The following is a 57,671-nucleotide window of genomic DNA, read 5'->3' on the forward strand; positions in this document are numbered from 1 at the left end:
TGCGGTGGCGAATGCCCATGATTTCATCCTGCTCACCGTCACGCTCGCTCCAGGCGGTCACCTCAAAGCAGCTTGGCAAGGTTGCGGCATCCAGCACCAACGAGTGGTAGCGAGTGACGGTCAGCGGGTTATTCAGGCCAGCAAATACGCCCTGATGGTGATGGCGAATCGCCGACGTTTTGCCATGCATCACCTCACGGGCACGAACCACATCGGCACCCAATGCCTGGCCAATCGCCTGATGCCCAAGGCAAACCCCGAGGATCGGCAGTTTGCCGGCAAAATGACGGATCGCCGCCAGCGAAATACCCGCCTCGTTCGGCGTGCAGGGGCCAGGGGAGATGACTAAATGCTGCGGCGCCAGCCGTTCGATATCGGCCAGTTGCAGTTCGTCATTGCGCTTCACCAGCACTTCTGCACCCAGTTCGCAGAAGTACTGATAAAGGTTATAGGTAAAGGAGTCGTAGTTATCGATCAGCAGCAGCATGTGATTTCCAACAGCAAAAATGCTGCGCTAGTTTACTGCCAGCGCCAATAATGTCAGCTTACTTTTTGCGGCCACCCATAATCGAACCCAAGACGCCACGCAGGATCTGGCGGCCCAGATCGCGCGCCATGCTTTTGGCGGCAGTCTGGACGATACCATCGCGTTTCCCCCCGCGCGGGCCAGTGGAGCCAAACAGGATATCGTTCAAGCCGTCCATCAACCCGCCACCGCTCTCCTGCCCGGCGGCAGACTGTTGCTCAGGCTGGCCCGGCTGCGGTTTGCCCATGGTGGCAAACCCTCCGGCAGAAAGCTTCTCATAGGCAGATTCACGATCCACCCCATCTTCGTAGCGCCCGTAGAGAGGCGACTTATTGATGGCGCTGTTCAGCCCTTCGGCCCCCAGCATGCCCATTTTTGATTCAGGGGCGATCACCATCGCCCGTTCCACCACGTTTGGCCGCCCTTTCTCATCCAGAAAAGACACCAATGCCTCACCCACACCCAGCTCGGTAATCGCCGTTTCAGCATCAAACGCCGGATTGGCGCGCATAGTTTGTGCGGCTGCCTTCACCGCTTTCTGATCGCGCGGCGTAAAAGCCCGCAGCGCATGCTGAACGCGGTTACCCAACTGCCCCAGCACGCTGTCCGGGATATCCAGCGGATTCTGGGTAACAAAGTAGATCCCGACGCCTTTCGAGCGGATCAGCCGCACCACCTGTTCGATTTTAGTCAGTAGAGCCGGTGGCGCATCGTTAAACAGCAGGTGGGCTTCGTCGAAGAAAAACACCAGCTTTGGCTGTTCGGGGTCGCCCACTTCGGGCAAATGCTCAAACAGTTCGGCCAACAGCCACAGCAGGAATACCGAATAGAGCTTCGGTTGGTTAATCAACTTATCCGCCGCCAACAGGTTGATGATCCCTTGGCCGTTGCCGTCGGTTCTCATCAGGTCGTTGATATCCAGCATCGGCTCGCCAAAAAACTGATTAGCGCCCTGCTCTTCCAGCGTCAGCAAACCACGTTGGATAGCGCCAACCGAGGCAGAAGAGATGTTGCCATATTGGGTCTGAAACTGTTTGGCGTTATCCCCGACGAACTGCACCATCGCCCGCAGGTCTTTCATATCGAGCAGCAGCAGCGCGTTGTCATCGGCGATTTTAAATATCAGTTGCAGCACGCCGCTTTGCACATCGTTCAGATCCAACAGACGGCCAAGCAGCAGCGGGCCAAGATCGGAAACGGTGGCGCGGATCGGGTGCCCTTTCTCGCCAAAGATATCCCAGGGGATTATCGTACAGGCCTGCGGTTGCCAGTCAGTGACGCCAATCGCCGCCAGCCGCGCCTGGAGTTTTTCGGAAGGCACGCCTTGCGCGGCAATCCCTGACAAATCCCCCTTCACGTCGGCCAGAAACACAGGAATGCCAAGACGTGAGAACTGTTCCGCCATCTTTTGCAGCGTCACCGTTTTACCGGTACCGGTCGCCCCGGTAATCAAACCGTGACGGTTGGCCAGAGCAGGCAAAATCACCAGTTCCGCGCCTGGTTTCCCATCGTGCATCGCTTTGGCAATAACTCGAGCTTCACTCATGCGCTTTTCCTTTGGTCCTGTTCGACACAAAAACACCCGTTAATGCTATTAAAGCTATAAGCACGATGAAGTACCGTCAAGGCAAGAGCCGATGTCCCTTAATTGATCGTCAGCAGCCCTGAGGTGCCATGGTGGGACAGCGCTTAACCACGTAGCCCCAACTCTTCCTTCAGCGATTTCAGATAGCGGCGGCTGACCGGCACCGGCTCACCCACCGACATGATCATCTCTGCCGTGCCGCTCTCCTCAAAGCGGATCTCTCTGACCTGTTCAAGGTTAACCAGATACTGCCGATGGCAACGCACCAGCGGCGTGCGGCTTTCCAGCGTGCGCAACGTCAGTTCGGTGAAACACTCCATGCCATCATTGCGCACCACATACACCCCGGTCGAACGTGAGCGGATCGCGATCACCTCATCAAAACGCAACAGGTAGATGCGGCTATGGCCGGTACAAGGGATGTATTTCAGATAGCCCGCGCTTTCCTCTAACGCCGCAATATTCTGTGGCGCGCGGCGTTGGTGCAGGCGCTGCAGCGTCTTATTCAGCCGTTTGGGTTCCGCGGGTTTCAGCAGGTAATCAAACGCGTGCTCTTCGAAGGCCTGCACCGCGTATTCATCATAAGCGGTCAGGAATACGATATACGGCATGCGGTTTGGATCGAGCATCCCCACCATTTCCAGCCCGCTGATACGCGGCATCTGAATATCCAGAAACACCACATCCGGTTGCAAACGGTGGATCTGGCTGATGGCCTCAATCGCATTGGCACACTCGCCGATAATGGTGACGCCCTGTTCCTCTTCCAACAGATGGCGCAGGTTATCGCGGGCAGAGGGCTCATCGTCAACGATCAGTACGGTTAACATCATGCAGCCCTCGCCAACGGCACGCTCAAGGTAATGCAGGTAAACGCTTCAGGTTCACAGGCGATCTGCACCCCGTAGCCATCACCGTAACGCACACGGATACGCCTATCCACCAGATTCATGCCCAACCCGCTGCCGCCAGCCTGCTGGCGGAACAAACCGGCATTGTCGGTCACCTGCAGCAACAGATTATCGCCCTCGCGCCGGGCACCGATATCGATCCGGCCAATCCCCAGCAGGTGCGAAGTGCCGTGCTTAATGGCATTTTCCACAATCGGTTGGAGCGAGAAAGCGGGCAGCCTGACCGCCAGCAGTTCCTCCGGCAGCGAAACCGCAATCTCCAGCCGATCGGCAAAGCGGGCTTTTTCTATCTGCAGATAGGCATTCACATGCTCAATCTCATCTGCCAGGCTCACTTCATCAGCGGAGCGTTTGAGGTTTTTACGGAAAAAGGTAGAGAGAGACTGCACCAGCTCGCAAGCACGATCGCCATCCCGGCGGATCACCGCCACCAGCGTATTCAGCGCATTAAACAGGAAATGCGGGTTGACCTGGGCGTGCAGCAGCTTGATTTCCGACTGTGCCAGCAGTTGTTTATGCCGCTCGTATTGCCCGGCCATGATTTGTGCCGACAGCAGGCTGGCGATCCCTTCCCCCAGCGTGCGGTTGATGGTGCTGAACAGTTTGGTTTTCGGTTCGTACAGTTTGATGGTGCCGATCACCCGTTGATTTTCCCCACGCAGCGGGATCACCAGCGTCGAGCCCAGCTTGCAATTGGCGTTGATCGAACAGCAATAAGAGAGCTCATTACCATCGGCATACACCACCTCGTTATTATCGATGGCACGATGGGAATGCACCGAAGAGATCGGCGTCCCCGGCACGTGGTGGTCGTCGCCAATGCCGATAAAGGCCAACAGTTTGTCACGATCGGTGATCGCCACAGCGCCAATGCCCAGCTCCTGATAAATGACGCGTGCCACCTTCATGCTGTTTTCCTGATCGAACCCTTGCCGCAGAATACCCTCGGTACGTTCAGCAATCTTCAGCGCCTTGGAAGAAAATGCGCTGGTGTACTTCTCAAACATCGCCCGCCGATCCAGCAGGATCTGCATAAACATGGCCGCTCCGAGCGTATTGGCGATCACCATCGGTAAGGCAATGTGCTCCACCAGCCGCAACGCCTCTGGGAACGGGCGGGCGATCGCCAGGATGATGGCCATTTGCAGCACTTCGGTGGTCAACGCAATGCACGCCACAAACAGAGGGTTGAACAGTAAGTCGATACGCCCACGCCGCATGGCGATGCTGTGCACGATGCCGCCGACCAGGCCTTCTGCCACCGTCGAGACCGCACAGGCGACGTCGGTCATGCCCCCCAGCGTGTAGCGGTGCAAACCGCCGGTCAGCCCCACCAGAAAACCAACGGAAGGCCCCCCGAGCAACCCGCCCAGTACGGCGCCAATCGCACGGGTATTGGCGATTGAATCCTGGATATGCAGGCCGAAGTAGGTGCCCATGATGCAAAACACGGAGAAAATGACGTAGCACAGTAACTTGTGCGGCAAGCGAATGGTGACCTGCGTCAGCGGGATAAACAGCGGCGTCTTACTTAATAAATAGGCAATAACAAGATAAACACACATCTGCTGTAACAGCAGCAAAACCTGGTTAAATTCGTACATAAACAGCAGCTCATCAAAACAGCAACAACAAACAGAAAGTGCCAGCTAAAGGGTCTGGTTATGGGCGCTGATTAGAACATGCCAACGGGAAGAAAACAGTGATGCAGGCAAAGCTTCGGGAGGAAGAGAACGCGCCAGCCCCAAACGGGGCTGGCACAACAGGTTATGGCAGCACTTTAGCCGACAGGATCACGATCGGCTTGCTGGGGACGTTTTGATAAGGGCCCACGTTGCCGGTTGGCACCTGGGAAATCTTATCCACCACGTCCATGCCTTTCACCACTTTCCCGAATACCGCATAGCCGAAATCACGCTGGCCATGGTCGAGGAAAGCGTTATCGGCCACATTCAGGAAGAACTGGCTGGTTGCGCTGTCTTTATCGGCAGTGCGTGCCATGGAAATGGTACCGCGCAGGTTACGCAGGCCGTTGTCAGCTTCGTTTTTGATCGCCGCGCCGGTCGATTTCTGCTGCATATCCGCCGTGAAACCGCCGCCCTGAATCATAAAGCCCGGGATCACGCGGTGGAAAACGGTGTTGTTGTAGTAACCGCTGTTCACGTAGTCAATAAAGTTCTTGGTGGAGACAGGGGCCTTCTGGCTGTCGAGCGCTAATTCAATATTGCCTGCCGAGGTGGTCAGCATGACGCGAGTTTCACCGGCGGCCAATGCGGCAGGAGCCATTGCGGTCAGGGAACACAGCGCAACGAAGGTCACTAAAGTACGTTTGAACATGAACGGGTCCTTTCTCTGGGAGACAAACAACGGAAAAGCGCTTTGATTCTAAAGAGCTACCCCTGATAGCGCCAGCCATTTACCAATATTTAAGTAATTGCCGGATATTTCTTACAGTTGGTGGTTTTTTGCCTGCCGACAGTATGATCGTCGGGCTCATTTTTGCCAAGTCGATCACGCATTATTTACCCACTTTCTCTCCCCCTCATTTTTTGCGACATAACTCCCGGTTTGATTCTGTAATACCGTTACGCTGACCAAATGAGAGCGCTCTCATTTGCGCTTACAGCCGTAGTCCTCACTGGAGAGCAAGAATGATAAAGATTGTGCTGTGTTGTGCCGCTGGGATGTCCACCAGCATGCTGGTCAAACGCATGCAAGCCGAAGCGCAGAAACGTGAACTGAACGTGGAAATCATCGCGATACCCGCCGCCGATTTTGCAGCCGAGCTGCCAACCGCCAGCGTTGTGCTGCTGGGGCCGCAGGTGAAGTACGAACTGGCGCGTTTCAGCAAACTCGCCGAGCCGCATGGCCTGTCGGTTGCCGTCATCGACATGATGGATTACGGCACCCTGCGCGGTGACAAGGTGCTGGACAAAGCCCTCGGTCTGATTGCCTGACTCTGCGGAGAGAATCATGAGCCTTTACGCTTCCCTGATGCGCGTGGTGGAAAACCATGTTGCCCCGTTGGCTGGCCGCATCGGCAGCCAGCCTCATATCGTCGCCATTCGCGACGGCTTTATTTCCGCCATGCCGTTCCTGATTGTCGGCAGTATCATGCTGATCGTTGCCAACCCGCCGTTTGATGCCGCCACTACCTCCCGCTTCGGGCAAGCCTGGCTGGGTTTCGCCAAAGCCCACTGGAGCACCATCACCATGCCGTTCTTTATGACCATGGGCCTGATGAGCGTCTTCGTTGCCATTGGCACCGCCTACAGCCTGGCGAAGCATTATGGCCTGGATGCCCTGACCGCCGGGTTGTTATCGCTGATGGCGTTTCTGCTGGCCGCCGCACCGCAGGTGGATAACAAGATGTCGCTCGATTTCCTCGGTGGCCAGGGGGTGTTTACCGCCCTGATCTGCGCGATCTGGTCGGTGGAGCTGATCCGCCTGCTGAAAAAGTACCGCATCACCATCCGCATGCCGGAACAGGTACCACCGGCGATTGCCCGTTCGTTCGAACTGCTGTATCCGGTGGTGGGCATCCTATTGACGGTGTACCCCATCAGCATTCTGCTGCAGAGTGAATTCCAGCTTCTGCTGCCCGATGCCATCATGCACCTGTTCCAACCGCTGATCTCTGCGGGGGATACCCTGCCGGCCATCCTGCTGGCGGTGCTGATCGCCAACCTGTTGTGGTTTGCCGGTATTCACGGTGACAACATCGTGACCGGCCTGCTAAACCCGATCTTTATGGCCAACCTGGCCACCAACGCCGCGCTGGTGGCACACGGCGCGGCCACCACCCAGACCCTGACCGCCCCCTTCTGGTCGTTCTATGTCTGCATCGGCGGTTCCGGCTCTACGCTGGTGCTGGCCTTCCTGTATATGCGTAGCCGCTCCATTCACCTGCGCACCATCGGCAAACTGAGCGTGGTGCCCGCGGCCTTCAACATCAACGAACCTCTGCTGTTCGGTTCACCGGTGGTGATGAACCCGACGCTGTTTATCCCGTTGATCGTCGTCCCGATGGTCAACGCTACGCTGGCCTATTTCGCCCTGAACTGGGACCTGGTGGAAAAAATGGTCGCCATGGCCCCCTGGACCGCACCGGCACCGCTAGGGGCGATGATCTCGGCCTCCTGGGATATCCGTGCCGCCCTGCTGGTGCTGATCTTGATGGCCATCGATCTGGCGATCTGGCTGCCGTTCTTCAAGGTGTATGAAAAACAACTATTGGCGCAGGAACGGCAACAGGCCGACGCTGAACGTGAAGCAGCCAATACCGCTGCCGCGCAGTAACAGGAGAATTGACGTGACGGAATTGATGGCTGATGTCAGCCCGGATTTTGAAAGCATCATCATGGAACTGCTGGTGTTCGCCGGTAGCGCCCGCAGCAGCGCGCTGATGGCATTGCAGCAGGCGCGAGCCGGTGATTTTGCCGCCTCGGCTGAGCATATGGCAGAATCACAGCAGGCGGTGAAACATGCGCACCATATCCAGACCCAGCTGATTAGCCTGGACGAGGGCTGCGGCAAACTGCCCATCAACCTGATTACCGTACATGCGCAGGATCACCTGATGAACGCGATGGTCATTCAGGACTTGGCAAGCGACATGATTGAACTTTACCGCCGTCAGGCACAGCAGGAGGCGCGTTCATGAGTGCGTTGAAGATCGCCATTATCGGCGGTGGCAGCAGCTATACGCCGGAGTTGGTCGAAGGCCTGATCCAGCGTATTGAAGAATTACCCGTCACCGAACTGGCGTTGGTGGACGTCGAATCCGGCCGCGAGAAAGTGGCGATCATTGCCGCGTTGACCAAGCGCATGCTGGCACGCAACGGTTTAGACCAGGTAAAGGTCAGCGTGCATTTCGAACTGGACGACGCGATTCGCGGTGCCAAATTTGTGCTCACCCAACTGCGCGTCGGGCAGCTACCGGCACGCGCCGCCGATGAGCGTTTAGGCCTGAAATACCGCTTAATCGGCCAGGAAACCACCGGCATCGGCGGTTTTGCCAAGGCACTGCGCACCATCCCGGTGATGCTGAACATCGCGCGTAAAGTGGAACAGTTGGCACCGAAAGCCTGGATCATCAATTTCACCAATCCGGCGGGCATCGTAACCGAAGCGGTTTCGCGTTATACCCGCGCGAAAATCATCGGCCTGTGCAACGTGCCTATCAGCATGCACCATATGATTGCCAATCTGCTGCAAGCCCCTTATGACCAGGTGCAACTGCAGTTTGCCGGGTTGAACCACATGGTTTGGGTGCACAAGGTGCTGCAAAACGGCCAGAACGTCACCAGCAAGGTGATCGATATGCTGTGTGACGGCGCAACGTTAACCATGAACAACATCAAAGAAGCGCCGTGGCCGCCGGAATTCCTGCGGGCGCTGGGTGCGATCCCTTGCCCTTATCATCGTTATTTCTACCAGACTCAGCAGATGCTGGCAGAGGAAACGGCCGCTGCTGCCGAGCACGGCACCCGTGCCGAACAGGTGATGAAAGTGGAACAAGAACTGTTCGAACTGTATGCCGACCCGCATCTGGACAGCAAGCCTGAGCAGCTCAGCTTCCGTGGTGGCTCTTTCTATTCAGAAGTCGCACTGGAACTGATTCGTGCCATTCACAATAATCTCGGGTTGCAATTAGTCGTAAATACCGCAAACCGTGGCGCTATTCGCGGTTTAGCGGACGATGCTGTGATAGAAACCAACTGTATTATCGACGCTCAGGGCGCGCATCCGCTCGCTTTCGGCCAGCTACCGGAATCGATGCACGCCTTGACCCAGCAGGTAAAGGCCTATGAGCGCCTGACGATCGAAGCCGCCGTACATGGCGATCGCCGCAGCGCGCTGCTGGCGCTGGTGACCAACCCATTGGTGGCCAATGCCCAGATTGCCCAGCCGCTGTTAGACGAGGTGCTGGAGGCAAACCAGGCCTATTTGCCTAATGCTGGTCAGTTAAGGCTAACCAGTTCCCTCTCCCTTGGGGAGAGGGGGCGGCTCCTTTAGCAATTGCACACGATTATGCAGTTTTGCGTTTAACTGACCGGCATTAGGCCTATTTGCCACCGTTTAAATAACATGTCGTACACCACACTGAGAAAACGAGCCAACACAGCCCATCACGCTGCAGCTTGAAAAACCAAGGGGATACGCAATCAGGAGCAGGATAATGGTGACACTGGAAGATGTCGCAGCGTTAGCCGGGGTATCCCGCGCCACGGTGTCACGCGTGGTGAATGGTGACAGCAACGTCAAACCCCTCACGCGTGAGAAGGTTGCCAAAGCCGTGGCCGAACTGGGCTATACCCCCAATCCGGCAGCCAGAGCGCTGGCCTCCAGCCACAGCAATACGCTGGGGCTGGTTACCACATCTTACCGCGGTGGCTTTTTTGGTGCGCTGATGGATTTTGTGCAAACCGAGGCAGAATCACAGGGTAAACAGTTGCTGGTGACCCAAGGCCGTAACAGCGCAGAGAACGAACTGCTGGCGATTCAACGCCTGTTCAGCCTGCGTTGCGACGGGGTGATCCTGCACGTGCGTTTTCTCTCTGACGATCGGCTCCGCCAGCTAGCCGCAGAGCAGCGCCACTTTGTGCTGTTGGATCGCCTGGTGCCAGGTTTGGAAGATCGTTGCGTCACATTTGATCACGTACGCGCCGGCCAGATGGCGACGCAACAGTTGATCGATGCCGGTCACCGGCGCATCGCCTGCATCAGCGGCCCGCCGCAGCGCGCCTCCAGCCAGCTGCGATTGCAGGGTTTTCTTAACGCGATGCGGGCTGCCGATCTGCAACCGGTGGATTGCCTGGCCGGGGTTTACGATCTGGAAAGCGGTTACGACTGTGCCGCCCAGTTGTTACGCCGTGCAACGCTGCCGAGTGCCATCTATTGCTGTAACGAAGAAATGGCGATTGGTGCCCTGCTGGCCATTAATGAACACCGTCTGCGCGTACCGCAGGATATCGCGCTGATTTGCTATGACAGCGGCGAGCGTGCGCCTTTTGCACGCCCGGCGCTGACCAGCGTGCATTTCCCGATCACCGAGATGGCACAACATGCCACCCGTCGCTTGATCGATCCACTCACGCCCGCGGTCACCTTTGAGCCAACGATCGTACGCCGTGATTCGGTCGTGCCGATCGCCGTTTAGATCACAGGGACATTCACTACCTTTCATCTTTTGCATCAGAAAGCAGACCAGCATCACAAAAACTCCCGTTGGCTATGCTAGGATCCGCTTCCTGGTGGTTCTCGCGGGATTTTTTCTGCTTTGCCAGAAAAACCGCAGCCTTTCGCCAGTGTTAACCCTCAACCGAAACAGTCATCAATCAGGCCTATACAATGAATGACAGCAACCGCATCCGGCTAACATGGATCAGCTTTTTTTCTTACGCGCTGACCGGAGCTTTAGTGATCGTCACAGGGATGGTGATGGGCAACATTGCAGAATACTTCAATCTGCCAGTGTCCAGCATGAGTAACACCTTTACCTTTCTGAACGCCGGTATTCTGATTTCGATCTTCCTGAACGCCTGGCTGATGGAAATCATCCCGTTGAAACGCCAGTTGCTGTTTGGTTTTGTGCTGATGGTGCTGGCAGTTGCCGGGCTGATGGTGAGCAAAAGCCTGACCCTGTTCTCGCTGTGCATGTTTGTGCTCGGCGTAGTCAGCGGCATCACCATGTCGATCGGCACCTTCCTGATTACCCATATGTACGCTGGCCGCCAGCGGGGTTCGCGCCTGTTGTTTACCGACTCTTTCTTCAGCATGGCGGGGATGATTTTCCCGATCGTCGCCGCCATGTTGCTGGCGCGCAGCATTGGCTGGTATTGGGTTTATGCTTGCATTGGCCTGCTGTATGTCGCGATCTTCGTGTTGACCCTGTGCTCTGAGTTCCCGGTGCTTGGCAACAAAGGGAAGGAAAGCGGTGAACCGGCAGTGAAAGAGAAATGGGGCATTGGCGTACTGTTCCTGTCGATCGCCGCCTTGTGCTACATCCTTGGTCAGTTGGGCTTTATCCAGTGGGTGCCGGAATATGCCACCAAATCCTTTAATATGGATATCGGCCAGGCGGGCAAGCTGGTGAGCGACTTCTGGACTTCTTATATGATCGGCATGTGGGTGTTCAGCTTTATCCTGCGCTTCTTCGATCTGCAACGCATCGTGACCGTGCTGGCAGCCTTAGCCACCGGCGCCATGTACCTGTTCGTCAGCAGCGATAATCCGCAGCACCTGAGCTATTTCATTATGGCTTTGGGCTTCGTTTCCAGCGCTATTTACACCACGCTGATCACCCTTGGCTCGCTGCAAACTAAAGTTTCTTCACCGAAGCTGGTTAACTTTATCCTGACCTGCGGCACCATCGGCACCATGCTGACCTTTGTGGTGACCGGCCCGATCGTGGCCAAAGGCGGCGCGCACGCAGCGCTGACCACCGCCAACGGCCTGTATCTGGCGGTGTTTGTGATGTGTCTGCTGCTCGGCTTTGTGACCAAGCACCGCAGCCATGGGCATGTCACTCACTGATTCAGTTCCCTCTCCCTAAGGGAGAGGGAAAATTACCGAACTCAGGCCCCTCACTCCGCTTAGCGCCGGAAATCCACCTTCTCTTCAGCGTGCAGATACAGCTTGGTGCTTGCTGGCTGAGTTTCAGCAATCAGCGCACCCTGGCGAATGGAATAACGCACCGGCGTTTGGCGGCGCACCGCGTCAAAGCCGTTTTCCGCAGGCAAAATCACCAGATTGGCGCTGTTACCCACTTTTAGGCCATAGTCCTGCAAGTGCATCGTCCGCGCGCTGTGGGTGGTGATCAGGTTCAGGCCATCGTTGATCTGGCCGTATCCCATCAGTTGGCAGACGTGCAACCCCATATGCAGCACCTGCAACATATTGGCGGTGCCGAGCGGATACCAGGGATCGAAGACGTCGTCATGACCAAAGCAGACGTTGATCCCCGCCTCCAGCATCTCTTTCACCCGCGTAATGCCACGCCGTTTAGGGTAAGTATCAAAACGCCCCTGCAGATGAATATTCACCAGTGGATTAGCAACAAAGTTAATCCCAGACATCTTCAGCAGGCGGAAGAGCCGCGAGGTGTAAGCCCCGTTGTAAGAGTGCATCGCCGTGGTATGGCTGGCGGTGACCTTGCTGCCCATATCCAGCTTCAGCGCCAGCGCCGCCACGGTTTCGACAAAGCGCGATTGTTCATCGTCGATCTCATCACAATGCACATCCACCAGCCGATCGTACTTCTGCGCCAGGGCGAAAGCCTTATGCAGTGACTCCACGCCATATTCGCGGGTGAATTCAAAATGCGGGATCGCCCCAACCACGTCAGCCCCCAGGCGCAGCGCCTCCTCCAACAGCGCTTCGCCGTTGGGATAAGACAGGATCCCTTCCTGTGGGAACGCCACAATTTGCAGCGTTACCCAAGGGGCGACTTCCTGCTTCACTTCCAGCATCGCGCGCAGTGCGGTCAGCGTAGGGTCGGAAACATCGACGTGAGTACGAACATACTGCACACCGTTGGCGATCTGCCATTTCAGCGTCTGCCAGGCGCGCTGTTTCACATCCTCATGGGTCAGCAACGCTTTGCGCTCGGCCCAGCGCTCAATGCCTTCAAACAGCGTACCCGACTGATTCCAAGCGGGCTGCCCGGCGGTCTGGGTGGTATCCAGATGAATATGCGGTTCAACAAACGCTGGCAATGCCAAGCCACCTTCAGCATCCAAAGCATCACTGCGCGGTTCCAGCCCTGCGGGTTGCGGAACGATCTGGCTAATACGCCCCTGCTCAAGGGTCAGTTGCCATAGCCCTTCATGACTGCTGAGACGCAGGTTATTGATATATTTTATGTTATTCACTGCCACACGGTTCCTTGGTCTGTTGAATAAATTGGCGATTGACCAGCGGGTTCAGTACTGCATAACTCAATGCGGCACCCAATACGGCATTCACCGGGACGATCCCCGGTAACCAGTGGCCAGCCGCAACGCCGATCGCGACGGCCAAGATCGCCACCCAATTAATGTCCATCATGCGCGTCTGTGCAAACGACAGATAACGCCGCCGGTTCAGCAAGTAATCAACGATAATAATACCGCCGATGGGGGGAATGGCTGAGGAAAGGAAGGTCAGCCAACCGACAAAATTATTATACAGCCACAACGCGCTCAACGTGCCTATGGCACCATTAAGCAACGACAGCATCTTGCTCGACCAGCCGGTAATATTGGCAAAACCCAGGCCGGAAGCGTACAGCGCATTATCGTTGGTCGTCCAGATATTCAAGCCCAGTACGACGATGGCGGGCAGCAGCAAGCCTTGGGCGAACATCACATCAGAAATATCAGCCATACCGAGCGTCGCGGCACCTGCGGCACCAAAGACGAACATCAACGAGTTCCCCAGGAAGAATGCGATCAGAGCAACCATCACCGCCATTTTGGCGCTGCGGCCAAAACGCACAAAGTCCGCCGTCAATGTCCCGGCACTGATGAAAGACCCAATCACCATCGCCAACGCGTGGTTAAATGCCAGAGGCTCGGCCGGGGTAATGGCACGCACTACCTCCATCCCCCCCGCATGCTGCACCGCCAGCCATACGGAATAGCTCCCCAACACCGCAATCGCCGGTACCGCAATGGCCGACAGTATGGTCAACGCCGAAATACCAAAGAACACCGTGATGGTCATCAATACACCAGAAATAGCAATGAGCAGGTTGATATCCCAACCGGTCGCTTTGCCAACCGGGATCGCAAACATCGCGACGCCAACGCCAAACCATCCCACCTGCGTACCGCCAAGCAACAATGACGGCAACCATGATCCACGCGAGCCGAAAGAAAAGCGTGCCAACAAGTGTGTTGTCAACCCGGTCTTGGCCCCAATGTATCCTAAGCAAGCGGTATAAATCCCCAGGAGCAGGTTCCCGATCAACACTACCAAGAAGAAGTCGCGATAGCCCAGGCCGGTGCCCAATGCCCCACCGGTCCACATGCTGGCGGAAAAAAAGGTGAGCCCCAACATCACAAACGTCAATGCCAAAGCGCCTTTTTTAGCGTGCTGCGGCACCGCTCCCTGGCTGAAATTATTATCCTGAGCCATCTCGTTTTACGCCTCCCATGCTGATGAAAAAAACCGCCGCAGTTTATAACGCGACGCGTTGAAAGCAATCGTTTTCATCAAACACCATAGCTATTCTCTAACCACTGCACTCTGATGCGACAGCGCAATAACGCTGACTTATTAACTGGCTCGATTCAGCTAAAGTTGAACAAAAACCGCAACTTAACAAATATTGATAAAAATCATATATATACCACATTAGAGGTATATGGCAGCCAAATTGATTTGCATCAATAAATCGATGTCAGGGAGGAATAAGGTACGCTCAGGAAATCAGAATTTTGAGGCAATAATGAGTAGAGTAAAACTCGCTGTCATCGGCAACGGCATGGTTGGCCACCGATTTATCGAAGATCTGCTGGATAAGGCAGACAAAGATCAGTTTGAAATAACCATCTTTTGTGAAGAACCCCGTATCGCCTACGATCGCGTGCATCTCTCCTCCTATTTCTCTCACCATACCGCTGAAGAACTGTCGCTGGTACGTGAAGGCTTTTACGAGAAACAGGGCGTGAAAGTGCTGGTGGGCGAACGTGCCATCACCATTAACCGGGCGGAGAAGGTGATCCACTCCAACACCGGCCGCACGGTGTATTACGACAAACTGGTCATGGCCACCGGCTCCTACCCGTGGGTTCCTCCGATCAAAGGCTCCGAAAGCCAGGATTGTTTCGTTTATCGCACCATTGAAGATTTGAACGCCATCGAATCCTGCGCGCGCCGCAGCAAACGCGGCACGGTGGTTGGCGGTGGCCTGCTCGGCCTGGAGGCCGCCGGGGCACTGAAAAGCCTGGGGGTAGAAACTCACGTTATCGAATTCGCCCCGATGCTGATGGCCGAACAGCTCGATCCGATGGGCGGCGATCAACTGCGCCGCAAGATCGAGCGGATGGGCGTAAAAGTTCACACCGGTAAGAACACCACCGAGATCGTCAACGGCGGGCAAAGTGCGCGCAAAACCATGCACTTTGCCGACGGCAGCGAGCTGGAAGTCGATTTCATCGTGTTCTCTACCGGCATCCGCCCACAGGACAAACTGGCGCACCAGTGCGGGCTGGCAACGGCTCCGCGCGGCGGCATTGCGATCAACGATCGCTGCCAGACCTCCGATCCCGATGTTTATGCCATTGGTGAATGTGCCTCGTGGCACGAACGCACCTTTGGCCTGGTCGCTCCAGGGTACAAGATGGCGCAGGTCACCGCCGATCATCTGTTAAACCGCGAGAATGCCTTCCAGGGCGCGGACATGAGCGCCAAGCTGAAACTGCTGGGCGTCGACGTCGGCGGGATCGGTGATGCCCATGCGCGCACCGCTGGCGCACGCAGCTACGTCTATCTGGACGAGAGCAAAGAGGTCTACAAACGTCTGGTCGTTAGCGCAGACAACAAAACCCTGCTCGGCGCGGTGTTGGTCGGTGACACCAGCGACTACGGCAACCTATTGCAACTGGCGTTGAACAACATTGAGCTGCCGGAAAACCCAGACAGCCTGATCCTGCCAGCCCACGCGGGCAGCAAACCGGCGATCGGGGTGGATTCGCTGCCGGAAAGCGCGCAGATCTGCTCCTGCTTTGACGTCACTAAAGGCGACATTATCAAGGCAGTGAACCTGGGCTGCCACACCGTGGCGGCCATCAAGTCTGAAACTAAAGCCGGAACCGGCTGCGGCGGCTGCGTTCCGCTTATCACCCAGGTGCTGAACGCCGAGTTGAGCAAACAGGGCATCGAGGTCAACAACCACCTGTGCGAACACTTTGCCTATTCGCGCCAGGAGTTGTACCACCTTATCCGCGTCGAAGGCATTAAAACCTTTGCAGAGCTGCTGGCAAAATACGGCAAAGGCTACGGCTGCGAAGTGTGTAAACCCACCGTCGGTTCGCTGCTGGCGTCCTGCTGGAATGAGTATGTGCTCAAGCCACAGCACACACCGCTGCAAGACACTAACGACAACTTCCTCGGCAACATCCAGAAAGACGGCACCTATTCGGTGATCCCGCGCTCTGCCGGTGGTGAAATCACCCCGGACGGGCTGCTGGCCATCGGCCAGATCGCTAAAGACTATAACCTGTACACCAAGATGACCGGTTCCCAGCGCATCGGCATGTTCGGCGCGCAGAAAGACGATCTGCCCGCCATCTGGAGCAAGCTGATCGCCGCCGGGTTCGAAACCGGTCACGCGTATGCCAAAGCGCTGCGTATGGCGAAAACCTGCGTCGGTAGCACCTGGTGCCGTTACGGCGTCGGCGACAGCGTCGGCTTCGGCGTGCAGCTTGAACACCGCTACAAAGGCATCCGTACCCCGCACAAAATGAAGTTCGGCGTTTCTGGCTGCACCCGTGAATGTGCCGAAGCGCAGGGGAAAGACGTGGGCATTATTGCCACCGAAAACGGCTGGAACCTGTATGTGTGCGGCAACGGCGGAATGAAACCGCGCCACGCCGATCTGCTGGCGGCAGATCTAGACAGCGATACGCTGATGCGCTATCTCGACCGCTTTATGATGTTCTATATCCGTACCGGCGATAAATTGCAGCGCACCTCGGTCTGGCTGGAAAGCCTGGAAGGCGGTATCGATTATCTGCGCAAGGTGATCATCGACGACAAACTGGGGATCAACGATCAGTTAGAGGCCGAAATCGCCCGCCTGCGCAGCGCGGTCACCTGCGAATGGAAGGCCACCGTCGAAGACCCTGCCGCTCAGGTACGTTTTTCTCACTTCATCAACAGCAGCCAGCGCGATCCTAACGTGCAGGTGGTGCCCGAACGTGAACAGCACCGCCCGGCGCGCCCGGATGAGCGCATCCCCGTTAAGATCTTGGAAACCGAGGAGAGCAACGCATGAGCCAGTGGATTTCCGTTTGCCCGCTTGCCGAGATCCTGCCCGGCACCGGCGTGTGTGCGCTGATTGGCAAGCAGCAGGTGGCTATCTTCCGCCCCCGCGCCGATGAACAACTGTATGCCATCAGCAATATCGATCCGTTCGCTCAGGCCAGCGTGCTGTCGCGCGGCCTGATTACCGAGCATCAGGGGGAATTGTGGGTAGCCAGCCCGCTGAAGAAACAGCATTTCCGCCTGCATGATGGGTTGTGCATGGAAGATGAAAGCCGTTCCGTGGCCAGTTTCACCCACCGAATCGTCGATGGCATGGTGCAAGTAGCAGCTCAGTAATACTCCCCCCTCCCTTCGAAAGAGAGGAGAGGGGGTTACCGCTATTGCCTTTACACTTTTTGTTTTTAATTTCCAGGGAAATCTATGTTTACCGATACCATCAACAAATCTGCCGCCAACGCGGCGCGCATCGTCAAACTGGCGCAAGAGAGCCCGCTCGGCTTCTGGATCAGTTCAGCCATGGCCGGAGCCTACGTCGGCCTTGGCATCATCCTGATCTTCACTCTGGGTAATCTGGTGGATCCGTCGATCCGCCCATTGGTAATGGGCGCCACCTTCGGTATCGCACTCACGTTGGTGATCATCGCCGGTTCCGAACTGTTCACCGGCCATACTATGTTTCTGACGCTCGGCGTGAAAGCGGGCACCATCAAACAGAGCCAGATGTGGGCCGTGCTGCCGCAAACCTGGCTGGGCAACCTGCTCGGCTCGGTGCTGGTGGCGCTGATGTATTACTACGGTGGCGGTAGCCTGTTGCCGGTCGACACCAGCCTGGTGCATACCGCAGCGCTGGCGAAAACCACTGCCCCGGCAGAAGTGTTGTTCTTCAAAGGGGTGCTGTGTAACTGGCTGGTTTGCTTGGCGATCTGGATGGCGCTGCGCGTTGAAGGTGCGGCCAAGTTCATCGCCATCTGGTGGTGTTTATTGGCGTTTATCGCTTCCGGCTACGAACACTCAATTGCCAACATGACGCTGTTTGCCCTCTCCTGGTTCGGCCATCACAGCGAAGCCTATACCCTGAGCGGCATCGGCCATAACCTGTTGTGGGTAACGTTGGGGAATACGCTGTCTGGCGCGGTCCTGATGGGCCTCGGTTACTGGTATGCCACACCGCGTGCGCAACGTCCGCAGGCTGCAAACGCCGCCACTCGCCAAACCGCATAATCAAGCAGGGGCGAGTTATCGCCCCGTTAGCCGCTTCCCCAAGGATTGCCGATGGATTACTTACCGATTTTCTGCCAACTGCAACATAAAGCCTGCCTGCTGGTCGGCGGCGGGGAAGTCGCCGAACGTAAAGCGCGCCTGCTGCTGGATGCCGGTGCCCGGTTGACGGTCAATGCCTGCCAGTTCAATCAGCAGTTTCTGGCCTGGGCCGAACAAGGGCGGGTAACGCTGGTGGAGGGGGAGTTTTATGCCGCACTGCTGGCAGAAAAATGGCTGGTGATTGCCGCTACCGACCGGCTGGAAGTGAATGCTCTGGTCTATCAGTGTGCCAATCAGCAGCGGGTATTCTGTAACGTGGTAGACGATCCCAAACGTGCCAGCTTTATCATGCCGTCGATTATCGATCGCTCTCCGCTGATGGTCGCCGTCTCTTCCGGTGGCAAAGCCCCGGTACTGGCACGCCTGCTGCGGGAAAAGCTGGAGGCCGTGCTACCGCAACACCTTGGCAAACTGGCTCAGTTGGGCGGTTCGCTGCGCCAACGGGTAAAGCAGCAGTTTAGCAGCATCGGTGCGCGCCGCCGTTTCTGGGAAAAGCTGTTTGCCCACGATCGGCTGGCGCAATCACTGGCTAACAATGACACCGTTTTGGCGGAACAACAGGTTGAACAACTGTTGGCGCAACAACCGGAAGAACAGGGCGAGGTGGTGTTAGTCGGCGCCGGGCCGGGCGATGCCGGGCTGCTGACGCTAAAAGGCCTGCAGCAAATCCAGCAGGCCGACGTGGTGGTTTACGATCGTTTGGTGTCTGAAGACGTGATGGCGCTGACGCGCCGCGATGCGGAACGCATCTTTGTGGGTAAACACGCCGGGCACCACTGCGTGCCGCAAGAGCAGATCAATCAGATCTTGCTGGCGCAGGCACAACAGGGTAAACGCGTGGTCCGGCTGAAAGGCGGCGATCCCTTTATCTTCGGCCGCGGCGGTGAAGAATTAGAAACCTTGGCCGCAGCAGGCATTCCGTTCTCGGTGGTGCCAGGCATTACCGCCGCCTCTGGCTGTTCCGCCTACAGCGGTATTCCCCTCACCCATCGCGATCATGCCCAAAGCGTCCGCTTGGTGACCGGCCACGCCAAGGCCGACGGCGGGCTCGACTGGGCAACGCTGGCCGCCGGACAACAAACGCTGGTGTTTTATATGGGCCTGACGCAGGCGGCGGAGATTCAACGGCAACTGATCGCTCATGGTATGGCTGGCACCATGCCGATAGCCTTGGTGGAAAACGGCACGTCTACCCGCCAGCGAGTGATTACAGGAGAACTGGCTCAGTTGGGGGAACTTGCGCAGCGAGCCGCCAGCCCGAGCCTGATTATCGTTGGCAGCGTGGTCAGCCTGCGCAACCAATTGAACTGGTTCTCCAGCCGGGAACTGCCGGAAAGCCTCAGCAAAATGGCGTAAAAAAAGCAGCCGTCGGCCTAATGCTTGTCAGTTCCCTCTCCCCAAGGAGAGGGAACTGGTTAGCTATTACGGATGTGGCACAAAACCTACCGCGTCATACACTTTCGCCAACGTCTCCTGGGCACGGGCGCGGGCTTTTACCGCACCATCACGCATCACCTGCTGCAGAAACGCCTCGTCATTGCGGAAATAGTGGTAACGCTCCTGCAGCTCACTCAGCATACCGGAAACCGCCTCTGCGACCGCGCCCTTCAGGTGACCATACATCTGGCCTGCAAACTCTGCTTCCAGTTGGGCAATGCTCTTGCCGGTGACGCCGGACAGGATATCCAGCAGGTTAGAAACACCCGCTTTGTTCGCCACGTCGTAACGGATGACCGGCGGCTCTTCCGAGTCGGTCATCGCACGTTTGATTTTTTTGGTCACCGCGCTTGGATCTTCCAGCAGGCCGATCACGTTGTTACGGTTATCGTCCGACTTGGACATCTTCTTGGCCGGATCCTGCAGTGACATCACGCGCGCACCAGACTTGGGAATAAACGGCTCAGGAAGGGTGAACACTTCACCATACAGCGCGTTGAAACGCTGGCACACGTCGCGGCTCAGTTCCAGATGTTGTTTCTGGTCTTCCCCCACCGGCACCTGATTGGTCTGGTACAGCAGGATATCTGCCGCCATCAGCACCGGGTAGCTGAACAGGCCAACGTTGATGTTTTCAGCATAGCGCGCTGATTTGTCTTTGAACTGGGTCATGCGGCTCAGTTCGCCGAAATAGGTATAGCAGTTGAGCACCCAGCTCAGTTGCGTATGCTCCGGCACATGCGACTGCACAAAGATAGTGCTTTTCGATGGATCGATACCACAGGCCAGGTACAGCGCCAGCGTGTCCAGCGTGGCTTTACGCAGCTTTTCTGCATCCTGACGTGCGGTAATCGCGTGCAGATCGACGATGCAGTAAATGCAGTCATAATCATCCTGCATTTGAACCCACTGACGCAGCGCACCCATGTAGTTGCCAATGGTCAGTTCACCAGACGGCTGCGCGCCGCTAAATACGATGGGCTTACTCATGATTACATTCCTGATTCTCTAAAGATGACAGCCCAAGAGCGGGCAACAAATCGGCAAAACGCTCCAACACACGGTCGGGATGGCTCAGGGCGATCGCTTCACCGTAGTTATATCCATACGTCAGGCCAACGCTCGGGCAACCTGCCGCCTGCGCCGCCTGAATATCGTTGCGTGAATCACCAACGAACAACACCTCGCCAGCCCGCAGGCCAAGCTTGCCGAACACCAGATACAATGGCGCAGGATGCGGCTTTTTTGCCACCACATCATCACCACCGATAATCAGCGAGAACGTGTCGATAATACCGAGCTCAGTCAGCAACGGGGCCACAAAAGGCGTTGGCTTGTTGGTCACCAGCGCCATCGGGTAACCCTGTTCAGCCAGGCAGCAAAGGGTGGCTTTCACCTGTGGGAACAGACGGCTGCCGCTGCTCACGGTCTGCGCGTAGAAATGATCGAAACGTTCGCGCATCTGCTGGCAATGCGCGGGCGTGGCGTCCACTTCCGCCCAGCGCAACGCACGTTGCACCAGCACATCCGCGCCATTGCCGATCCAGGTGCCGACTCGTGCCTCACCGGCCTGCGGCAAGCCCATTTCTGCCAGCGCCAGATCGATCGCCGCCGCCAGCCCCGGAGCACTGTCAACCAGCGTCCCGTCCAGATCGAAGGCCAGGCCGCGAATGGCGCTGAAATCAGCCATGATTCACCTTCGCCAGTTCACGGCGCATGTCGTCAATCACCGCACGATAATCCGGCTGGCCAAAGATAGCGGAACCGGCGACGAACATATCGGCACCCGCTGCGGCGATCTCGGCAATGTTGTCCACCTTAACCCCACCGTCCACTTCCAGACGAATATCGAACCCGCTGTCGTCGATCAGTTTGCGCACCTGACGCAGCTTATCGAGCGTGCTCGGGATAAACGATTGGCCACCAAAGCCAGGGTTAACCGACATCAGTAGGATCACATCGAGTTTATCCATCACATAGTCGAGATAGCTCAATGGCGTTGCCGGGTTAAAGACCAAACCGGCCTTGCAGCCATGTTCTTTGATCAGTTGGAGGGTACGGTCGACGTGCTCGGAGGCTTCGGGATGAAAAGAAATATAGGTTGCACCGGCTTTGGCGAAGTCCGGCACAATGCGATCGACCGGCTTGACCATCAGATGCACATCAATGGGGGCAGTAATGCCGTAATTACGCAGCGCTGCGCACACCATCGGCCCAATCGTCAGATTGGGAACATAGTGGTTATCCATCACGTCAAAGTGCACCACGTCACTACCGGCAGCCAGCACCTTGGCGGTGTCCTCACCTAACCGGGCAAAGTCTGCCGACAGAATGGACGGGGCAATCAAAAACTTTTTCATCCGCTTCTCCAAACGTAGGGTTCGAGTTGTTATACGCCGGGGCGCAACCCCGACTTAGCGATATAAAGCGAGAAGTTCGTTTACTTTACTGCGGCCCAGGATATTGCGGCTGATCGTCCGGCGGGCCGACACTTCAAAGAATTCAGCATGCTGATACCAGTCACGCGTCAGTTCGGTATCATGATTGGAAATCAATACCGGCACCTGGTTTTCTACCGACAATTGATGCGCCAACTGCGCCAGCCCCTGCTGATCGGCCAAGCTGAAGCTGTTGGTATGATAAGCGGTAAAATTCGCCGTTGCCGACAGCGGCGCATAAGGCGGATCACAATACACTACCGCACCACGCGTTGCTTTGGCCATGGTATCGCGGTAATGCTCGCAGACAAAAGTGGCATTGCGGGATTTTTCAGCGAACCAGTACAGTTCCTCTTCCGGAAAGTACGGCTTCTTGTAACGTCCGAACGGCACGTTAAACTCACCGCGCAGATTATAGCGGCACAGGCCGTTATAGCAGTGGCGGTTCAGATAGAGAAACAACAGTGCGCGGCGATAGGCGTCATCACTGGCATTGAACTCTTCACGCAGCAGGTAAAACTGCTCCGAGAAATTGTATTCATCAGCAAAAAGCATGCGGGCATCACGCACGAAGTCATCCGTACGCAGCTTAACGATGTTATACAGATTAATAAGATCGCTGTTGATGTCGGCGAGAATATAGGCGTCGTATTCCGTGTTCAAAAATACTGAACCCGCACCCACGAAGGGCTCGATTAAGCAGTCGCCCGCTGGCAGATGACGACGGATCTCGTCAACCAGCGGGTATTTTCCACCAGCCCATTTTAAAAAAGCGCGGTTTTTCTTCATGCCGTCAGTTAGCTACTTATACAATTCAGAGCGGCGGATTGTACTCTGTTTCAGACAGCACATCAGCGCACAAAATTAAATGATTTATTTTTTAAGGTCTTGTTGTACCTGATGTACAGGTCGGACCCATGGTTTCTTCGCCTGAACCTCTGCCGGTAACGTCGCAACTGCGCGCTTCGCATCCGCCGAAGAAGCGTAATTACCGCTCACCAACACGAACCACGGCTTACCGTCACGCTTGGTTTCATACACCGTAAAGTTCTGCAGATTCTGCTGTTTGGCAAACGCCTTCAACGTATCGGAACGTGAAGCACTGCTCAGTTGCAGCGTGTAATGGCTGCCCGGTGCCGAAGTGATGGAACCCGTGCTACCGCTGACAACACCGCTTTTTGCCGAGGCGGGTGGCGTATAAACCGTGGTCGTCGTTGGAGCGGGTTTCACTGACGTCACCGGTTTTGCAGCAGCGGTTTTTGCCGGTGCTTTATGCTGCTGTGCCGTTGCAGCGGTATTAGCGGTATTACTGTTGTTGTGCACCGGACGCGTGGTTTCTCTTGCACCGGCACCGCTCATTACGGTTGCTGGCGCGGTTGGTAACCCGGAAACCGGCGCATTCAGGCTCTGTGCGGCAGCATCAATCTGGCTCTGCTGCGATGACAGGGCGTCTGCCATATTCCCTGGCAGCTCAACACGCTGCTGCGCACCACCCTGCGGTGGCTGCGGCTGTGCTTCACTCGGCGTGCTGGAGATCGGGGGAACGCTAATGTTCTGCGGCTGAGAATGACCAACGCCGTTATTATCGTTGGTGTCGGTAGTGCCACCCGGAACACCGTTGTTGCTGGTAGTCAGTGACGAAGAGCCCGACAGGTTGATATCCCGGGTAGCTCCCTGCTGCGCGGTCTCGTGCTGGGTAGGGGCTTTCAGTGCCGAACCGATACCCAGGATCAGCAACAGCAGAACCAGGATACCAACACCAATCATCAAATGCTGACGCGATAAGGCAAAACTCGGCCCTGTTGCTGGCCGCCGCGAACGTGAAGGACGGCGATCGCTGGCATCAGGTCTGAGATCGTCTTCCGGTTTAAACTCGTCCATCTGAAACCCTCCAACTAGAGGCAAAAGCTCACCACCCTGAATCTGGTATGGTTCGAGACTATTAACCCGATAATGGCAAAGCGACACCGCTTTTGCTTTGCACATTCATTAATCATAGATGCAAACAGCAGCTAAGCCACTGTTAGTTATTCGTATTTTTTTACGCGTGCGGCGGCAGGCAATCCGCAATGGCAGCCAGCACGATATCATGTGCCACACCACCGCGAACTTCCGCTTGACCGATCGCCTGCGGTAACACCAGGCGCAACTCCCCTGCCAACACTTTCTTGTCACGCATCATGTGCGGCAGATAAGCCCCCGGCGCCATTTCCTGCGGCCCACACACGGGCAACCCGGCACGCAGCAACAGCGTTCTGATACGCTCAATATCGCTGGCAGAAAACTGCCCCAGGCGGCGCGCGGTTTGTGCGGCCATCATCATGCCGGCAGCAACGGCCTCACCGTGTAACCATACACCGTAGCCCATTTCAGCTTCAATGGCGTGGCCGTAAGTATGGCCCAGATTGAGCAACGCGCGCAGACCGCTTTCGCGCTCATCGGCAGCCACCACTTCAGCCTTCAATTCACAGCAGCGACGGATGCAGTACGCCAATGCACCCATATCCAACGCCACCAGCGCATCAATATTGTTTTCCAACCAAACAAAGAAATCACCGTCGAGAATAATCCCGTACTTGATCACTTCAGCCAGGCCAGAGGAAAGTTCACGCGCCGGTAAGGTTCGCAAGCAGTCGAGATCCACCACCACTGCAGCGGGTTGGTAGAAAGCGCCGATCATGTTTTTACCGAGCGGATGATTGACGGCAGTTTTGCCACCAACGGAGGAGTCCACCTGCGAAAGCAGCGTGGTAGGAACCTGGATAAAACGCACACCGCGTTGATAGCACGCGCTCGCAAAACCAGTCAGATCGCCCACCACACCACCGCCGAGGGCGATAAGCGTAGTGTCACGACCGTGTGGCTTTTCCAGCAGTGCCGAGAACACCTGCTCAAGTACGGCCAGGGATTTGTACTGTTCGCCATCAGGAAGTATCACCTGATCCACCACCATACCGCCTTGCTCCAGCACCTTACGCACTCGCGCCAGATACAGCGGCGCCAGGGTCTGATTGGTGACCAGCATGACCTGCTCACCCGCCTTCAGCGGCATAAAAGAAGCCGGATCGTTAAACAATCCGGCGGCTATGGTAATCGGGTAGCTACGCTCCCCAAGCGTTACGGTAAGTCTCTCCATGTCGCGCTCAGTTCTCGATGTGGTTTATCCCCGCCAACGCGGGGAATACAATCAGAATTTCCGCATTTGCCCGTAGCCAACACGGAAACCGTAATCAGTTACCTTCCAGCATGCTAATTATCTGGTTAGCAACCACTTTAGCGCTTTGATCGTCTGTGCGGATAGTAACATCTGCAATTTCTTCGTATAACGGATTGCGCTCTTTAGCCAGCGCTTCCAGCACTTCACGCGGAGGAGAATCAACCTGCAACAGCGGACGCTTTTTGTCGCGCTGGGTACGGGCCAATTGCTTCTCGATTGTGGTTTCCAAATAGACCACGACACCACGTGCCGACAGGCGGTTACGCGTTTCACGCGACTTAACCGAGCCCCCGCCGGTCGCCAGCACAATCCCCTGCTTTTCCGTCAGTTCATTAATGACTTTTTCTTCACGATCGCGGAAACCTTCTTCCCCTTCCACGTCGAATACCCAGCCCACGTCAGCTCCGGTACGTCGCTCAATTTCTTGATCGGAGTCGAAAAACTCCATATTGAGTTGCTGAGCTAACTGACGGCCAATAGTGCTTTTGCCGGCACCCATAGGCCCAACCAGAAAGATATTGCGTTTCTCTGCCATGTTTTTCGGTATTACTAAGACAATTCGTTAATGATAACCCGCCCCGCCAATCAAATTAGCGGCGGGACCTAAACTGAAACCTCATGAGCGATAGTGCGAGATCAGACGAAAAATTATCTCAACACTCTTGGTAGTTTGGCAACCGAATAAATCGCTATTCACGCCGCAGGAGGGAAACCATACGTTTTTAACGGCGTCTTATATCCTATGGATTTCACGCGGCAGCCAACAACGCAGCCGCTTGGAAGACGCCGGGTAATACCCTAAATAATTCGAGTTACGGGAAGGCAGCAAGCGAACGAACCCTCAGGAGCCTACTCAGGTAGGGACTGGGGTGAGGAAGCATAGCCAACACACCTGCAACTTAAAGTACGACGGGTATAGCATTAAGAAAAAAACCTCGGAGCCTAATTCGGTAACCCTTGTAAGCTAAATCGGCCGCAGCGTCAAACTCAGAAACTCTCAAGGAGAGAAAAAAGTCTATCTGACCATTAACTTTTGTCTTTTCGCCAACGGTTGTGCACGGTAACTCAGACCTTGATCAACGTTGGAGTAATAAATATCACCAACTCACGCCTTTTGTGCTGCTTGCTGCTGTGTTTGAACAAGGATCCTAGCCACGGTACGTCACCAGCGCCTGGAACTTTGTTCGCGCCATTCACGTTTTGCTGCTGAAATATACCACCCAATACAATGGTTTCACCGTTTTTTACCGTGACTTGAGTTTTGATTTCCTGTTTGTCGATAGCCAAAGCCTCCCCAGCCCCCTGTTTTATCGAACGACCAGGCATGTTCTGGCTGATTTGCAGTGCCAGTGTAATACGGCCGTTGGGCAGGATTTTGGGCGTGACCTCCATACCCAGCACTGCCTCTTTAAATTCTACCGAGGTCGCGCCACTGGCACCGCTCGCGACTTCATAAGGGATTTCCGTTCCCTGTTTGATACTGGCCGTTTGCTGATGTGCCGTCAGCAAGCGTGGGCTGGCAATGATTTCTACCTCATTTTCCTGTTCCAGCGCCGACAGTTCCAGATCCAGAATGCGCCCACTGATACGCGCCAGATGAAAACCAGCCGCGACGGCGTTGTTCTCTACCGGCAAACCCACGCTGAAATTATCTATCCGCAGAGACTGCGGCGGTTTCTCATCCGCTAACAACCCCCAACGCACACCGAGCTCACGCAGATTTTCACTGCTGATGGTGACGATATGTGCCGCCAGTTGTACCTGCTCCAGCGGCGTATCCATATCTGCCACCCAGGATTTCATCTGGGCAAGCGCCGGTGCGGTATCGCGCAGTAATAACGCGTTAGTGCGCTTATCTACCACCACGCTGCCGCGCTCGGTCAGCAGTTTGCCACGCTGGCTATCCAGGCTTTGGGCAATCTCTCCGGCATCGGCATTTTGCAGTGAGATCGTCAGGTTCTCCAATGGTTGTTGCTGCGCCAGCGCCTGCTGGCGGCGCTGCTGTTCCTGTTCGTCCGGCTCAGGGAACACCAGCATCACATTGCCGTCGAGGGTCATGGTCAGCTTCCCCATGCGCAATACGACCGCCAACGCCTGTCGCCAGGGGACATTCTCCAGCCGCAAGGTCAGATTGCCATCCACGCCCTCGGCGGCAACCAGGTTTAACTGCTGATATTCTGCCAAAGCCTGTAAAACCAGGCTGACCGGTGTGTCATGAAACTCCAAAGAGATCGGTTTTTCCTGCTGCACATTCCCTACCGCCATGAAGGGCACCGCCAGCAGTAATCCCGCAAGCCAACGACATTTTTTCATTCCCATTTCCCTAGGGTTTACCCAACCGCAAAACAATGTTGCTCTTCGCTGGAGAACAAACGCGCTCCATGTCCACTTCACTGAGTTCAAGTTGCCGCTCGTTGATCTGTACCACCTGCCAAAGCCCGTCCAACAACGTCTGCTGCGGTTGCAGCCTGAACCACTGCCCTTGCGGCGTCATCAGCCAACCATGGCGCAAACCGGGCTCACCAATTGTGCCTTTTAGCTGCCAGTCTGCCGGAGAAACCACCGGTGAAAGACAAGACGCCGTCAAAGGTTTCTGAAACGGATCGCGATCTTGAGTAGCCCAGACCGGGGTGGCAAACATTAGCCACAGCCAATATTTCCGCCTCATTCGTGCCTCTCTTCAGGTGAGAGCAAAATCAGTTGGGTAATCAACCCTGCCGTTTGCTTTTCGACCGCCATCTGGCCAATACGCTGCGAGGGCGATACCCCTTCCAGCAAGTGCAAAAGCCCGCGAAAATCCACCTGCAGCTTCACAACTTGCTGGGCGGGTTGATCCTGCTGTTGCCAGCGTAGCAATACGCCACCGGCCTGATAGAGCCTGCTGGCAAAGCTCTCCGGTTCCGCGGGCAGCGCCAAAACCCGCTCCTGCAGTTGCCGCTCCAGTTCCCCCAGCGCCGGCAAGCGTGCCAGTTGTTGCTGGCGCTCGGAAATCTGTGCCTCTAGCTGCTGCCGCTGCGCTTGCCACTGCTCACGCTGTTGCCATTCGCCATAGACCAGCAGTGCGCCGATCGGCACCACCACCCCCATCAAAAGCAGCCATTGCACCACCAGCAGTTGCCAAGCAGGCCGGTGAAGCCAAGGCCTGATCCAATCCGGCAGCGGTTTATCCATCTTTTTTCCCCCAGCGGGCTGTCAGGGTGAAAGCCAACATGCCGTCTTTATGCTGGACCACCTCCGCCAGGCGGTGATTTTCCAACAAAGGCAAGGCCGCCAAGCGCTGCGTAAACAGGGCGATCGCGGCGTACTGCCGGCCAAAACCACGCAACGCAATGCCCTGCGCATTCTCTTCCAGCGCCGTCAGCCATAGTTCGTCGGGTATTAACGCCGAGAGTTGCTGCAGTAAAGACAGGTAACGCCGGTTATGTGCTTCATTCTGCTGGCGACGATTTTCTGCCTCGGCCAGGCGCGCCAGCGTTGCCATCACCTGCTGCGTCTGCTGGATCTGCCCCGTCAACACCTGATGTTGCTGCGTCAGCCTCTGCACCGCACTCTGCTGTTGCCCCTGCTGATAACGCAACAGGAAGCCAGCCGTGGTCAGGAGCACCAAAACAACCAACAGTTGCATGCTGAAGGCTCGCAACCAGAAACCATAGCGTTGCCGTTGTGCCCTGATGCGCCAGGGCAAAAGATTAACCTGATACATCAGCGATCCTCGCGGCGTAACGCCAGCCCACCCGCCAGAACAAAAGCCGTAGGCTGCGCGGGTAACGGTGGGTGCAACTGGTTGAAGGCGGTGAAGGGCGACCAAGAACAGACGCCTGCGGGCAAAGGCTCATCCAAGACGCTGCTGTAATACACCTCTTTCTCACCCAATCCCGGGCAGGCCGCTCGCATGGCGGCCAGTGCCTGTTGCACGCAACCTGTTTCACTGGCCGGCAGTACGCCGTAAGCAAAAGGCATACTGCGCGGTGCCACCCACAGCCACTCCTGTTCCAGACGATGCAGCAGGCCAGCATCACGCGTCAGGCCGGCAAAGGCCGCCATGGCGCACAACGCGCTGGGAGTAATATCAACAACCTGCGGCTGGAGATTGGCTTGCTGCAGGCAGTGCAGCCACTGCTGCAGTTCCTGCTGGCGGGCGGCGGTGAGCAGCAGTTGATTGGTATTGGACGGCGCGATGCGGTAATCCATCGCCAACGTCTGGCTGTCGAGCGGGAACTGTTTCAGCCCTTGGGCCGTGATGTAGTCATGACGAACCGGTTCCCGCAGGCGATAATCCGGCAATGGCAAACTGTGCTGTAATACCCGCTGCGCTGGCAAAGCAATGCGTAAGGAAATATGTCTTGGTAACCGAATGCGCCACTGCTTTAGTAGGGTAATCAGTATTTCAGAATTCTCTATATAACCATCGCGCAGCACCGGCTGCGGCAGCGCCTGTTGCCACCAATGACGCAGTTGCCAGCCACTGCGGCGATGCTGTGCCGCCAGCGCCCTCACACAGTGACTTTGTATATCCAAGCCTACCTGCCATGTTTGAGAGAACATATTTCACCCCACTTCCGTATCGTCAGATGACAAAAGAACATATCCATGTCGCAGGCTTGCCTTTATACTACCGCGCGGTTGTTTATAAACTGCCCAAATGACATGAAATGGGAAATCTCAGGTGAAGTTCGTAAAGTATTTTCTAATCCTTGCAGTGTGTTGCATCTTGCTGGGAGCAGCCTCGATTTTTGGCTTGTACAAATATGTCGAGCCACAACTGCCCGACGTCGCAACGCTGAAAGACGTGCGGCTGCAAATCCCGATGCAGGTTTACAGCGCCGATGGCGAACTGATCGCTCAATTCGGTGAAAAACGGCGTATTCCTCTCAAGCTGGAACAAATTCCACCGGTGATGACGCACGCCTTCATCGCCACGGAAGACAGCCGTTTCTATGAACACCACGGTATTGATCCGGTGGGTATCTTCCGTGCTGCATCTGTCGCCCTGGTTTCTGGCCGTGCGTCGCAAGGTGCCAGTACCATCACCCAACAGTTGGCAAGAAACTTCTTCTTGAGCCCAGAACGCACCCTGATGCGTAAAATCAAGGAGGTTTTCCTGGCGATACGCATCGAACAGATGCTGTCTAAAGACGAAATTCTTGAGCTGTATCTGAACAAGATCTACCTGGGCTACCGCGCTTACGGCGTCGGGGCGGCCGCGCAGGTTTACTTCGGCAAGGATGTCAGCCAGCTCAGCTTAAGCGAGATGGCGACCATTGCCGGCCTGCCGAAAGCACCGTCGACCTTCAACCCGCTGTATTCGCACGATCGTGCCGTGGCGCGCCGCAACGTCGTGCTGTCGCGTATGCTTGATGAGCATTACATCACGCAGGCGCAATACGATCAGGCCCGCAGCGAGGAGTTGGTCGCTCACTACCATGCGCCGGAAATCAGCTTCTCTGCGCCCTATCTTGCCGAGATGGTACGTCAGGAGATGATCACGCGTTATGGTGAGAACGCCTATACCGACGGCTACAAGGTTTACACCACCATCACCAAGAAGCTGCAATTGGCAGCGCAGGACGCGGTGCGTAACAACGTCCTGGACTATGACATGCGCCACGGTTACCGCGGCCCGTCGAACGTGCTGTGGAAAGTGGGTGAAGCCGCCTGGGATCAGAAACAGATTGTTTATTCCCTGAAAAACCTGCCGAGCTACGGCCCGCTGGCTCCTGCGGTCATTACCCAGGCCGATGCCAACCAGGCCACGGCAATGCTGGGCGATGGCAGCAGCATTGCGTTGCCGATGTCTGGTATGCGCTGGGCACGCCCGTTCAAAACAGATACCCAACAGGGCCCAACGCCGAAACGCGTCACCGATGTGGTTCAGGCTGGCCAGCAGGTGTGGGTGCGCAAAGTGAATGACAACTGGTGGCTGTCCCAGGTTCCGGATGTCAACTCGGCGCTGGTATCCATCGATCCCAACAACGGTGCTATCAAGGCACTGGTCGGCGGTTTCGATTTCAACCAGAGCAAGTTCAATCGCGTAACTCAGGCGCTGCGCCAGGTCGGTTCCAACATCAAGCCCTTCCTGTACACCGCGGCGATGGATAAGGGCCTGACGCTGGCCACCATTCTCAACGATCTACCTATTGCTCGCTGGGATGCCGGTGCCGGAACGGATTGGCGGCCAAAAAACTCACCGCCAACCTATGACGGCCCGATCCGGCTGCGCCAAGGTCTGGGGCAATCGAAGAACGTGGTGATGGTGCGTGCCATGCGCGCGATGGGCGTTGATTATGCAGCGGAATATCTGCAACGCTTCGGTTTCCCGGCACAGAACATTGTGCATTCGGAATCCCTGGCGTTAGGTTCTGCCTCCTTCACTCCCCTGCAGGTGGTGCGTGGCTACTCGGTGCTGGCGAATGGCGGCTATCTGGTCGACCCTTACTTCATCACCAAGATTGAAGACGACAGCGGCAAAGCCCTGTTTGAAGCCAAGCCGAAAGTGGTATGTGAAAGCTGCAACCTGCCGGTGATCTACGGCGATACGCAACGTTCGGCGATGCTTTCTGATGATAACGTTGAGAACGTGGCGGTATCGCAGGAAAACAGTAACGCCACTGTGCCAATGCCTCAGCTGGAGCAGGTAACGCCAACCCAGGTACAGCAGGATAACGATCAGCAATATGCGCCGCACGTTATCAGCACGCCTCTGGCGTTCCTGATGCGCGATGCGCTGAATAGCAACATCTTCGGCGAACCAGGCTGGATGGGCACCGGCTGGCGTGCCGGGCGCGATCTGAAGCGCCGTGATATCGGTGGCAAAACCGGGACCACTAACAGTTCAAAAGATGCCTGGTTCTCCGGCTACGGCCCGGATACCGTAACGTCGGTCTGGATCGGTTTTGACGATCATCGCCGCGATCTGGGGCGTGCAACCGCTTCTGGTGCGATTGAGGATCAGATCTCCGGCGGCGAAGGCGGTGCGAAGAGTGCGCAACCGGCGTGGGATGACTTTATGAAAGTGGCACTGGAGGGTATTCCTGAGCAGAAAGTCACACCACCACCGGGCATTGTCAGCGTAACCATCGACAAGAGCACCGGCAAGCTGTCCAACGGTGGCGGTGGCAGCCGCTCCGAGTACTTTATCGACGGCACTCAGCCAACGACATTCTCGGTACATGACGCCGGTACCACCTTGACGGACCCTGGCGGCGAAAGCCACGAGCTGTTCTAAAAACGACAATGGCCAGAGCGATCTGGCCATTTTTTTAGCAGGAAATCATCTGGATAACGTTAACGCGGATTACGCAGAAAAGCCTCTGCCAGGAACAGCGCACTCACGTTACGGGCCTCGCGGAAATCCTCCTCTTCCAGTAACGCCATCATGTTGGCAATCGGCCAGCGCACCTGTGGTAGCGGCTCCGGTTCATCCCCTTCCAGGCTTTGCGGGTAGAGCTCGTGCGCCAGCACGATATTCATCTGGCTAGAAAAGTAAGAGGGAGCCATCGTCAGTTTGCCAAGGAAATCAAAGCGGCGCGCACCAAAACCCACTTCTTCCATCAATTCACGGTTAGCCGCTTCCAGCACACCCTCCCCAAGATCGATCAGGCCTTTCGGGAAGCCCAGCTCATAAGATTCGGTACCCACCGCATATTCGTGGATCAGCAACAGATCGTCCCCCACGACGGGCACAATCATCACCGCCTCACGCTCTGAAGGCCGCATACGTTCATAAACCCGCCGAACACCGTTACTGAACTCCAGATCGACTGATTCGACGTTGAATAAACGCGAGCGGGCGACCGTTTCTACTTTCAGAATTTTAGGTTTTTGCAGGTGTTTATGCATGATTGCCTCAAATGGATTACCTGCTTAACAAGCAGATAACCAGGATAATGATGTGCGCACGCCACTCAGTTCAGGTGCTTAAATTCGATCTTGATCACATTGTGCGTTAATGGGAACCTTTGTCGCAACGAACTTCAGCACTAATTTACTTTTTTTTAACAAGCGTAGCCAGCGCAAAGCCATTTTCCCAAAAAACTCACTAAAAACGGCATAATAAAATAGGATAAAGCCGATATCAGGTCTGTGGATGCATTGCTATCATCTATATCAGTCATCAAGTTATACGGCACATCCCCTGCGGATAATCTGAATCGTGTGTATACCCGAAGTAACTGATGTTGTGGCCGAGGCAAGCGCCTTCGTGGCCGCAATTTCACGCTATGAAGGCTATCTCCTCTGGAAGTTAGCTCCGTATAATAGGCAAGCAGTCTATGAAGTTGGCAGGTTTATGGGTTCACGATGAGGGCAGCATGAGCACAATAGTATTAATATTGGTCTTGGTGCTAGCTTGCCTGATTGCTGCTGGCCTCTGTTTCTGGTTTAAATTCCGCACACAGCCAGTACTGGCGCGTTCCCTACCCTTTATCAAACCGACGCACCGCAAGCTGACCGCAGATGAACGTGCGGCCGTTGAGTATTATCTCAATCAGCAGAACAGGCCCGGTAATAAGTTTCTGCCCGTTTCCCCGGGGCTGTCTTCCTCCAGGCTGGCACTCACACCGCAGAGCGTGCATGTTTACCCCATTACTCATGCTATTACTCGTTATGGGCTGGCCAGCGATGAGCCCAATAACTGGCGCTATTATCTTGATTCTGAAGAAATACATCTGCCGCCTTTCTGGGAACAGTACATCAGCGCCGATAATCATGTGGAAGTGATCAAAACCCAGACGCTGCCCCTGGTTATCTCACTCAATGGCCATTCGCTGCTTGACCATATTCGCGATCGTGCGCACTCTCCCGCGGTCAGTGCAACACCAGCCCAAAATGCCTCTATCCGCCAGGAAGAGAGTGAGCATATTGAGTTGGTTAATATTCGCAAGGAAACCCCCGAGGAACATGCGCTTCATCGCCCAAACGGTATCAAGGAGGCGGCAACCATTTCCGTCGCCCTGTTGCTGCTGTTTTTCAGCCTGATCAGCCCCGTGATAGTCATCCCCTGGATGATTTTTGTTGCCATACTGATGATCGTCTGGGGCTGTTGGAAGCTGCTGCGCCATCCGACCGAAAGCGAATTGAAAGAAGTCCACTGCCTGCGCGGCACGCCAAAACGCTGGGGGTTGTTCGACGAAGCCGATCAGGGGCAACTCAGCAATATCTCTCTGGGAGTGATCGATCTGACCTATCCCCCACACTGGCAACCTTACCTCACGTCGGATCTGGGGAAAGTCACCAACGTGGATATCTACCTCAACCGGCAAGTGGTACGCCAAGGGCGCTATCTTTCCCTGCATGACGAGGTAAAGAATTTCCCTTTGCAGCAATGGGGCAAGCACGCCGTACTGGCCGCCAGTGCCTTGGTAACGCTTGTCTTACTGCTGGCCTACGTTCCCCTCAGCCTGCCGGTTAAACTGAGCAGCGCCTGGCTGCAAGGTGCGCAGAATGCCAATGTCACCAACGTTCAGACGCTGGAGGCCATACCGCTGCGCATCGGCGACACTCTGAAGATTCAGGGCTCTGGTATGTGCTACGTCCCCCCCGCCAACGGGAATGCCAGCACCGTGGTGCCCAGTTTTATGCCTTTTGACTGTTCAGGGATCTACTGGAACACTGCAGCTCCGCTACCGCAGCCGGAGTCGGAGGTGATCGACAAGGCTGCCGCCCTGCTGGCCACGATTAACCGCCAGTTGCACCCCAGTGGAACCGACCAGAAGCTGAACCCGCAGTTGGCCAGCGCCATTGAAAAATCCGGTATGATCCTGCTGGATGACTTCTCAGACATTGTGCTGAAAACTCAGGATCTTTGCGGTACAGAAAGTGATTGCGTGCGGCTGAAAAACGCGCTGGTCAATCTCGGTAATGCCAAAAACTGGACCAGCCTGGTGAAGCGTGCCAAATCAGGTACTCTGCAGGGCGTTAACGTCCTGTTACGGCCGGTGAGTGCAGAGTCGCTGGAAAGCCTCAGCAACGCGGCTGCCTCGTCGTTCGTCACCCATGAAACCCGCTTGGCCGCAGCTGCACTTAACAGCCCGTCACCGGGGGGATTCCTGATCACCAGCGATGAAGGCAAGCAGTTGGTCGATCACCCGCTGCCAGCCCAACCGCTGACCGAGTACAATGCGCTCGACCAATGGAACGAGCTGCAACGTCTCTCCAGACTGTTACTGCATACGCCGTTCCGTGCTCAGGGCGTAATCACCAATATTTCCGTTGATGCCAATGGCACCCGTCATATTGCCTTACACAGCGAGCCCGATATCATCACCCTGTGGCGTTACCTGGGTACCAGCTTGCTGCTGCTGGCCTTGGTGGCCAGCCTTGGCTATAACACCTGGCGGCTGGTGCAACGTTGGCGCAAGAGCCAACATCGTCTTGCCGACATCCAGCGCTACTATGAAAGCTGCTTCACCCCTCAGCTCACTCCGGTACCGATACGCCCCGTGGTCTAGTTCCGCGATTGCACGTGCATACCCTGACTCTGCTTATGCTACGCTAACACTATTGACTACCCCTGGCCTGCCTATGGAGTTTTTTCATGGTTCCCGAGTTCGACTGGTGCGATATTGACACCGTATTGCTGGATATGGACGGGACTCTGCTCGATCTGGAGTTCGACAGCCATTTCTGGCTGACGCTGGTTCCTCAGGCGCTGAGTGAACAACGGGCCATTGCGTTCGATGAAGCCCGTAAAATCATTCATGCCGAATATCTCGCCGTGCAGCACACCATGAACTGGTATTGCTTTGATTACTGGAGCCATCGGCTGGAGCTGGACATCTACCGCATGACCAGCGAAGTGGGGAACCGCGCGCGGCTACGTGAAGATACCGAGCCATTTCTGCAGGCTTTGCGTCATGCAGGCCGCCGCACCATTCTGCTGACGAATGCCCATCCGCATAGCCTGGCGGTAAAAATTGAGCACACCGGGTTGGATCAGCACCTTGATTTATTACTTTCCACCCACACATTTGGTTATCCGAAAGAAGATCAGCGTCTGTGGCAGGCGGTGCAGCAGCAAACCGGTTTTGATCCACAGCGCACGCTGTTTATCGATGATAGCGAACCGATTCTGGACGCTGCCCAAACCTTTGGTATCCGCCACTGCCTGGGAGTGCAAAACCCGGACTCCAGCACGGTGAGTAAAACTTTCCAGCGCTATCCATCAATGAGCGACTATCGCCAGTTGATACCGGCGTTGAAACAGGGGGAGCAATGAAAGCCAAAGCAACGCAGGATGATGATGCCGTCCGTCTGGACAAATGGCTGTGGGCGGCACGTTTTTATAAAACTCGTGCGCTGGCACGCGAAATGATCGACGGCGGTAAGGTGCACTACAACGGCCAACGCGGTAAGCCGAGCAAAATCGTTGAAATTAATGCGGAGATCAAACTGCGCCAGGGCAATGAAGAACGCACCGTCGTGGTGCTGGCCGTTACCGCTCAGCGGCGTGGGGCCAGCGAAGCCCAGCAGATCTACCAGGAAACCGAGGCCAGCATTGCCAACCGCGAGAAAATGGCGCTGGCCCGCAAGATGAATGCGCTGACGATGCCGCACCCGGATCGTCGTCCGGATAAAAAAGAGCGGCGCGATTTGCTTAAATTCAAGAGCCAGCCCCAGTAGGGCCGCACATAAGATAGCTTGGTGAACCGGAATGATCCTTCACCTCAATGAGAGAAAACTATGTCCAACCATGACCAATTACACCGTTACCTGTTCGAAAACTACGCGGTGCGCGGTGAGCTGGTTACCGTCAGCGAAACCTATCAGCAGATTCTGACCAACCATGACTACCCGGCACCGGTGCAAAAGCTGCTCGGTGAACTGCTGGTTGCCACCAGCCTGCTGACTGCCACGCTGAAGTTCGACGGTGACATCACCGTGCAGCTCCAAGGTGACGGCCCGCTCAAACTGGCCGTCATCAACGGCAACAACCGCCAGGAAATGCGCGGCGTCGCCCGTGTGGAAGGCCCAATCACCGAAGGCAACACGCTGCATCAGATGCTCGGTAACGGCATTATGGTGATCACCATCAGCCCAACCGAAGGTGAGCGCTATCAGGGCGTCGTCGGGTTGGAAGGTGAAACCCTGGCAGCCTGCCTGGAAGGCTATTTCCGCCAGTCCGAACAGTTGCCGACCCGCCTGTTTATCCGTACCGGCGAATCAGCTGGCCAACCCGCCGCGAGCGGTATGTTGCTGCAGGTGCTACCGGCACAGGACGGCAATGCCGACGACTTCGATCATCTGGTGCAACTGACCGCCACCATCAAGAATGAAGAACTGTTTGGCCTCCCCGCTAACGAAGTGCTTTATCGCTTGTACCACCAGGAAGAAGTGACGCTCTACGAACCTCAGGATGTCACTTTCCGCTGCACCTGCTCGCGCCAGCGTTGCGCCGATGCGCTAATGACACTGCCAATGGAAGAAGTGACCAACATGCTGGAGCAGGACGGCAATATTGACATGCACTGCGACTACTGTGGCAATCACTACGTCTTTGATGCCGTGGACATTGCCGCACTTTATAACGGTAATACCGACAGCAATCCACAGTTACACTGAGTTGCACCACACTCTGGCGAGCGTTCAGGCGCTCGCCAGCCCGCGCAGTTTGCACGCTTGCTTTTTTCCGTGTGCTATATCGCATAACGTAAGTAAAAAACGTTTAAAACGTTAAATATTTGATACCTATCGCGGTTACTCCCCACTGAATCCCTACAATTGTTGCCAGAAATTCTGTGATCAAGGAGCAGTGACATGCGTGTTAAAGGTATAACCCACCAGGATCTTGCCGCTTATGGTATTCATAACGTTGGTGAAATCGTTCACAATCCGAGTTATGAATTACTGTTTAAGGAAGAGACTGACCCTTCACTGGAAGGGTTTGAGCGTGGTGTAGTAACCAGCTTGGGAGCCGTTGCCGTTGATACCGGTATCTTCACCGGCCGTTCTCCAAAAGATAAGTACATCGTCCGCGACGACATCACCCGGGACACCGTCTGGTGGGCCGATCAGGGTAAAGGCAAGAACGACAACAAACCTCTCAGCCCTGAAGTCTGGGCAGATCTGAAAAAGCTGGTCACCGAACAACTCTCTGGCAAGCGCCTGTTTGTAGTGGATACCTTCTGTGGTGCCAACGCAGACTCCCGCCTGAAAGTCCGCTTTATTACTGAAGTGGCCTGGCAGGCACACTTTGTGAAAAACATGTTCATCCGCCCAAGCGAAGAAGAGCTGCAAAACTTCGAGCCTGACTTCGTGGTGATGAACGGTGCCAAATGCACCAACCCGAACTGGCAACAGCAGGGCCTGAACTCAGAAAACTTCGTGGCGTTCAACCTGACCGAACGCATGCAGTTGATCGGCGGCACCTGGTACGGCGGCGAGATGAAGAAAGGGATGTTCTCAATGATGAACTACCTGCTGCCGCTAAAAGGCATCGCCTCTATGCACTGCTCGGCCAACGTGGGCGAGAAAGGCGATGTGGCGGTATTCTTCGGCCTGTCCGGCACCGGTAAAACCACCCTTTCTACCGATCCGAAACGTCAGTTGATCGGCGACGACGAGCATGGCTGGGACGACGACGGGGTATTCAACTTCGAAGGCGGCTGCTACGCCAAAACCATCAAGCTTTCCGAGGAAGCCGAGCCGGATATCTATCACGCCATCAAGCGTGATGCACTGCTGGAAAACGTCACCGTTTTGGCCGATGGCACGGTGGATTTCAACGACGGCTCGAAAACCGAGAACACCCGTGTTTCCTACCCGATCTACCATATCCACAACATCGTTAAACCGGTTTCGAAAGCGGGCCACGCCACCAAGGTGATCTTCCTGACGGCCGACGCCTTTGGCGTACTGCCGCCAGTATCGCGCCTGACGGCCAACCAGACCCAGTACCACTTCCTGTCTGGTTTCACCGCGAAACTGGCCGGTACCGAGCGCGGTGTTACCGAGCCGACGCCAACCTTCTCCGCCTGTTTCGGTGCCGCTTTCCTATCACTGCACCCAACCCAGTACGCCGAAGTGCTGGTTAAGCGCATGCAGGCGGCCGGTGCGCAGGCTTATCTGGTGAACACTGGCTGGAACGGCACGGGTAAACGTATCTCGATCAAAGATACCCGCGGCATTATCGACGCTATTCTCAACGGTGAAATCGATAAAGCAGAAACCATTACGCTGCCGATCTTCGATCTGGCGATGCCAACCGCCTTACCGGGCGTTGATCCGGCGATCCTCGATCCACGCGCTACCTACGCCAAGGTGGAGCAGTGGGAAGAGAAAGCGCACGATCTGGCGAACCGCTTTATCACCAACTTCGACAAATACACGGATACACCGGCCGGTGCCGCGCTGGTCAGTGTCGGGCCGAAGCTGTAATACCCTCTTGTAGGGGGCGTTGTAACGGTCTTAACCTAGCCCCCTACACTTTCTCCCCAAGGCGCTCACCGCGCCTTTTTTCGTTTCCATTGCTTGCTTTTTAACCAGCCTGATAGCAGAATTATGCAATGCAATCATTGCTAGCATAGGGGGGTTAATGGCTACCATCACCGTCAGGAATCTGGACGACGAAATAAAAGAGCTGCTGCGCATCTCAGCAGCGAAAAACGGTCATTCCATGGAAGAGGAAGTGCGTATGATTTTGAAACAGGCACTGACGAAAAAGCCACCGCGCTACGGTTTAGGCACCTGGATGCACCAGTATTTTGCCGAATTCGGTGGTGTAGAGCTGGAGATCCCTCCCCGCGATGCCGTGCCACCGCGTATTGTCACCTTTGACGATGATGATGACCAAGCATGATTATTCTCGACACCAATGTCATTTCAGAAACGTTGCGCCCTAATCCACATTACAACGTCATTAGTTGGCTGAATGAAAAAGATAACGACGAACTTTATCTGAGCGTCATTGTACTTGCCGAATTGTTTAGCGGGGTTGCCTGTATGCCTGACGGCAAACGTCAGCTTGAGCTCAAGAATAAACTGTCTGAGGCAGTACAGATAAGATTCGATGAGCAGATTCTGCCATTTGATACACTTTGCGCTTTGCAATACGCCCAGTTAATGGGAAGAAATCAGCGTCAAGGTAGGTTAATGAGTATTCCCGACACGCAAATTGCCGCCACCTGTTTGCAGTATGGCGCAACGCTGGCAACACGTAACACCAAAGACTTTCTCCATTGCGGGATTGAGTTAATCGACCCGTGGCAGGCCACCACCAGCCTACGCTTGCATGAAGAGGCTGCGGAATACTACGTGATGAGCCGAAAACCCTGACCGAGCCACGGCCCGGTCAAGAGTTATACCGTGTCTTTCACCGTCTGTTGGCCGTTAAGCAATTCCCCGCTTTCCATCGGCAATGGAATATAGGCGCGGATGCGCAACCCACCGCGTTCGCTGGTGCCGATATCCAATACCCCTGCGTGAGCATCAATAATACGCTGCACGATCGCCAGCCCCAGGCCAGTGCCGCTGGTGCTGCGCGCGCTGTCGCCGCGCACGAAAGGTTGGAACAGGTGTTTGAGCTCTTCCGGCTTGATACCCGGCCCATCATCTTCCACCTGGAACCAGCCGCGTTGCAGCTCGCGCCCGCTGCTGACCTTGATCCAGCCATTGCCATAGCGAGCCGCATTCACCACCATATTGGCCGCCGCGCGCTTGATTGATAACGGATGCACATTCATCATCAGTTCGCCCGGCAGTATGTCGGTTTCGATCACCCGCTCATAGCCACTTTCTGCCGCCACCACTTCACCCAGAATAGCGTTCAGATCGCTAAGCTCGGTCTGCATTTCCTGGCCGGTACGCAGGTAATCAATAAACTGCTCGATGATGGCGTTACATTCTTCAATGTCTTTATTGATCGACTCCGCCAGATAGCCATCTTCGGTGCTCATCATCTCCGTCGCCAGCCGGATGCGCGTCAGCGGCGTGCGCAGATCGTGACTCACCCCGGCCATCAGCAGCGTGCGATCGTCAGCGAGTTGCTTGACGCCGGACGCCATCTGGTTAAACGCACGGGTCACGGAACGCACCTCAGAGGCACCATATTCACGCAACGGCGGCGGAATAATCCCTTTCCCCACCTGCAAAGCAGCGTGTTCAAGCTCGACCAAGGGCCGGTTCTGCACGCGGATAAACAGCCAGGCACCGCCGATCGCCAGCAGCATAATCGCCAAGGTGTAGCGGAACAGCGGCGAGAAGTCGCCCTGGTGGATTTCGGTCAGCGGAACGCGCACCCAGATATCCGGCTGCAGCCAAGTTTTCAGCCATACCACCGGTGAGTTTTTATTCACCTCAACGCGGACGTCGGTCGGCCCCCCCAGTTGCTGCGCCATCTGCTGGCTGAGGAACTGGTAGTGCTGCGCCCAGCGCAAACCGCTCTCCTCCGCCGCAGCGTTGGTATACAGGGAAATGCCCAGCTCACGGTAGATTTCGCGGCGGAACGCCGGCGGCACTTCAAGCAGCGTACCATCTTCCAGTTGCAGCCGGTCGGTCATCAGCATACGGACTTCATACGCCAGAACCTTGTTGAACTGCTGCAGGCTGGGCAGGATGGCGAAGTTGAGCACCACCAGATAGGTCGTCACCAGGCTGACGAACAGCAGGGTGACGATCAACAGCAAAGTTCGGGCAAACGAGCTACGCGGTGAAAAGCGCAATCGCTTCATGCCTTACTGCCGTCCGGTACGAAGACATAACCCAGGCCCCAAACGGTCTGAATATAACGAGGATGGGCCGGATCTTCCTCCACCATGCGGCGCAGGCGGGAAATCTGCACATCGATGGAACGCTCCATCGCGCTGTATTCACGACCACGGGCCAGGTTCATCAGCTTATCGCGTGACAGGGGTTCGCGCGGGTGGCTGACCAACGCTTTCAGCACCGCGAACTCACCGCTGGTGAGTGGCATAGGCTCATCTTCCCGGAACATTTCGCGCGTCCCCAGGTTCAGTTTGAATTTACCAAAGGCGATTACGGCTTCTTCCTGAGAAGGTGCCCCTGGCAATTCATTGGCCTGACGGCGCAACACCGCTCGGATACGGGCCAACAGTTCACGCGGGTTGAACGGCTTGGGAATGTAGTCATCGGCGCCAATTTCCAGCCCGACGATGCGATCCACTTCTTCCCCCTTGGCAGTCACCATAATGATCGGCATCGGGTTACTCTGGCTGCGCAGACGGCGGCAGATAGAAAGCCCGTCCTCCCCCGGCAGCATCAGATCCAACACCATCAGATGGAAAGATTCACGCGTCAGCAAACGATCCATTTGCTCAGCGTTGGCCACGCTACGCACCTGAAACCCTTGTTCCGTTAAATAACGTTCTAAAAGCGCACGCAAGCGCATGTCATCGTCGACGACCAGAATCTTATGATTTTCTTGCATTGTGTTACTCCCAAAGGCGGTATTGCCTGATTCTAGGCTGTGACACGTACCGGTACGTGGCAACGGTTTGGCAACAGCCTCGTATTGTTAAAAAACCCTGTCATTACTGACAGCATTTAATGGTATACATTCTAGCCGAAATTGTTACAAAGCTTATTCTTTTGCCCAGATATCAACTATTTTCACTCAAGTCTCAGGCTAAGGCTCGTCAAAAAGCCCTGCGATTTAATGATTGTTTACCCAGACAGCAGAATCACCAAAACAGCCATTTTGGCAGTGTACGTCAGAGATGCCGATAAAAAACTCACCCAACGGCTCGTTTATGCGAAAATCCCCAGATTAACAGCTGGCCGCAAGGTGGATAACGATGAAAACATTGCTGATTACCCGTGAGGGATACAACAAGCTGAAGCAGGAGCTGGACTTTCTCTGGCGTGAAGAACGCCCGGAAGTAACCAAAAAAGTGACCTGGGCCGCTAGCCTGGGCGACAGAAGCGAAAACGCCGATTACCAGTACAACAAAAAGCGGCTGCGTGAGATCGATCGCCGCGTGCGTTATCTCACCAAATGCCTCGAGCAGTTGAAAATCGTTGATTACTCACCACAACAGGAAGGCCGCGTATTCTTTGGTGCCTGGGTTGAGATCGAAAACGATGACGGCGATATCAAACGCTTTCGCATCGTCGGTTACGATGAGATTTTTGGCCGCAAAGACTATATCTCCATCGACTCACCGATGGCCCGCGCGCTGCTGAAAAAGGAAGTGGGCGACAGCGCCACGGTGCAAACCCCGGCAGGCGAAGCTTTCTGGTCGGTCAATGCGATCACCTATGTGAAAGAATGAGGGCCTTTTTCAGCCCGCGCCCCGCTGCGCTGGCATTTTATCCCTGCAAAACGTATAACTATCCCCCTATTTGATTATCGTGCTGAACAGATACCCGACTTATGAATGACCCACTGAGCCGCATTATTGCAACAGAATTGCAGGCCCGGCCGGAGCAAGTTGACTCCGCCATCCGTCTGCTGGATGAAGGTAATACCGTGCCGTTTATCGCACGCTACCGTAAGGAAGTCACCGGAGGCCTGGATGACACCCAACTGCGCCAGTTGGAAACCCGCCTGGGTTATCTGCGTGAACTGGAAGACCGCCGCCAGACCATCCTCAAGTCCATTGATGAGCAAGGTAAGCTGACCGAACAGCTGGCTGGGGCAATTAACGCCACCCTGAGCAAAACAGAACTCGAAGACCTTTACCTGCCGTACAAACCCAAACGCCGCACCCGTGGGCAAATTGCCATCGAAGCCGGCCTGGAACCGCTGGCCGATTTGCTGTGGCAGGATACGCAACAGCAGCCGGAACAGGCGGCTGAACGCTATGTCGATGCCGACAAAGGCGTGGCCGATGTGAAAGCAGCGCTGGACGGCGCGCGCTACATCCTGATGGAACGCTTCGCCGAAGATGCCACGCTGCTGGCCAAAGTGCGTGATTACCTGTGGAAAAACGCCCATCTGGTGTCCAAGGTCGTCGAAGGCAAAGAAGAGGAAGGCGCGAAATTCCGCGATTATTTCGATCACCACGAACCGATTGCGCAGGTGCCTTCACACCGCGCGCTGGCGATGTTCCGCGGCCGCAATGAAGGGGTGTTACAACTGGCGCTGAATGCCGATCCGCAGTTTGAAGAAGCGCCGCGCGAAAGCCAGGGCGAGCTGATCATCATCAATCATCTCAATCTGCGCCTGAACAAAGCGCCGGCAGATGCCTGGCGCAAAGCGGTAGTTAACTGGACCTGGCGCATCAAGGTGCTGATGCACCTGGAAACCGAGCTGATGGGCACCCTGCGTGAACGTGCGGAAGATGAAGCGATCAACGTTTTCGCCCGCAATATGCACGATCTGCTGATGGCCGCCCCGGCTGGCATGCGCGCCACCATGGGCCTGGACCCAGGCCTGCGTACCGGCGTTAAAGTGGCGGTGGTGGATGCCACCGGCAAACTGGTGGCGACCGATACCGTCTATCCGCACACCGGTCAGGCCGCCAAAGCCGCTGCGCTGGTTGCCGCACTGTGTATCAAGCACAAGGTCGAGCTGGTGGCGATCGGCAACGGTACCGCTTCCCGCGAAACCGAGCGTTTCTTTGCCGAGCTGCAGCAACAGTTCCCGGAAGTCAAAGCGCAGAAAGTGATCGTCAGCGAAGCCGGGGCTTCGGTCTATTCCGCTTCCGAACTGGCAGCACAGGAATTCCCGAACCTCGACGTTTCCCTGCGCGGTGCGGTGTCCATTGCTCGCCGTTTGCAGGATCCGCTGGCTGAGCTGGTGAAAATTGACCCGAAATCCATCGGCGTTGGCCAGTACCAGCACGACGTCAGCCAAAGCCAATTGGCGAAAAAGCTGGATTCGGTGGTGGAAGACTGCGTAAACGCCGTCGGGGTGGATCTGAATACCGCCTCCGTGCCTCTGCTGACCCGCGTGGCCGGCCTGACGCGCATGATGGCGCAGAACATCGTCACCTGGCGTGATGAAAACGGCCGTTTCAGCAACCGCGAGCAACTGCTGAAAGTCAGCCGCCTGGGGCCAAAAGCCTTTGAACAATGTGCGGGCTTCTTGCGTATCAACCACGGTGATAACCCGCTGGATGCCTCAACCGTGCACCCGGAAACCTATCCGGTGGTAGAACGCATTCTGGCCGCGACCCAGCAGGCGCTGCAGGATCTGATGGGCAACCCCAACGCTATCCGTAATCTGAAAGCCAGCGATTTCACCGACGATAAATTCGGTGTGCCAACCGTTACCGACATTCTGAAAGAGCTGGAAAAACCGGGCCGCGATCCGCGCCCAGAATTCAAAACCGCCACCTTTGCAGAAGGCGTGGAAACGCTGAACGATCTGCAAGTGGGCATGATTCTGGAAGGTTCAGTGACTAACGTCACCAACTTTGGCGCGTTTGTGGATATCGGCGTGCATCAGGATGGCCTGGTGCACATCTCCTCGCTGGCCGACAAGTTCGTTGAAGATCCGCATACCGTGGTGAAAGCGGGTGATATCGTCAAAGTGAAGGTGATGGAAGTCGATCTGCAGCGCAAGCGCATTGCACTCAGCATGCGCCTGGATGAGCAACCGGGCGAGGGTTCACCACGCCGTGGTGGCGGTGGCAACAACAGCGCACCAGCGCGCGACAACGCCGCCCGCCCGCCGGCCAATAAAGCCGCGAAACCGCGCAGCAGCACCCCGGCAGGCAACAGTGCCATGGGCGATGCACTGGCCGCCGCGTTCGGTAAAAAGCGTTAAGCCTCAAGACGGGCGGAGTTCGCTCCGCCCTCTGCCACACAATATTTCCACTCACTTTTTGATGCATCGCAAGAAAGTAGTACAATTACCGCTCAATATCCCTTCTTTTTGTATTGCTTACGATAATCGTTCTCACTATTATTGTGCTGCATGTCTATTGCGGCCCCATTTACCCCACCTCGGGTAGTCTGGGCAACACTGTTTTGAACATGACGTTCCAGCGAACGCTTTGAATACCCAAGAAGGTAACATGCATCTTCTTCCTAAACAGACGTATAAAATCGCCGGTTTCTCCAGTGAAATCAGCCCCGCGTACCGGCAGAAGCTGCTGTCGCTCGGGATGCTGCCCGGCTCATTGTTTGAAGTTATCCGCGTTGCACCGCTCGGCGATCCGATAGAAATCAGAACCCGCCGCGTCAGCCTGGTGCTGCGGAAAAAAGATTTGGACCTGATCCTGCTCGACGGCCAGTAATCACACGCCGCCCCCCGCCTCAGGCTTTTGCCGTGCCTCTGTGCATGGCCGGTACTTAATTTACTGATATCACGTTGGATTATGAAGAAAATTACCATTGGCTTGATAGGTAATCCGAATTCAGGGAAAACCACGCTGTTCAACCAGCTCACTGGTGCACGTCAGCGGGTGGGTAACTGGGCTGGGGTCACGGTCGAACGTAAAGAAGGCCAGTTTACTACCCCGCAATCGCAGGTCACTCTGGTCGATTTGCCCGGCACTTATTCGCTCACGACCATCTCCGAACAAACCTCCCTCGACGAGCAGATCGCCTGCCATTACATCCTGAGCGGCGATGCTGATTTACTGATCAACGTGGTGGATGCGTCAAACCTGGAGCGTAACCTCTACCTGACGCTGCAACTGCTGGAGCTCGGCATTCCCTGCATTGTGGCGCTGAACATGCTGGATATCGCCAGAAGTCAGCATATCGAGATTGATATCGCCGCACTGTCTGAGCGCCTGGGTTGCCCGGTGGTGCCGCTGATCTCCACCAAAGCCGACGGCATTGGCGTGTTGAAGCAGATGATCGACAATCACCGTTTCAATCAGCTCAAAGCGCTGGTGGCATACCCGCCACTGCTGCTAGACCAGGTCAACGCCTTGACCGAAGCCATGCCGCAGAATCTGCCCACCGAACAGCGCCGCTGGCTGGCGCTGCAGATGCTGGAAGGGGATATCTATAGCCACCAGCTAGCTGGTGAAGCTATCGCTCTGCTGCCGCAGGCCAGGCAAGCGCTGCAACAGCAGCAGCAGGAAGATCCGGCGCTGGTCATAGCCGATGCCCGTTATCAGTCGATCGCCGCCATTTGCGATGCGGTCAGCAACGCGCAGCAGGCATTGCCAAACCGCCTGACTGAGATGCTGGATAAGGTGATCCTCAACCGCTGGCTCGGCGTGCCTATTTTTCTGCTGGTGATGTACCTGATGTTCCTGCTGGCGATTAACATTGGCGGGGCGCTGCAACCGATCTTCGATCTCGGTTCGGCGGCGATCTTTATCCAAGGGATCCAGTGGCTTGGTTACACCCTGCATTTCCCTGAGTGGCTGACCATTTTCCTGGCGCAGGGCGTCGGCGGCGGGATCAATACCGTGCTGCCACTGGTGCCGCAGATCGGCATGATGTACCTGTTCCTGTCCTTCCTGGAAGATTCCGGCTACATGGCACGCGCCGCGTTCGTTATGGATCGCCTGATGCAGGCGCTCGGCTTGCCGGGGAAATCTTTCGTGCCGCTGATCGTCGGCTTCGGCTGTAACGTGCCGTCGATCATGGGTGCCCGCACGCTGGATGCCCAGCGCGAACGCCTGATCACCATCATGATGGCTCCCTTTATGTCCTGCGGCGCACGTTTGGCGATCTTTGCCGTGTTTGCCGCCGCCTTCTTCGGCCAGGACGGCGCTGGCGTGGTGTTCTCGCTGTATATGCTGGGCATTGTGGTCGCGATCCTGACTGGCCTGGTGCTGAAATACACCATTATGCGCGGTGAAGCCTCACCATTTGTTATGGAACTGCCGGTTTATCACGTCCCACACCTGAAAAGCCTGCTGCTGCAAACCTGGCAACGGCTGAAAGGCTTTGTGCTGCGCGCCGGGAAAGTGATTGTGATTGCCAGTATCCTGATCGGTGGCCTGAACAGTTTCTCTTTCAGCGGCAAGCCGGTAGACAGCATTAATGATTCAGCGCTGGCCTCGGTTTCTAAAGTGCTCACGCCATTGCTGCAACCGATGGGCGTTCACAGCGATAACTGGCAGGCGACCGTCGGTTTGGTCACCGGGGCGATGGCCAAAGAAGTGGTGGTGGGTACGCTCAACACGCTTTATACCGCCGAACACCTCACCAATCAGCCGTTCGACGCCGCCAGCTTTAACTTACTAGATGAATTGACCACAGCCGTAGATGAAACCTGGCAAGGCCTGAAGGACACTTTCAGCCTCAGCGTACTTTTTAACCCTATCGAGGCCAGCAAAGGCGATGGCGAAATGGGCGCTGGCTCCATGGGGGTCATGAGCAGCAAATTCGGCACCTCGATTTCGGCCTACAGCTATCTGATCTTCGTGCTGCTGTATATCCCCTGTGTTTCGGTGATGGGCGCTATCGCTCGCGAATCAAGCCGTGGATGGATGACCTTCTCCATCCTGTGGGGGCTGAACGTCGCTTATTCATTGGCCACCCTGTTCTACCAGACGGTGACCTTTGCCCAGCATCCGCAATACAGCCTGGTGGCGATCCTGTCAGTGTTGGCCTTTAATGCCTTGCTGCTCTTGGCATTGCGTAAAGCCCGCAGCCGCGTCACCATCCGCCTGCGCAGCGCCACGCCCGCCGCCTGCTGCCAAAACCCGCAAGGGGATTGCCACTGATGGCCAGCCTGCTGCAACTCCGTGATGCGCTGGCCCTACGGGGCAGCGCCCAGGCGCAACAGTTGAGCTACCAACTGGCGACGCCGTTGCCACTGGTTGAGGCTATGCTGGAGCGTTTAACCGCGATGGGGAAAGTAGAGCGTATTGAACAAGATAACAGCGAATGCCTGAGCGGCAGTTGCAAGAACTGCCCAGAAGGCGTCGGGTGCAGCACGGTGGTTTATCGTTTGAAAAACTGAACACCGCCGCACTTAACGGCTGGCAGTAAACTGATGAATAATATCGGTGAACTCCTCTGGATGAGAAACGAAAGGCGCATGGGCCGCTTTGGGGATCACCACCGAGGACGACTGCGGCCAGCACTCATCCAACAGCGTTGCCACCTTACGCGGTACCAAACCGTCCAGATAACCATAAATACGCAGCACCGGCATCGTAGGCTTGGCCAACAGCTGGCGTTGATCCACAGTGCGCAGCATATCAAGCCCGCCGTTGAGCACCGCGACACTCGGCATCGGTTGATTCAGCACTACGGTTTTTAGCAAGCGCGCATCCTGGCGGGCGCTTTCACTCCCCAGAGTTTGCAGCGCCAGAAAACGCTCTACGGTGCGTTTGAAGTCTTGGCTGAGTTGCTGCTGGAAACCGCTCAGCACGTCGGGCCGGATCCCCGGCCAATCCTCCTGTGCGGCAAAACAGGGGGAGGAGGCCACGGTGATTAATCCGGCTACCCGCTCAGGCTGCATCAGTGCAACCTGCCCGGTCACTAGCCCACCCAATGACCAACCCAGCCAGTAAGCGCGCGCAGGGGCCGCCGCCAGCAGAATGTCCGCCATCTGCGGCAGCGAGAGTTCGCCATACCCCTGGCTGCGGCCATAGCCAGGCAAGTCGACCAGGTGCACGCGAAAATGCGGCGTCAGTCGATCCAACGTGCAACTCCATACTTCCGCATTCAATCCCCACCCGTGCAGCAGCACAAGATCGCGATCGCCTTCACCTAGGGTTTGCCAATACAGCGCTGTCATCAGTTATTGTCCTTCTGAAACTCGTTCCGTCACGGAGGACGACTATGCTATCAATCTATGGCCGCTGTTGGCTATGTCGGCAACCATTAAGGCTGCTGCAGCAGGGGATCTGCAGTTATTGCCTGCGTGAGTTGCCCGCCAAACCACTGAGCTGCCCGCGCTGTGGTTTGCCCAGCGGCGATCGGCACCGGCCTTGCGGCCGCTGCTTGCAGCAGCCACCGCCCTGGCAGGCATTGGTTTTTGTCAGCGACTACTGCCTGCCACTCAGTACCCTGATCAAACGCTTCAAATTTCAGCGTACGCCGGAATTGGCCCCGACGCTGGCCCGGCTGATCCTGCTGCATTGGCTACAGGCTCACCGAGAGCAACATCTGAACAGACCGGAAATCATTTTAGCGATACCCTTGCAGGATAAACGCTGCTGGCGGCGGGGTTATAATCAGAGCGATCTGCTCGCTCGGCCCTTGGCGCGCTGGCTGGGGTGCGAATATCGGCCCGCCGCGCTGCGCCGGATCAGGGAGACCTCACCGCAGCAAGGGTTAATCGCTCGTACGCGGCGGCGTAATTTACGCGGCGCATTCCGTTGCGATGAAAACCTGGCAGGAAAGCATGTGGCACTGCTGGATGACGTGGTGACCACCGGCAGCACAGTGGCAGAAGTCGCTAAATTATTGCAGAAACAGGGCGTCGCATCATTGCAGATCTGGTGCGTCTGCCGCACATTGTAGTACCACCGCAATGGGCGTATTATATCCTACTATAGCAGTCAACTATTGAGTCAATGCCATGATCCGTATAACAGATGCAGCACAGGAACATTTTGCCAAACTGTTGGCAAACCAAGAAGAAGGTACCCAGATTCGCGTATTCGTGATTAATCCGGGTACGCCAACGGCGGAATGCGGCGTTTCCTATTGCCCGCCAGATGCGGTAGAAGCAACAGATACCGAACTGAAGTTCGAAAAACTGTCTGCTTACGTTGATGAGCTGAGCACGCCGTATCTGGAAGACGCCGAAATCGACTTTGTCACCGATCAGCTCGGTTCCCAGCTCACACTGAAAGCGCCAAACGCCAAAATGCGCAAAGTCGACGACAATGCTCCGTTGATGGAGCGCGTGGAATACGTGCTGCAATCGCAGATCAACCCGCAGTTGGCAGGCCACGGTGGCCGCGTCTCGCTGATGGAGATCACCGATGACGGGCTGGCTATCCTGCAGTTCGGCGGCGGCTGCAACGGTTGCTCAATGGTTGACGTGACGCTGAAGGAAGGGATCGAGAAAGAGCTGCTGCAGAAGTTCCCGGAGCTGAAAGGGGTACGCGATCTCACCGAGCATCAGCGTGGCGAGCACTCTTACTACTAATATGCTTAGGGCGCCAGTACGGCGCCCTCATTTCATTACCCTACCGACACCTTTTTGCGCCGCTTATCCAAGTCCTTCAGTAAACGGTTCACCTGCCGATCGGCAAACATCTCTTCCAAGGTATGGCTCAGCTTGCGCCGCCAGTTTGGGTACTCGCTGCTGGTGCCCGGGATATTGACCGGATCGGCCATATCCAGCCAATCTTCCGGCTGCAGGCCCAGTAACGCACTGGCACTGTCCGCTACGTAACGCTGTAAACCGCGGTTCAACAACGGGCTCATCGCCAGCAACGCGGCCTTTTTGCCCACCTTCTGCGGCACACAGCCGTAACGGTGCAGCCCATCCAGCAGCCCCTGCTTGGCACGTTCACGATCGGCAAACAGCGTTTTGAGCACCGCGGCATCCGGGTATAGCCCCAGCGTTTCACCCAGCGTTAAATCACCGCTTTGCCAGTAACCGCGCAGCGTGGGAAGATCGTGCGTGGTAATGGTGGCCATCGCCTGCACCGGATACGACTGTGGCGCACGGAACTGGTTCTCGCTGTCGTGCTCGAAATACAGCACCTTGTAAGAGTAGACCCCGCTGTCACGCAGCTTGCCGACGATCTCCACCGGCACAGTGCCAAGATCTTCACCAATCACCATGCAGCGATGGCGCTGGCTTTCCAACGCCAGCAGCGCCAGCAGATCGTCAACCGGGTACTTAACGTAAGCGCCATGATCGGCAGTCTCCCCATACGGGATCCACCACAACCGCAGCAGCGCCATGACGTGATCGATACGCAAAGCGCCGCAACTGGTCATATTGGCACGCAGCAAATCGATAAACGGCTGATAGCCGCGCGCGACCATCACATGGGGATCCATCGGCGGCAGGCCCCAGTTTTGCCCCAGCGGACCAAGGATATCCGGTGGAGCCCCGACAGAGGCCCCCAGGCAATACAGCTCACGCTCACACCAGGTTTCAGCACCGCCTTCTGCCACGCCCACCGCCAGATCGCGGTAGAGGCCAATCGGCATCTGCTGCTCCTGGCTCAGGCCGAAACATTCGGCAAACTGGCTGGCGGCCAGCCACTGCAGCCACAGATAGAAGCTCACTTCATCCGTATGCTGTTGGCAAAACGCCTCTACGGCGGCGCTATTACCCTGCCGATACTCTTCCGGCCAGACCGGCCAGCCCCACATGTTGTTATCGCTGGCAGAAAGATGCGCGTGCAGCGCATCGAAGGCCGCCTGTTGATACAGACTGCTGCCTCCTTCACTCACGAAATGTTCAAACGCCTGCTTCAACGCATCACTGGCCTTGCGCGCCTGAAACTGTGGAAAAGCCAGCTTCAGCGCCGCCAGCTTCAACTGGGTGACTGCGCTGTAATCCACACGTTCGCTGCCGCGCGCTTTCGCCAGCAGCTTCTGCGTTGCCGCCTTCTGCCACCATTTCTGCGCGGCCGCGCTGCGCTGGAAATCCTCCACCGCGTTAACGTCGATATACACCACGTTCAGCCAACGGCGTGACGAAGGGCTGTACGGGCTGGCACTTTCCGGGCTGGCCGGGTACAGCGCGTGGATAGGGTTTAGCCCGACAAAGGCACCGCCGCGCTTCCCCACTTCGCTCACCATCACGCGCAGATCGCCAAAATCACCAATACCCCAGTTGCGATCGGACCGCAGCGTGTAGAGTTGCACGCAGGCCCCCCACAGTTTTTTGCCGGTCATCAAGGCTTTAGGTTCGTAACAGCGTTTCGGCGCCACAATCAGCCGACACTGCCACTGCTGCTCCCCCTGCATCAGTTGGAGCAGGTGGTAGCCCTGTGGCAGTTTCCCTGCCAGGGTCAAGGTTTTACGCGCGCTGGCACGGCCCTGCTGCTGGCTACCGTCCTCGCATTGCAGCACCCAGTGGTACTCACCGCTGCCGCCCAGCGGCAATACCACCGGGCTGCCGTGATAAAACACTTTCACCACCGGTAACGGTGCCTCTTCCGGGCGGAGCGAGGCGCTGTTCATCGCGTCCAGCAGCTTACGTTTGGTTTCCGGCGAAATCGCCTGCTGTTTACCATGGGCATTGATGTAATCAGCCGCAATCCCTGCCTGAGAGGCCGCCTGATCGATAGCTTTACTCATTCGTACTCCTTAACGCTTGGCTTGCCAGATACGCTGCTGATAGTCGCGGATCGAACGATCCGAACTGAACATGCCCACGCGCGCGGTGTTAAGGATAGTGCGGCGCGTCCACTCATCGCGGTCACGATACAGTTTGTCTACCTGCCGTTGAGCTTCACAGTAAGAGGCAAAGTCTGCCAGCACCAGATACGGGTCGCCGCCTTCCAGCAGGCTGTGCAGCATCAGATCGAAAGCGTGTTTGTCACCCTGGCTGAAGGCACCGCTGGCCAGTTCGTCCAGAATCGCTTTCAGATGCTTGTCTTTCTTACGGTAACTCAGCGGATCATAACCCTTCTTCAACAACGCCTTAACCTGCTCCACGGTGTTGCCGAAAATAAAGATATTGTCTTCGCCTACCTGTTCAGCAATCTCAACGTTGGCCCCGTCCAGCGTCCCGACGGTCAACGCCCCGTTCAGCGCCAGCTTCATATTGCCGGTGCCGGACGCTTCTTTACCGGCGGTGGAGATCTGTTCAGAGACATCGGCCGCCGGGATCATCAACTCTGCGACCGAAACGCGATAGTCAGGAATAAACACCACTTTCAGACGATCTTTCACGATCGGATCGTTGTTGATCTTCTCCGCCGCCTGGTTGATCGCATAAATGATGTTTTTTGCCAGGTAGTAACCCGGAGCCGCTTTGGCACCGAACAGGAACACGCGCGGCACCATATCCATCTCCGGGTTATCGCGCAGTTGGCGATACAGCGACAGGATATGCAGCAGGTTCAGGTGCTGACGCTTGTATTCATGCAGGCGTTTAATCTGCACGTCGAAGATCGCATCCGGGTTAAGCGTCAGGCCCATCACACTGTGCACGTAATTGGCGAGAGCCACCTTGTTTTCACGCTTAATCTGCTGATACTGCTGGCGGAATGCCGCATCGTCGGCATACTTTTCCAGGCCTTTCAGCGCATCCAGATCGTTGGCCCACTCCACCTTTAACGTGTTGTCGATCAGGGCGGATAACGCCGGGTTACACTGCTTCAGCCAGCGGCGCGGGGTGATACCGTTGGTGACGTTGTGGAATTTGTTCGGCCACAGTTGGTGATATTCCGGGAACAGATCCTTCACCACCAGATCCGAGTGCAGTTGTGCCACGCCGTTAACCGCAAAACCGCTGACGACGCACAGGTTCGCCATGCGCACCTGCTTGTTATGGTGCACCGCCAGTTTGGCCCAAACGGCGTCATCGCCCGGCCAGTGTTGGTCCACCAGCTTTTTAAAGTTGGCGTTGATCTGCTTGATGATCGAGAAGTGGCGTGGCAGCAGGCTGCGCACCAGCTTTTCATCCCAGCATTCCAGGGCTTCCGGCATCAGCGTGTGGTTGGTATAGGCGAAGGTCTTGCTGGTGATCGCCCAGGCCGCGTCCCAATCCATCTGATGTTCATCCAGCAGGATACGCAGCATTTCCGGAATGGCGATAGTCGGGTGAGTATCGTTCAGCTGGATCACTTCGTACTTCGGCAGATCGGCAATCTTGCGGCCCGCCAGGTGGTGTTTGCGCAGAATATCCGCCACCGAACAGGCGCACTGGAAATACTGCTGCATCAGGCGCAGGCGTTTGCCAGCCTGATGGTTATCATTCGGATAGAGCACTTTGGTCAGCTTGGCCGCTTCAACGCCCTGCTTTTCTGCCTGCAGGAATTTACCGTCGTTGAAATCGTTCAGATCGAACGGATGTGCGTGCGTCGCCTGCCACAGGCGCAGCGGCTGGGTCACCCCGTTGCGGAACCCCAGCACCGGCAGATCCCAGGCTTCGCCACGCAGGGTGAATGCCGGGTGCCATTGCTCGCGGCCATCGGCCAGCTTTTCGACTTTACCGCCGATACCGACGTCCACCGCCAGCGCCGCATTGTGGCGGAACCACGGATAGCTTTCACGCTGCCAGTTGTCTGGCGCTTCCTGCTGGTGCCCGTCTTTGAACGACTGGCGGAACAGGCCATACTGATAGTTCAGGCCATAACCGGTGGCCGGTTGTTCCACCGTCGCCATTGAATCGAGGAAGCAGGCCGCCAAACGCCCCAGCCCGCCGTTACCCAGCGCCGGATCGGTTTCCTGCTCCAGCAAATCCGCCAGTTTAACGTCCTGCTCAGCCAGCGCCGCTTCAACCGTATCGTACCAGCCAAGGTTGATCAGGTTATTGGCGGTCAGGCGGCCAATCAAAAACTCCATCGAGATGTAGTTCACATGGCGCAACGACTTGCTGCTTTTACGCGGCGCAGGCTGTGCGGCCAGTTGCTCGGCAAGCGCAGCGCTCACGGCTTCCCACCATTGATGTTGGGTCATCTGCTGTGCGGAACTGAGGCCAAAACGCTGCCACTGACGAGTCAGCGCAGCCAGAAAAACGTCCTTTTTGAGCATAGGCTGTGACATAGGAAAAACTCTCTATCCGGTAAATGGGCCAATTTTTTCACTATCGTGCCGGGGAGAACGCGCCACGGCATCATCCCGCCTGGGGATTAGCGAGGGAGGAGCGTTGGGGCGTAGTTAGAATTGTGATCTCGGGCACTTTTTACCCCCGATAAACGCGCCATTGAGGCTCCCGTTGCGCACAAAAACAACGACAGCATAAGGCATAGTGACGTTTACATAGTGGCCTGCGGCGCTGAAGTTTTGTTCTTATCTCGTCAGGCAGAAAAATCACCGCTACAGTTATCGAGCGCTGTTAAACGTCACGCTAGAAAAGCAGCCTGCCAGCGAGCATGAAAAGTGTGATCGATAGCAACTTAACTCCAAGCCAAAGCGGAAGCTTGTTGCAATACTTTTGGCGATGTTCGAAGTTATTGAGGGGGATTAATTACGAGCTACAAAATAATTAATATTACCCCGGCCCCGAAGAAGATTCGCGACAAAAAACTTCGGGCAGTCCTTCGGCGGCGGGAACCGCACTTTACACCTGGAATATTATGCTGATCCCATCAAAACTGAGCCGTCCGGTACGGCTGCAAAATACCGTGATACGCGATCGCCTGCTGGTGAAGTTAGCCAGCGCGGCAAATTATCGCCTGACATTGGTCAATTGCCCGGCAGGATATGGAAAAACCACGCTGGTTGCACAATGGGCGGCGGGCAAGTCGGATCTCGGGTGGTACTCACTGGATGAAAGCGACAACCAGCCAGAGCGCTTCGCCAGCTACCTGATCGCCGCACTGCAACAGGCTACCGGTGGGCACTGCGTGAAGAGCGAAGCGTTAAGCCAGAAACACCAGTACGCCAACCTGTCTGCGCTGTTCGCGCAGTTGTTTATCGAGCTTTCCGACTGGCATCACCCTCTCTATCTGGTGATTGATGATTATCATCTGATCACCAATGACGTGATCCACGAAGCGATGCGCTTCTTCCTGCGCCATCAGCCGGAAAACCTGACGCTGATCCTGCTGTCGCGCACGCTGCCCGCTCTCGGCATCGCCAACCTGCGGGTACGCGATCAACTGCTGGAGTTGAGCACGCAGCAGTTAGCCTTCACCCACCAGGAGGCCAAACAGTTCTTCGACTGCCGCCTGAGTTCACCGCTTGAACAGCATGACAGCAGCCGCCTGTGTGACGAAGTGGAAGGCTGGGCCACCGCGTTACAATTGATCGCACTTTCTGCCCGTCAATCGGCCTCTTCCGCGCAGCAGTCCGCCAAACGCTTGGCCGGGCTGAACGCCAGCCACCTTTCCGACTACCTGGTGGACGAGGTGCTGGATCGCGTCGATGCCGATGCCCGCGCCTTCCTGCTGCGCTGTTCGGTATTACGTTCGATGAACGATGCGCTGATCGTGCGCCTGACCGGTGAAGATAACGGCCAGCAGCGTCTCGAAGAACTGGAGCGCCAAGGGCTGTTTATCCACCGTATGGACGATACCGGCGAGTGGTTCTGCTTCCACCCGTTATTCGCCTCCTTCCTGCGCCAGCGCTGCCAGTGGGAGCTGGCGCTGGAGTTGCCGGGCCTGCACCGTGCCGCTGCCGAAGGCTGGCTGGCGCTCGGTTACCCGGCAGAAGCCATTCACCATGCGTTGGCGGCCAGCGACGTCAGCATGCTGCGCGATATTCTGCTGCAGCACGCCTGGTCGCTGTTCCACCACAGCGAGCTGGCGCTGCTGGAAGAGTGCCTGAATGCGCTACCTTACGATCGCTTAATCCAAAACCCGAAGCTGGCGCTGCTGCAGGCTTGGCTGGCACAAAGCCAGCACCGCTACAGCGA

The 57,671-nt window shown here is 56.2% G+C and carries 51 protein-coding genes (2 of these 51 cut by a window edge); 26 read left to right on the forward strand and 25 right to left on the reverse strand.

Annotated features, from left to right (window positions below; genetic code table 11):
- The 5 genes from WG891_RS17740 to ppiA all read right to left on the reverse strand — a co-directional run.
- Positions 1-487: the 5' portion of an aminodeoxychorismate synthase component II gene (locus tag WG891_RS17740; RefSeq protein ID WP_076943253.1), read on the reverse strand. Its footprint begins 89 nt before the window's first position; the window shows 487 of its 576 coding nt (coding positions 1-487); its start codon is at positions 485-487; its stop codon lies beyond the left edge, outside the window.
- 58 nt (positions 488-545) lie between these two features.
- Entirely contained in the window at positions 546-2,072 is a 1,527-nt protein-coding gene (locus WG891_RS17745; protein ID WP_337263947.1) for a helicase HerA-like C-terminal domain-containing protein, read from the reverse strand.
- A gap of 143 nt (positions 2,073-2,215) precedes the next feature.
- Entirely contained in the window at positions 2,216-2,941 is a 726-nt protein-coding gene (gene btsR / locus WG891_RS17750) for a two-component system response regulator BtsR (RefSeq protein WP_076943304.1), read from the reverse strand.
- Positions 2,941-4,626 carry a sensor histidine kinase gene (locus WG891_RS17755; protein ID WP_337263948.1) on the reverse strand — a complete coding sequence of 562 codons (1,686 nt, stop codon included), beginning with the start codon at positions 4,624-4,626 and terminating at the stop codon, positions 2,941-2,943. The genes btsR and WG891_RS17755 overlap by 1 nt, the downstream gene beginning before the upstream one ends.
- A 163-nt stretch (positions 4,627-4,789) precedes the next feature.
- The gene (gene ppiA, locus WG891_RS17760; RefSeq protein WP_337263949.1) at positions 4,790-5,359 is read right to left on the reverse strand and encodes a peptidylprolyl isomerase A; all 570 of its coding nucleotides are present in this window, start codon (positions 5,357-5,359) and stop codon (positions 4,790-4,792) included.
- A 314-nt stretch (positions 5,360-5,673) separates the two neighbouring features.
- Here ppiA and WG891_RS17765 point away from each other — a divergent pair, with 314 nt between their 5' ends.
- From WG891_RS17765 to tsgA, 6 genes are all read left to right on the forward strand, one after another.
- Positions 5,674-5,979 carry a PTS sugar transporter subunit IIB gene (locus WG891_RS17765; RefSeq protein ID WP_076943249.1) on the forward strand — a complete coding sequence of 102 codons (306 nt, stop codon included), beginning with the start codon at positions 5,674-5,676 and terminating at the stop codon, positions 5,977-5,979.
- A 16-nt stretch (positions 5,980-5,995) separates the two neighbouring features.
- Positions 5,996-7,321 carry a PTS sugar transporter subunit IIC gene (locus tag WG891_RS17770; protein WP_337263950.1) on the forward strand — a complete coding sequence of 442 codons (1,326 nt, stop codon included), beginning with the start codon at positions 5,996-5,998 and terminating at the stop codon, positions 7,319-7,321.
- Positions 7,322-7,346: 25 nt separating this feature from the next.
- Positions 7,347-7,685, forward strand: a complete 339-nt coding sequence (locus WG891_RS17775; RefSeq protein ID WP_337263985.1) for a PTS lactose/cellobiose transporter subunit IIA — start codon at positions 7,347-7,349, stop codon at positions 7,683-7,685.
- Entirely contained in the window at positions 7,682-9,040 is a 1,359-nt protein-coding gene (locus WG891_RS17780; RefSeq protein WP_337263951.1) for a 6-phospho-beta-glucosidase, read from the forward strand. Before WG891_RS17775 ends, WG891_RS17780 begins: the two co-directional genes overlap by 4 nt.
- Positions 9,041-9,203: 163 nt before the next feature.
- Entirely contained in the window at positions 9,204-10,184 is a 981-nt protein-coding gene (locus WG891_RS17785) for a LacI family DNA-binding transcriptional regulator (RefSeq protein WP_337263952.1), read from the forward strand.
- Between the two features lie 191 nt (positions 10,185-10,375).
- Positions 10,376-11,560, forward strand: a complete 1,185-nt coding sequence (gene tsgA / locus WG891_RS17790) for an MFS transporter TsgA (protein WP_337263953.1) — start codon at positions 10,376-10,378, stop codon at positions 11,558-11,560.
- 59 nt (positions 11,561-11,619) lie between these two features.
- On the opposite strand, the gene WG891_RS17795 is transcribed toward tsgA, so the two are convergent.
- Both WG891_RS17795 and codB read right to left on the reverse strand, forming a co-directional pair.
- Positions 11,620-12,897, reverse strand: coding sequence for a cytosine deaminase (locus tag WG891_RS17795; RefSeq protein ID WP_443006171.1), 1,278 nt, complete (start codon positions 12,895-12,897; stop codon positions 11,620-11,622).
- A complete protein-coding gene (gene codB / locus WG891_RS17800) occupies positions 12,890-14,143 on the reverse strand; it encodes a cytosine permease (protein WP_337263955.1) in 1,254 nt (417 codons plus the stop codon). Before codB ends, WG891_RS17795 begins: the two co-directional genes overlap by 8 nt.
- Positions 14,144-14,456: 313 nt before the next feature.
- On the opposite strand from codB, the gene nirB reads away from it, so the two are divergent.
- The 4 genes from nirB to cysG all read left to right on the forward strand — a co-directional run bounded on the left by nirB (position 14,457) and on the right by cysG (position 19,672).
- Positions 14,457-17,006: a nitrite reductase large subunit NirB gene (gene nirB / locus WG891_RS17805; protein ID WP_337263956.1), complete on the forward strand. Its 2,550-nt coding sequence runs from the start codon at positions 14,457-14,459 to the stop codon at positions 17,004-17,006.
- Complete coding sequence (nirD, locus tag WG891_RS17810; RefSeq protein WP_337263957.1) at positions 17,003-17,332, forward strand: nitrite reductase small subunit NirD; 330 nt, start codon at positions 17,003-17,005, stop codon at positions 17,330-17,332. The genes nirB and nirD overlap by 4 nt, the downstream gene beginning before the upstream one ends.
- An 84-nt stretch (positions 17,333-17,416) precedes the next feature.
- Positions 17,417-18,217, forward strand: a complete 801-nt coding sequence (gene nirC, locus WG891_RS17815) for a nitrite transporter NirC (RefSeq protein ID WP_076943242.1) — start codon at positions 17,417-17,419, stop codon at positions 18,215-18,217.
- Between the two features lie 51 nt (positions 18,218-18,268).
- Positions 18,269-19,672: a siroheme synthase CysG gene (gene cysG, locus WG891_RS17820; protein WP_156292860.1), complete on the forward strand. Its 1,404-nt coding sequence runs from the start codon at positions 18,269-18,271 to the stop codon at positions 19,670-19,672.
- A 66-nt stretch (positions 19,673-19,738) separates the two neighbouring features.
- On the opposite strand, the gene trpS is transcribed toward cysG, so the two are convergent.
- The 12 genes from trpS to pilM all read right to left on the reverse strand — a co-directional run bounded on the left by trpS (position 19,739) and on the right by pilM (position 29,953).
- Positions 19,739-20,743 carry a tryptophan--tRNA ligase gene (gene trpS, locus WG891_RS17825; RefSeq protein WP_156292859.1) on the reverse strand — a complete coding sequence of 335 codons (1,005 nt, stop codon included), beginning with the start codon at positions 20,741-20,743 and terminating at the stop codon, positions 19,739-19,741.
- Positions 20,736-21,443, reverse strand: coding sequence for a phosphoglycolate phosphatase (locus tag WG891_RS17830; RefSeq protein WP_337263958.1), 708 nt, complete (start codon positions 21,441-21,443; stop codon positions 20,736-20,738). The genes trpS and WG891_RS17830 overlap by 8 nt, the downstream gene beginning before the upstream one ends.
- Complete coding sequence (gene rpe / locus WG891_RS17835) at positions 21,436-22,113, reverse strand: ribulose-phosphate 3-epimerase (protein ID WP_076943238.1); 678 nt, start codon at positions 22,111-22,113, stop codon at positions 21,436-21,438. Before rpe ends, WG891_RS17830 begins: the two co-directional genes overlap by 8 nt.
- A 54-nt stretch (positions 22,114-22,167) precedes the next feature.
- Positions 22,168-22,980, reverse strand: coding sequence for an adenine-specific DNA-methyltransferase (dam, locus tag WG891_RS17840; protein WP_337263959.1), 813 nt, complete (start codon positions 22,978-22,980; stop codon positions 22,168-22,170).
- Positions 22,981-23,064: 84 nt separating this feature from the next.
- The gene (locus WG891_RS17845) at positions 23,065-24,072 is read right to left on the reverse strand and encodes an SPOR domain-containing protein (RefSeq protein WP_337263960.1); all 1,008 of its coding nucleotides are present in this window, start codon (positions 24,070-24,072) and stop codon (positions 23,065-23,067) included.
- 160 nt (positions 24,073-24,232) lie between these two features.
- Positions 24,233-25,327 (reverse strand): 3-dehydroquinate synthase, encoded by a 1,095-nt coding sequence (gene aroB, locus WG891_RS17850; RefSeq protein ID WP_337263961.1) that lies wholly within the window; start codon positions 25,325-25,327, stop codon positions 24,233-24,235.
- A gap of 94 nt (positions 25,328-25,421) precedes the next feature.
- The gene (gene aroK / locus WG891_RS17855; protein WP_076943234.1) at positions 25,422-25,943 is read right to left on the reverse strand and encodes a shikimate kinase AroK; all 522 of its coding nucleotides are present in this window, start codon (positions 25,941-25,943) and stop codon (positions 25,422-25,424) included.
- A 530-nt stretch (positions 25,944-26,473) separates the two neighbouring features.
- Entirely contained in the window at positions 26,474-27,721 is a 1,248-nt protein-coding gene (hofQ, locus tag WG891_RS17860; protein ID WP_443006170.1) for a DNA uptake porin HofQ, read from the reverse strand.
- A 10-nt stretch (positions 27,722-27,731) separates the two neighbouring features.
- Positions 27,732-28,076, reverse strand: a complete 345-nt coding sequence (locus tag WG891_RS17865; RefSeq protein WP_337263962.1) for a hypothetical protein — start codon at positions 28,074-28,076, stop codon at positions 27,732-27,734.
- Positions 28,073-28,579, reverse strand: coding sequence for a hypothetical protein (locus tag WG891_RS17870; RefSeq protein WP_337263963.1), 507 nt, complete (start codon positions 28,577-28,579; stop codon positions 28,073-28,075). Before WG891_RS17870 ends, WG891_RS17865 begins: the two co-directional genes overlap by 4 nt.
- Positions 28,572-29,111, reverse strand: coding sequence for a PilN domain-containing protein (locus tag WG891_RS17875; RefSeq protein ID WP_337263964.1), 540 nt, complete (start codon positions 29,109-29,111; stop codon positions 28,572-28,574). The genes WG891_RS17870 and WG891_RS17875 overlap by 8 nt, the downstream gene beginning before the upstream one ends.
- On the reverse strand, positions 29,111-29,953 hold the full coding sequence (pilM, locus tag WG891_RS17880; protein WP_337263965.1) for a type IV pilus biogenesis protein PilM: 843 nt from the start codon (positions 29,951-29,953) through the stop codon (positions 29,111-29,113). Before pilM ends, WG891_RS17875 begins: the two co-directional genes overlap by 1 nt.
- Before the next feature lie 121 nt (positions 29,954-30,074).
- Here pilM and mrcA point away from each other — a divergent pair, with 121 nt between their 5' ends.
- The gene (gene mrcA, locus WG891_RS17885; RefSeq protein ID WP_337263966.1) at positions 30,075-32,633 is read left to right on the forward strand and encodes a peptidoglycan glycosyltransferase/peptidoglycan DD-transpeptidase MrcA; all 2,559 of its coding nucleotides are present in this window, start codon (positions 30,075-30,077) and stop codon (positions 32,631-32,633) included.
- A 59-nt stretch (positions 32,634-32,692) separates the two neighbouring features.
- Here the strand turns inward: mrcA and nudE are convergent, their stop codons facing one another.
- Positions 32,693-33,247, reverse strand: a complete 555-nt coding sequence (nudE, locus tag WG891_RS17890) for an ADP compounds hydrolase NudE (protein ID WP_337263967.1) — start codon at positions 33,245-33,247, stop codon at positions 32,693-32,695.
- 470 nt (positions 33,248-33,717) lie between these two features.
- On the opposite strand from nudE, the gene WG891_RS17895 reads away from it, so the two are divergent.
- The 7 genes from WG891_RS17895 (at position 33,718) to WG891_RS17925 (ending at position 40,678) form a co-directional block, all read left to right on the forward strand.
- Entirely contained in the window at positions 33,718-35,856 is a 2,139-nt protein-coding gene (locus tag WG891_RS17895; protein WP_337263968.1) for an intracellular growth attenuator family protein, read from the forward strand.
- 86 nt (positions 35,857-35,942) lie between these two features.
- Complete coding sequence (yrfG, locus tag WG891_RS17900) at positions 35,943-36,623, forward strand: GMP/IMP nucleotidase (RefSeq protein WP_337263969.1); 681 nt, start codon at positions 35,943-35,945, stop codon at positions 36,621-36,623.
- A complete protein-coding gene (gene hslR / locus WG891_RS17905) occupies positions 36,620-37,027 on the forward strand; it encodes a ribosome-associated heat shock protein Hsp15 (protein ID WP_076943225.1) in 408 nt (135 codons plus the stop codon). Before yrfG ends, hslR begins: the two co-directional genes overlap by 4 nt.
- A gap of 60 nt (positions 37,028-37,087) precedes the next feature.
- A complete protein-coding gene (gene hslO, locus WG891_RS17910; RefSeq protein ID WP_156292851.1) occupies positions 37,088-37,966 on the forward strand; it encodes an Hsp33 family molecular chaperone HslO in 879 nt (292 codons plus the stop codon).
- A gap of 195 nt (positions 37,967-38,161) precedes the next feature.
- Positions 38,162-39,781: a phosphoenolpyruvate carboxykinase (ATP) gene (gene pckA / locus WG891_RS17915; RefSeq protein WP_337263970.1), complete on the forward strand. Its 1,620-nt coding sequence runs from the start codon at positions 38,162-38,164 to the stop codon at positions 39,779-39,781.
- Positions 39,782-39,938: 157 nt separating this feature from the next.
- Entirely contained in the window at positions 39,939-40,202 is a 264-nt protein-coding gene (locus WG891_RS17920) for a FitA-like ribbon-helix-helix domain-containing protein (RefSeq protein ID WP_337263971.1), read from the forward strand.
- Entirely contained in the window at positions 40,199-40,678 is a 480-nt protein-coding gene (locus tag WG891_RS17925; RefSeq protein WP_337263972.1) for a type II toxin-antitoxin system VapC family toxin, read from the forward strand. Before WG891_RS17920 ends, WG891_RS17925 begins: the two co-directional genes overlap by 4 nt.
- Positions 40,679-40,701: 23 nt before the next feature.
- On the opposite strand, the gene envZ is transcribed toward WG891_RS17925, so the two are convergent.
- Positions 40,702-42,072: a two-component system sensor histidine kinase EnvZ gene (envZ, locus tag WG891_RS17930; protein WP_337263973.1), complete on the reverse strand. Its 1,371-nt coding sequence runs from the start codon at positions 42,070-42,072 to the stop codon at positions 40,702-40,704.
- Positions 42,069-42,788, reverse strand: a complete 720-nt coding sequence (ompR, locus tag WG891_RS17935) for an osmolarity response regulator transcription factor OmpR (protein ID WP_004709363.1) — start codon at positions 42,786-42,788, stop codon at positions 42,069-42,071. The genes envZ and ompR overlap by 4 nt, the downstream gene beginning before the upstream one ends.
- A gap of 367 nt (positions 42,789-43,155) precedes the next feature.
- On the opposite strand from ompR, the gene greB reads away from it, so the two are divergent.
- The 5 genes from greB to WG891_RS17960 all read left to right on the forward strand — a co-directional run bounded on the left by greB (position 43,156) and on the right by WG891_RS17960 (position 49,181).
- Entirely contained in the window at positions 43,156-43,632 is a 477-nt protein-coding gene (gene greB, locus WG891_RS17940; RefSeq protein ID WP_076943219.1) for a transcription elongation factor GreB, read from the forward strand.
- A gap of 101 nt (positions 43,633-43,733) precedes the next feature.
- Positions 43,734-46,073 (forward strand): Tex family protein, encoded by a 2,340-nt coding sequence (locus tag WG891_RS17945; RefSeq protein WP_337263974.1) that lies wholly within the window; start codon positions 43,734-43,736, stop codon positions 46,071-46,073.
- 250 nt (positions 46,074-46,323) lie between these two features.
- The gene (feoA, locus tag WG891_RS17950; RefSeq protein WP_076943217.1) at positions 46,324-46,545 is read left to right on the forward strand and encodes a ferrous iron transporter A; all 222 of its coding nucleotides are present in this window, start codon (positions 46,324-46,326) and stop codon (positions 46,543-46,545) included.
- An 81-nt stretch (positions 46,546-46,626) separates the two neighbouring features.
- The gene (gene feoB, locus WG891_RS17955; protein ID WP_337263975.1) at positions 46,627-48,942 is read left to right on the forward strand and encodes a Fe(2+) transporter permease subunit FeoB; all 2,316 of its coding nucleotides are present in this window, start codon (positions 46,627-46,629) and stop codon (positions 48,940-48,942) included.
- On the forward strand, positions 48,942-49,181 hold the full coding sequence (locus tag WG891_RS17960) for a FeoC-like transcriptional regulator (protein WP_076943215.1): 240 nt from the start codon (positions 48,942-48,944) through the stop codon (positions 49,179-49,181). The genes feoB and WG891_RS17960 overlap by 1 nt, the downstream gene beginning before the upstream one ends.
- A 12-nt stretch (positions 49,182-49,193) precedes the next feature.
- On the opposite strand, the gene bioH is transcribed toward WG891_RS17960, so the two are convergent.
- Positions 49,194-49,964 (reverse strand): pimeloyl-ACP methyl ester esterase BioH, encoded by a 771-nt coding sequence (gene bioH / locus WG891_RS17965; RefSeq protein WP_337263976.1) that lies wholly within the window; start codon positions 49,962-49,964, stop codon positions 49,194-49,196.
- 44 nt (positions 49,965-50,008) lie between these two features.
- Between bioH and gntX the strand changes: the two genes are divergently transcribed.
- Together gntX and nfuA are read left to right on the forward strand one after the other, a co-directional pair.
- Complete coding sequence (gene gntX, locus WG891_RS17970) at positions 50,009-50,692, forward strand: DNA utilization protein GntX (protein WP_337263977.1); 684 nt, start codon at positions 50,009-50,011, stop codon at positions 50,690-50,692.
- Positions 50,693-50,750: 58 nt separating this feature from the next.
- Complete coding sequence (gene nfuA / locus WG891_RS17975) at positions 50,751-51,326, forward strand: Fe-S biogenesis protein NfuA (RefSeq protein ID WP_076943212.1); 576 nt, start codon at positions 50,751-50,753, stop codon at positions 51,324-51,326.
- A gap of 35 nt (positions 51,327-51,361) precedes the next feature.
- Here nfuA and malQ read toward each other — a convergent pair whose 3' ends face one another.
- Both malQ and malP read right to left on the reverse strand, forming a co-directional pair.
- Positions 51,362-53,443: a 4-alpha-glucanotransferase gene (gene malQ / locus WG891_RS17980; RefSeq protein ID WP_337263978.1), complete on the reverse strand. Its 2,082-nt coding sequence runs from the start codon at positions 53,441-53,443 to the stop codon at positions 51,362-51,364.
- Between the two features lie 9 nt (positions 53,444-53,452).
- Positions 53,453-55,858: a maltodextrin phosphorylase gene (malP, locus tag WG891_RS17985; protein ID WP_337263979.1), complete on the reverse strand. Its 2,406-nt coding sequence runs from the start codon at positions 55,856-55,858 to the stop codon at positions 53,453-53,455.
- Between the two features lie 533 nt (positions 55,859-56,391).
- Between malP and malT the strand changes: the two genes are divergently transcribed.
- Positions 56,392-57,671, forward strand: the start of a protein-coding gene (gene malT, locus WG891_RS17990) for an HTH-type transcriptional regulator MalT (protein ID WP_337263980.1). The gene runs 1,435 nt beyond the window's last position; the window shows 1,280 of its 2,715 coding nt (coding positions 1-1,280); it begins with the start codon at positions 56,392-56,394; the stop codon falls past the right edge of the window.

Origin of the sequence: Serratia sp. MMO-28, assembly GCF_037199905.1 — a bacterium.
GTDB lineage: Bacteria > Pseudomonadota > Gammaproteobacteria > Enterobacterales > Enterobacteriaceae > Chania > Chania oryzae.

Coding starts and splice junctions, on each gene's coding strand:
- dam (WP_337263959.1), bottom strand. CDS start 22,980: ATGAAGAAAAACCGCGCTTTTTTAAAATGGGCTGGTGGAAAATACCCG.
- pckA (WP_337263970.1), top strand. CDS start 38,162: ATGCGTGTTAAAGGTATAACCCACCAGGATCTTGCCGCTTATGGTATT.
- cysG (WP_156292860.1), top strand. CDS start 18,269: ATGGATTACTTACCGATTTTCTGCCAACTGCAACATAAAGCCTGCCTG.
- WG891_RS17870 (WP_337263963.1), bottom strand. CDS start 28,579: ATGGATAAACCGCTGCCGGATTGGATCAGGCCTTGGCTTCACCGGCCT.
- hslO (WP_156292851.1), top strand. CDS start 37,088: ATGTCCAACCATGACCAATTACACCGTTACCTGTTCGAAAACTACGCG.
- nudE (WP_337263967.1), bottom strand. CDS start 33,247: ATGCATAAACACCTGCAAAAACCTAAAATTCTGAAAGTAGAAACGGTC.
- codB (WP_337263955.1), bottom strand. CDS start 14,143: ATGGCTCAGGATAATAATTTCAGCCAGGGAGCGGTGCCGCAGCACGCT.
- greB (WP_076943219.1), top strand. CDS start 43,156: ATGAAAACATTGCTGATTACCCGTGAGGGATACAACAAGCTGAAGCAG.
- btsR (WP_076943304.1), bottom strand. CDS start 2,941: ATGTTAACCGTACTGATCGTTGACGATGAGCCCTCTGCCCGCGATAAC.
- feoB (WP_337263975.1), top strand. CDS start 46,627: ATGAAGAAAATTACCATTGGCTTGATAGGTAATCCGAATTCAGGGAAA.
- rpe (WP_076943238.1), bottom strand. CDS start 22,113: ATGAAAAAGTTTTTGATTGCCCCGTCCATTCTGTCGGCAGACTTTGCC.
- WG891_RS17745 (WP_337263947.1), bottom strand. CDS start 2,072: ATGAGTGAAGCTCGAGTTATTGCCAAAGCGATGCACGATGGGAAACCA.
- tsgA (WP_337263953.1), top strand. CDS start 10,376: ATGAATGACAGCAACCGCATCCGGCTAACATGGATCAGCTTTTTTTCT.
- aroB (WP_337263961.1), bottom strand. CDS start 25,327: ATGGAGAGACTTACCGTAACGCTTGGGGAGCGTAGCTACCCGATTACC.
- ppiA (WP_337263949.1), bottom strand. CDS start 5,359: ATGTTCAAACGTACTTTAGTGACCTTCGTTGCGCTGTGTTCCCTGACC.
- WG891_RS17865 (WP_337263962.1), bottom strand. CDS start 28,076: ATGAGGCGGAAATATTGGCTGTGGCTAATGTTTGCCACCCCGGTCTGG.
- WG891_RS17920 (WP_337263971.1), top strand. CDS start 39,939: ATGGCTACCATCACCGTCAGGAATCTGGACGACGAAATAAAAGAGCTG.
- WG891_RS17960 (WP_076943215.1), top strand. CDS start 48,942: ATGGCCAGCCTGCTGCAACTCCGTGATGCGCTGGCCCTACGGGGCAGC.
- WG891_RS17765 (WP_076943249.1), top strand. CDS start 5,674: ATGATAAAGATTGTGCTGTGTTGTGCCGCTGGGATGTCCACCAGCATG.
- bioH (WP_337263976.1), bottom strand. CDS start 49,964: ATGACAGCGCTGTATTGGCAAACCCTAGGTGAAGGCGATCGCGATCTT.
- WG891_RS17755 (WP_337263948.1), bottom strand. CDS start 4,626: ATGTACGAATTTAACCAGGTTTTGCTGCTGTTACAGCAGATGTGTGTT.
- pilM (WP_337263965.1), bottom strand. CDS start 29,953: ATGTTCTCTCAAACATGGCAGGTAGGCTTGGATATACAAAGTCACTGT.
- ompR (WP_004709363.1), bottom strand. CDS start 42,788: ATGCAAGAAAATCATAAGATTCTGGTCGTCGACGATGACATGCGCTTG.
- malP (WP_337263979.1), bottom strand. CDS start 55,858: ATGTCACAGCCTATGCTCAAAAAGGACGTTTTTCTGGCTGCGCTGACT.
- malQ (WP_337263978.1), bottom strand. CDS start 53,443: ATGAGTAAAGCTATCGATCAGGCGGCCTCTCAGGCAGGGATTGCGGCT.
- yrfG (WP_337263969.1), top strand. CDS start 35,943: ATGGTTCCCGAGTTCGACTGGTGCGATATTGACACCGTATTGCTGGAT.
- WG891_RS17925 (WP_337263972.1), top strand. CDS start 40,199: ATGATTATTCTCGACACCAATGTCATTTCAGAAACGTTGCGCCCTAAT.
- WG891_RS17845 (WP_337263960.1), bottom strand. CDS start 24,072: ATGGACGAGTTTAAACCGGAAGACGATCTCAGACCTGATGCCAGCGAT.
- WG891_RS17830 (WP_337263958.1), bottom strand. CDS start 21,443: ATGGCTGATTTCAGCGCCATTCGCGGCCTGGCCTTCGATCTGGACGGG.
- nirC (WP_076943242.1), top strand. CDS start 17,417: ATGTTTACCGATACCATCAACAAATCTGCCGCCAACGCGGCGCGCATC.
- hslR (WP_076943225.1), top strand. CDS start 36,620: ATGAAAGCCAAAGCAACGCAGGATGATGATGCCGTCCGTCTGGACAAA.
- nirD (WP_337263957.1), top strand. CDS start 17,003: ATGAGCCAGTGGATTTCCGTTTGCCCGCTTGCCGAGATCCTGCCCGGC.
- trpS (WP_156292859.1), bottom strand. CDS start 20,743: ATGAGTAAGCCCATCGTATTTAGCGGCGCGCAGCCGTCTGGTGAACTG.
- nirB (WP_337263956.1), top strand. CDS start 14,457: ATGAGTAGAGTAAAACTCGCTGTCATCGGCAACGGCATGGTTGGCCAC.
- WG891_RS17785 (WP_337263952.1), top strand. CDS start 9,204: ATGGTGACACTGGAAGATGTCGCAGCGTTAGCCGGGGTATCCCGCGCC.
- aroK (WP_076943234.1), bottom strand. CDS start 25,943: ATGGCAGAGAAACGCAATATCTTTCTGGTTGGGCCTATGGGTGCCGGC.
- gntX (WP_337263977.1), top strand. CDS start 50,009: ATGCTATCAATCTATGGCCGCTGTTGGCTATGTCGGCAACCATTAAGG.
- hofQ (WP_443006170.1), bottom strand. CDS start 27,721: ATGAAAAAATGTCGTTGGCTTGCGGGATTACTGCTGGCGGTGCCCTTC.
- WG891_RS17770 (WP_337263950.1), top strand. CDS start 5,996: ATGAGCCTTTACGCTTCCCTGATGCGCGTGGTGGAAAACCATGTTGCC.
- WG891_RS17895 (WP_337263968.1), top strand. CDS start 33,718: ATGAGCACAATAGTATTAATATTGGTCTTGGTGCTAGCTTGCCTGATT.
- WG891_RS17775 (WP_337263985.1), top strand. CDS start 7,347: ATGGCTGATGTCAGCCCGGATTTTGAAAGCATCATCATGGAACTGCTG.
- WG891_RS17875 (WP_337263964.1), bottom strand. CDS start 29,111: ATGTATCAGGTTAATCTTTTGCCCTGGCGCATCAGGGCACAACGGCAA.
- nfuA (WP_076943212.1), top strand. CDS start 50,751: ATGATCCGTATAACAGATGCAGCACAGGAACATTTTGCCAAACTGTTG.
- WG891_RS17945 (WP_337263974.1), top strand. CDS start 43,734: ATGAATGACCCACTGAGCCGCATTATTGCAACAGAATTGCAGGCCCGG.
- envZ (WP_337263973.1), bottom strand. CDS start 42,072: ATGAAGCGATTGCGCTTTTCACCGCGTAGCTCGTTTGCCCGAACTTTG.
- WG891_RS17780 (WP_337263951.1), top strand. CDS start 7,682: ATGAGTGCGTTGAAGATCGCCATTATCGGCGGTGGCAGCAGCTATACG.
- feoA (WP_076943217.1), top strand. CDS start 46,324: ATGCATCTTCTTCCTAAACAGACGTATAAAATCGCCGGTTTCTCCAGT.